The organism is Candidatus Nanosyncoccus alces (genome assembly GCF_004138395.1).
Classification (GTDB): domain Bacteria; phylum Patescibacteriota; class Saccharimonadia; order Saccharimonadales; family Saccharimonadaceae; genus Nanosyncoccus; species Nanosyncoccus alces.
In genome coordinates this window covers 1-55,639 of sequence record NZ_PRLM01000006.1, presented here as the reverse complement: position 1 = coordinate 55,639, position 55,639 = coordinate 1, and the positions used below count along the sequence as shown (strand labels likewise).

Sequence of the window (55,639 nt, the reverse complement as noted above, 5' to 3'; positions counted from 1 at the left end):
TAACGGCCAACGATTTTAAATTCGGAAACACAAACCGCTCAAACTGTTCTTGGCTAAACTCCGCTTCAGCCGCCTGCACCAGAGTATGATTTGTATACAGGGTATGTTTTCGCGTATAGACCACTGCTTCGTAAAAATCCATTCCATTGCGCGCCAATTCGTCTAATCTTGCCAGAGCGGCAAAAAAAGTAGCCACTTCATTTAACTGCATGATAGCGGGCTTCAAACCCAAAAGTTTTAGTGCTGCATAACCACCAAATCCCAACGCAACTTCTTGGTACAACCGATGATCTGATCCGCTCATACCAGAATAAAGCTCGCCGAAATTCGGCTCCGTTATCGCGATGATGCGTGTGTTTTTGAATCTTTTCTCTATAACATCTAGTCTGCATAAGTTGTCACAACACTTTACATTTACTGTATCGATAAACTTAAAACCAAAATCCTTATAGTCCACTGGTACATGGTTATCTCGCACCGCGTCACCGTCTATCGTCTGGTGGGTTTCATATGGATAAAACGGTGTAATCAGTGCAAAAGGTATGTTCATCTTTTCGGCTACACGGCGAGTGTCGGCTGCTAGCACCCCCAATCCACCACCGCCCCGAATACCATTTTTTTGATCGTATAATTCTATTGTCCAATAAGTGTAAGGTCGCTCCGGCGAGATAGCCTTGGTTAGGTGATTCCGCTCTACCGCTTCATAAAAAAGCTCTACATCTTCAATATTTTCTAACGGATGATAAAAATACTGCCCATCGTCCATACTACTCATGATTATATCACACTAATACCAAAACTCTTTTGGTAATTTCTCCGCAATCCGCATATGGAAATCCCAGTCAAATCCATCTAGGCGCTCCGGATTTTTGGTCTTGAAGTATTTTTTGCGAATTTCATCCGCCGTCATAATCTCACCTGGGATTAAGCGGTACTTTTTATGAAAATTTAGCCCTCGTTTGTAACCTATAGGCGGCAATATTGCCAACGGCAAGAAATCACATTTTACTTCAGGATCAGAATACAATTTTAAGGCCAGTACAGACATTGTCGGAATAATATCTTCTTTTTTGTCATAGATGTCTTTATTTTTGAAAACTGTTGCCTGCCGCGTGGCTGAAGGTGCCACAAAAATCACACCACCATTTTTCATTGCTTCGCGGGACAAGTTCGTGTACATTTCACGGAATTCCTTTTTAATGCGAGTAGCATTGTCGTACAACTTAGTTCCTTCTTTGAGGCCAATTTTTTGCCAAGTGGCAGGAGTAATGGTTGGCGTAATGATGATACCAAGATCTTTTAAGCGCTCATAATTGGGGGCTAAAGCCTCGTACCAGGGTAGATTGACCGGAAAATACATTGGTTTGTCGCCCATAATGTCGAACTTCATCATTGCTAATCGCATAATTTCGCCTAGCGAAGGGTGGTTAAAACCTATCACTAAACCATTTTTTATATTCCGCGGGGCACCACTATAATCACCAGGAGCAAATTTCTTAAGCAGATGTACGATTTTCTTGTGAGCCGCCTTCATATGTTTATCGTGATTGTTCTTCGGCCCCGTAGAATTAATAAAATAATTCGCCGCAGCGTTACAAATTTTCCCAACTTTTACCATTTCTTTACGCAAGTTCTCCGCGCCTAGAGTGGTCAATAGGGAGTAATTTTCGTGCTGAATCTTATCAATTATTTCTTCTGCCGAAAGTGTATCGAGTTCTTTTTTGGTAAAAACATTTTTCTTTTTTGCCATAATAGGTTCATTATAGCATTATTTAAAATTTTATGGTAAAATATAAAAAGCTTGGGGTGTCGCCAAGTGGTAAGGCAGCGGGTTCTGGTCCCGCCATCCGTGGGTTCGAGTCCTACCACCCCAGCCATATTGAAACGTCACCTAGGAGTACGAGATGGCGTAAGGAAAACCCCTGATTTATCGGGGGTTTTCTTTTTTATATAATTGTTTTGTAGTAAAATATCATATTTACTTGCACCATTATTTTGAACGGGCAATTAAATACATATTTAAATGTGATTGCTTGCACCATTATTTGTGTTTTTTGGTGCAATTATTTTCAAATTTGAATTTTAAGTTAAGTCATTTGGCAGTGCACCGAAATATGTGTTTGACCAAGAGTATTTTCAATTTTTGTTGATGCACTGCCTATATTAATAATATCATAGTATAACCGATTAAACGATTTAACCCGGAGCATAATAGCCCCGGGTGGTTTTGAAAAGTATCATTGTCGCCTACCGTGTGAATGTTCACCGCAGGATATTTTTGCGTTATTGGATATACGGACATCGCCAAATGCTCGCGCCGTGCCAAAAATCTCAGCACTGCCATATACCCATGCCTTACCGTAAACACGAGCTTTACCATAAACGATAGCATCTTCGTGAACCCAAGTGGTTCCATAAACCCTAGAAGCTCCGTAGACAATCGCTTTATCATAAACCAATGCTTTATCAAAGACTTTGGCATTACCATAGATTTGAGCTTTACCGGCAATATGTGCAGTTCCGTATACTCTAGCGTTACCATATACCCAAGCGTAGTCGTAGACATAGCTGTTTCCGTAGACTACTGCGTTGCCGTAAATACGAGCATAACCGCAAACACGAGCCTCTCCGGAAACTTGGGCATCTCCGTAAACCTCAGCATTACCGTAAACCCATGCTTCATAAGCAACCCAAGCTGTTCCGTAATGTGAGAGATTTCTCTTTTTCTCTATCCATCCGCCAAGATCGCCGACTTTAACACCCCATTCAGGAATATCTATCAAAGCCTCAATCCGATGGAGAGTATGTCCATCTGCATTAATGGTTTCTTTCGTAAGACGATACTTCTTTTGCATTAAGGTGCACCCCCTGATTGTATTATCCTAACGCATTTTGAAATGTGTTAGGAATGGTAAAATCGCGGGGTAACCAATATGGGGCGAGAAACAAACTGAATAATCAATCCATATCCCGCCCTAATTAGCATTTTAGCTATGAAATTATTAAATAACAGGGTCGCCGCTGACCTTATTTATATATTATCATATTTTGGTAAAACAGTCAAAGTATAAACAGCTGCAAGAGGTAAGTAACATTTTCAGAAAATTTTGTGCTTTAAAATTCAGTAAATGATATAATGGTAGTGTAATAATCAATTAATGTAGGAAATAATTGCATTAATTTATCTGTTATTACGTCCCTTGCGGTGTCGAGTTTTGTATAACTAGAATCTTCAATCTTCTGACACCGCAACCTTTTTGTTGTTAAGCGTAATTTTTATGATAAACTAATATCAATGAGCACTCCGAGAAAACCAAAGAAATATTCTCGGCGTAATCAAACATGCCGAAGAAATGAGCGCATAATACAAAGAGCCATATTTAAACTAATTAACGCTCATCGGGGAAGAATAACAACAAGGCAGGTTATCAAAGAAACGAAGCTATCAAAAAGAACAATAAATACACACTATCCGACTTTATCCAAAGCTCCGGAGGATTACCTTATGATATATCCTGAAATCCGAGCAGGTGATTTCTCTTGCAAATACAGATTTTAAGACTGGTTCTTTGAAAACATCCGATAAGTCTTGAGAACAACCCCTGTCACCTCTATTGATATTCAATGCGTCTTTTACGGGCACGAGCGAACCATTTGGTAATCCCAAGGCTAATTTCATCATCTTATACGAATAAGAATTGGCTTGGAACTTGCGTATTGGGGTATTGTTGATGCATAAGATTGGGTTGCCTTTTCTTTCTTTTATATGTAATACAAAAAACGAATTGTCGCTTGTTTTAGACGAAGTATACTCTTTAAAAACATCATCGAGGCATTCCTTAGATTGTTCCGAAAATACAAGCGGATACCTTTTCTGTTCTGATAGTTTCCTAACAATAGATGTTAATTCGGCTTCACTTTCATATTCGCTTAGCTTCTTTTGTTTGAAGGCTGCTTTGAGAACCTTTTCAGGTGTTTCAAAATAGGTTTTTTCGCAGAAGCCAAAACATCTATATTTGTATTGCAATATTTCTAATAATTTTGTTATTTGGCTCGGCTCTACATACTCGTAAAGAGGCTTCTTTTGTGCCGAAGACGAACTCGGATATGGACCCTTGGTCATAAACATGGAAGAAAAATCAAAATGATGTCCATAGTCCTTCGGCGGCAGAAACTCCCTAAGGGCGAACAATAGGCATGTCATTTCATATTTGAATTCATCCGGTTCCATTTCTTATATTATACCATAATCCCAGAGAAAAAACATCTCGCCAGAGGCTCTGTGATGACGATTGCGGACGTTCTAACTCCCAAGCCGACAAGTTGTGTGTTCTGACGATAAAACTGCCAAAAACTCGTTCAAAATATGCCACAGGCATTTTTCGTTAAAATCATCAAAAAGGGCTTTATTTTTCTCGTATTTAGGAGCAAAATTTTTGTTTAATTATGAGAATGCCAAAATCCATCACCACCATGAAATATCTCGGTACAGATGGCGAATATCACTTCGAGATTGTCGATGACCTACAGTTTCCAAATCTCGAAGACAGGATGAATTACCTCGCCAGACTAGAGCGTAGGCTTTGGGCTGATGGTGAAATAGTTGAGCATTTATGGACTAGGACTTCTAGTAGTTGCGAGGTGATATGAAACTACTTCAGCCCGATATTTGCCAAAACTTCTATCGCTACGAACTAGTGCGTAGAAGCGGTAAGTATAACATGATTATGGAAGCAAGGCTTGCGATGATTGAGGCTGGACTGAGTGCGAAAGATTACGCGGACACGATCCGTCATTATTCCGAATACAAGTCGGCAATAGAAGATAACTTCGACTCGATAAATAATTTTATGGAGGTTTTTAGGTGCGACTCTTAGACTACGAGTGTCAGACTACTTTCTGGCAGGACTTCACTATTGCCGATAAGTTCGGATTTGGGGCGGTTAAAGATACTTATGAGAGGGCTAGGCAGGAGTGGGGTGACGATCGTGTATACGGTACCGAGCTCTCGATGGTGCTTAATCATAGGTGCTGGTATTACCACGAGCGGAACAATACTCTGAGCAAGCCATACTCCGACCTTTGGACTGAGTATCACGATTACGTGCTTGATAATTGGAAAGGAGAGGATTTGCAGTACTATCTACAAATAACGGATTGATAAAAATATTTTCAATGTAACCGTTATAATGACATAAGCCATTTATTTTTTATACCAAATAAGGTATAATAGTAGATGCTAAACTTATCAGTTTTAAAGTTTCAGACTTTTGAACAAAAGAAGGCGGCTATGTGCCAGCCAGAGTCAAAAGCCTGAGCTGATAAGTTTAGCGACTGCACATAGTCGCTAATTTTGTTGTAGGGGAGAAAGGTAAAATATGAAAAGCATACCAAAAAAATCTGGTCCAAGTGCCCACAAGAGCATCAAACAATTAGCTCTAAATAAAAGGTTTGCCGTCGGCGGCATAGTCGGATTTCTTATTATTCTGTTTGTTGCAATAGCATATTTCGCTAATAAACCAGTAGCAACTCGTGACGATTTTACTGGTTTAACTATTAATCAAGCTATCAGCTTAGCAGAAGAAAAAGGTATTTTGTATGATATTTACCAGAATGGATATTACGATAAAAATGCACAGGATGAACAGACTGTCACTTTTGTTAGTACCGTTTACAAAGCCAATGGAGAAATTGACTATGATTATAATAGATACACTTCTAATGGCTATGGCTTGCATAAGGGCGACAAAATTTCTTTTGAAACGACACATATAACTTCAAATCAGCAAAAGAATATAGATGCTTGCAAGCAGCTCGGAGATGATTATATATACCAATTTAAAGATGGTGGAGTGGCATGCGAAAAGAAAGAACCCCAAAAGGAGGAAACGGAAGAAGAAAAAGCATGGCGAGAGGCACATGGTGCTTGTAAAAAATACGGCGCAAATGCCTACGCAAAGACTTTGGATAGCTGTTATGTTGGCAACGAATATAAAGGCTCTGTTAGCGGGCAAGATGATGAGAAGACCAATACTGAAGCGACTGAGGAAAATGAACCTACGTCTGCTTCAACTTCAAATCAATCAAGTGATAAACCGTCCATAGATACCATAGCGGACGCATGTTGGGCATACGGTCAAAAGACGGGAGTTCATCTAACCGATTATGCCTCTACAAACATTGTGCAGGAAGGCAATTACTATCAGATTCTTATGTGGAATAAAGATAAAAGCGTTTGGAAATGTTGGTATAATCCATCAGACGGCGATGTTTTCATTGAAAAGACAAAGGATAATAGATAGGAGCAGTGATTATGGGAATAATAACAGGATCGCTCAATACACTATCTCATGGATTAGAAAAAATGGGTGGTTATTCCGAACCATTTGTCAGTCTGTCGGATAGCTCCGAACGAAGACTCCAAAAAAGAGTAAAAGAACACATGGCGAAAGGGTACCGACTTGTAGATGGCATCCATCGCGATAGGGATTGGGTTTATCGTTGTAGTATGCAACTCGACCCCGCCGTCTACGAACAAAAACAGACAGACGCTGTCGCCAAGAAGCAACAGGAAAAAGAGGCATGGGAAAACACTTCGACTACAAGTAAAGCGAAGATCTGTATCGGGTGTATCTTATTTGGTATAAGTTGTGTGTTTCCACCGTTATTCATATTGCTCGGCGGATGGCTAATATATGAATTTATTAAGTGGCTTCGAAATATTACTGGTAAGGTTAAGGAAGAGCAAGCCCCCAAGAAGAAAAATAAGAAAAAGCCTTCATAATTCGACTTCAGGCTTACATTATACTTAGCTAAGCATTTTATCTAGTTCATCTAACTTCCTGGTTCTCGCGTCAGATTCGTCTTTCATCAGTTGTTTGTATTCTTCTTCATTTAGACTTTTAATCCAGAGCAGCTCTTTCATTTCGCCTGTATAGAGCATTTCTTCCGCCTCTACTTCCATGAGTGATGTACGATTATCGACTTCGTTGTCGGGTACATCTATCTTAGGCATAGAGCGATACTCTGGTATATATTTCGCATTTAGGTATTTCATCAAAACTAGTTTCTTCATATTTTAATTTTTGCTCGCCTAGCAGTTTTGGGGATTTATTTTTCAAAGCAGAGCGGGATAATTGAAATAAAACGAGGAGAACGAAATGAGCAGAAATGACATCCCTAAGTATTCGCAACAATCTGTTTATTTACAGGAGGCAAAATCATCGTTTGATAAATTCGATGATAAAGGTTTTGCTAAGCTGAATAAGATTGCAGAACACGCCTCAATTTTTCGCAGACAAACTTCTTACATTGATAAAAAAATATTGCCATTTATGTATGATAACGGTCTTTTTACAGGTAGTGATTATTGGATTGACGGTTTAGAGTGGTTAGAGCAGAAAACGAAAGACGGAATCGAGAAGCTTGACCTTAATAACACCCTCGTCCTTTTGACGTCAGCTTTGGCGAGAGATGACAATAAAGGTGCTGAATATTGGTATCGTAGCGGCATAACTGCCCAACTGCTTAGGCACTTGTTGCAACTGAGGGGTTAGTCGTCCAATTCTGGCATTATATCTTCGTTCAGTTCTAGCTTACCGTCGACTTCGCATAACTCACATTCAATATTCGTCATAGTAATTTAATTTTTCTCCACTTATCCCCATTAATATATCGGGTAAGTGTTAAAACGGCAAAACGGACAAAACGGCATTTATGACGTAATTGTCTGGCTCTCTGGATTATAGTCCTCTAGTCGATTGCGGATGTCTTCCTTGTAGATGGTTAAAGCTTGCTTAATTTGCCCCAGCCAAGCATGAGTTTGATAAATCCTCGGGGCTTTTTATTTACAGATCTTTTCTTCGCATTTCTCGTCTGTCTGCTCAATCTCTATCACTGAGTGCGAAATACCATGTTTTTTTAAAACATTCTTCACACTGTTCTTGATCTTTTTATCGTATTTTTGAACTACAACATGGAGTGAGGCGTGGTTTTCGTTGCCGTCTGCGCTCCTAACATGGATGTGGTGGATGTCTACAATGCCTTTAATTTGTTTAATATCCGTTTTGACCTCCTCTAGGTTTAGATTTTTTGGTGTAATTTCTAGAAATATCACTACTATTTCGCGTAAGTTTTTGGCGGCTTCAACCAAGATAAAGGATGCGACACCTAGCGTGAGGATCGGATCTATGATCGCTATTCCGGTAAATTTCATCGCAATGGAGCCGATTAGTACCACTGCCCAGCCTAGAACGTCTTCTAGCATATGGAGATTTACTGATTTTTGGTTTAATGAATCACCCTCACGCGTAACATAGCTTGCGATGCCATTTACGACTAGACCAATAATCGCAAAAATAACCATGCCATTATAGTCTATCTCGACAGGATTAATTATTCGCTTGGTTGCTTCATAAATTACAAATGCAGAGCCGACAAGTAGGATTATGGTTGTAATAATACTGCCAACTAATGAATATCTCGCATAGCCGTAAGTGTGTTTTTCGTCCGGACTTTTTCTGCTTTTTTGTTCTAGACCATATGCGATTCCAATACTTAGGGCATCGCCAAGGTCGTGGACTGCGTCGGAAGTAATAGCAATACTTCCGGTGATGATGCCGCCTACGAACTCAAAGATTGAAAAACTTGCATTTAGAAGAAATGCTATAAATATATTTTTCTCGGTTTTATATGCATTGTGATGTGGATGGTGTGCATGCCCCGAGCCATGAAGAGATTTATCCATAAAATCCTTTTTGACTATTAATAGATTATCAAGATTTAGAGAATAAAGATTAATTTCCGTATCGCGATAAGGAAATAATAATGATACGTACTTGTTAGTATTATATCATAAATTAGCTAGAGTACTTGTTTTATGCTTTTCGGACCTAAACTTATTTAGTCGATTGTTAAAGCCTGCTTAATTTGCCCCAGCCAATAAAATATTCTTGACGTTTTGTCAAGATTTTTTGTAGAAAACCATAATTATTATTGACAGATATTAAAAAGTGTGGTATAATGAGAGCATGCTCGTGAGAATGAGCACGTATCTTAAACTTTTGCTTTTAGTAATGATTAGAAATGAGAGTTTTGCGACTCACCCTGTTTATCAATCAAAAATAGATAGAGTGAGTTTCAAAACTCAAAAAATATTCTTACAAGAGGTGCATCTTTATGAAAAAGAAATCCGCTATCATCCCGATCATCACTCTGGTAGTCTCGATGAGTATTATCGTCGCTGCTGCGGCGGTCTATATTTCATCGCAGGCTCGCATGAGCCTCTTCAGCGGACGTATCGAACAACCCGCGTCTAAACCCGATGACCCAAAACTTGTCCTGAAGGTCTCCGGCCAAAACCTCGGCCAGGACGGTAGCGTCGCCGCCTACAACGAAGCTGTTTTCCCTATCCTTACCAACGTTATTAGTAACTACGGGTATGGACCCAGCGTCTATCTCGACGAAGACGGTAGGGAGCCGCTCAGCGCCCCGAGTTTCGTCTTGTCTGCTGAGAACGGCGATGTCAAGAATGTTTACTACAAGATCTCAGTACAAGGCAATGATAAAATTGCCGAAGCTCTGAAATTTGGTATAACAATCAAGTACCTCGACGATAACGGACATTATTCCTATCTCAGCCACATAGACTCAGTGGCGTATCGCCAAACCGAGACTACGCCGCTTCCTCTGAAGTCCGAGAGAAGTGATGTTCTTAAGGGCGAAGACGTCGAAATCTTTGTTTCGGCTTGGGTAGATTCATACGCTCTGGCGGAAGTGGGCGATTATGACGAAAACATGAGTTTCAACGTGGGAATCGTGTTTTTCACTAGAGAACTCAGCTAACCAGACTACCTAAAAGCAAAACCCAAAGCGCAGCTTTACCGCTGCGCTTTTCTCCGCCTCAAATTTATTCGCTTCGGAGTGCCTCTACAGGATCTTTTTTACTGGCCGAACGTGCCGGAATCAACCCACCAATCAAAGTCAAAACAACGCTGAGTGCCACCAAGAATAACGCTGTTTTCGGGTCTAGCGCTGCGCTTAAAGGTATATCCCCCGTGAAGTGATGCAGCACTAGATTGATAATCGGAATCAGAAGATAAGAAATTGTCACACCAAATAATCCAGATAGTAGCCCAATAATAAACGTCTCTGCATTAAAGATGGACGAAATATTGTGCTTGCTGGCTCCAATTGCGCGCAAAATGCCAATCTCCTTTTTGCGCTCATATACCGAAATGTAAGTAATTACCCCAATCATAATTGACGACACCACTAGAGAAATGGAAACAAACGCAATCAATACATAGCTCACCGCATCTACAATCGTTTTTACCGACGACATTAACACCCCAGTCGTATCAGAACAATCTATCACCTTGTCGTCCATGCCTAGCGCACGCATTTTCTCGTTGTAATCGTCTAAAAATTCCATGAAATGCGTTTTTCCATCAAAGCTCCAGAAATAAAACGCCATTTCGGTAGGGTCGTCCAAATCCTGGTAGCCAAGAGTGGATAAATTCGTGGCCAAGGTCGACTTTGTCTTTGTGAACATCGCCGTAACCACGCGCGACAACTCGTCTTCTGAAAAATTCAGCTTAAATGCGCCAATAATCGCATTTTGGTCCACAGAAAAGGCGTCTGCAAAACTACTAGACAGATATGCAGTTAAGCCACCAATTTTTGTTAGTACTTCTTGTTGCAAGGATAAATTAGTGGCCGCCCCCGCCAAATTATCAAACACCGTCGCAACTTCCGCCTTATTTAAATAGTCTGCCACCGATATAGTTTCGTGCGCCAGCATGGCCTCCAGATAACTTGCGAGATATCCTTTCAAGAGCCCAGTATAGGTGCTTTTAAGATTCTCCTCTGGCAGAGAGTATGCTGCCTCCAGGTCCGCCAAACTTTTTTCAGTCATAAAATCATCCACAAAATCCATTAAAATCCCCGGAGCGGTTTCTGGATTCATCAAATCTGCAATATCAATCTCGCCGCTACTGATTTTTGCAAGCAACTCATCAATCATCTCGTCGGTCAGTGTCGTAAACTTATTCTCTAGGGTGTTACGAATTTCTGGCATTTTATTGATCCCGTCGGTGATTTCGCCCGAAACTTCATTCATATACTCGCGTGTTTTGGCGCTCACCGCGTTTTGGTCTATCTTCACCCCAAACGCTTGCGACAAGGCCGCCTCATCTATAGATACCAAATCCGAGAACCCAAAATCAAAATCATTCCCCTCTTCGCCAAACTTCGTATTGGAAAATATATCCAGTTCCGGATTCGCCAGCTGTTTTTTCACAATCTCCGTTTCGCTAGCTTTCTCAATAATATGCGTTACTAGACTCGGTAAATATGCCACACCACTGCCGGAAGACAACATTTCCGAATTCACTACAGCCACGCCGGTAATTTTTAGCTTTTCTGAATCATTATAGATTTGTCGCATATAGTCTTTGTTGCTAGCCATATCTTCGTACACGTCGTATTTGCTGTTAAATTTATAGGTTTCCGTCGCCGGTACCAAGCGGAGGTCTACGCCCATCAAATCATCATAGGTTAATTCTAGCGGCTCGTTATGTATATCCGCATTTTCTCCGCTCATAATTTTTGACACGATTTTATTTAACTCGTTGGTATCATGGAATCCTAATGAATAAGTCAAAAGTTCCGAAATCTCGCCCTTACTACTCAATACTACCATCAGCTCGTTATATTTTTCCGGATATCGCCCTGCCAACAGTTCTGTATCATTTTGCAAGTTCTCCAACTCTATTTGTTGGAACACCGAAGTCATCGACGAATAGTTCCTCAGTAGCGACGTTTCTCCCACTAGTGACGTAAACAAAGTACTAGGATTTACCTTTGCCACTGCGCCGGTCGCATCTTCGGTATAGATTAATGGGTCCACATTATATTCATATTCTAGTAGGCGGATGTCATCTTGTATCTCCGCTTTGTGCGTCTCCAAATATTCTGCAAAGCTCGGCAAATCGTTATTCGACACTGTCCCTAGCGTAGACGTTAAAATCTGGTTTTCTTTCAGCTTGTCGCCATTTTGGCCACCAGAGTTACTACTAGTTAAGCTTAGCAATATCCCGGTGAGGTCCGCCGATTCTTTTTGTAAGGCTAGCGGATAGGAGGTCAGTGTGTCTTCTTCTATCTTGTCGATATAGTTTTGGAAACCAGTAGACACCGCAGAAATCAGTGCAATTCCAATAATCCCAATCGACCCCGCAATCGCTACCAATATAGTGCGTGCCTTTTTGGTGAGTAAATTCCGCATCGATAGCCCAAATGCCGTGAAAAATGACATTTTGGTCTTCTTGGATTTTTTCTCTGATTCAATCAAATCCAAATCCGTTTTAATTTTGCCATCATACGGATCTGAATCCGCCGTAATTTTTCCGTCTTTCAAGTTGATAATTCTCGTAGCATATTCGTCGGCTAGTTCTGGATTGTGCGTCACCATTATTACTAGCTTCTCCTTGGCAATTTCTTTTAAAAGATCCATAATCTGTACGCTAGTCTCTGAATCTAGTGCACCGGTTGGTTCGTCGGCTAGTAATATATCTGGGTCGTTCACTAAGGCTCGCGCTATTGCCACCCGTTGCATTTGCCCACCAGACAGTTGTGCCGGTAGCTTATGAATATGCTCTTGTAGCCCTACTTCTTTTAGCACTTTCTTGGCGCGTCGCAAAGATTCTTTCTTGGATATGCCAGACAAAGTTAAAGCCAATCGTACGTTTGCTAGTACTGTTTGGTGCGGGATTAGATTGTAGCTTTGGAATACAAAACCAATTCGATGATTACGATAGCTATCCCAATCCTTGTTCTTAAATTTTTTAGTGCTTTTCTCGTTGATGATTAGGTCGCCACTAGTATATTGGTCTAAACCACCAATAATATTTAAAAGGGTGGTCTTGCCAGACCCAGAAGGGCCCAAAATTGCCGCAAATTCACTGGTGCGAAAGTTAATCTTCACATTATTTAGTACCTTGTGCTTTAGTCCACCAGTGTTGTAGACCTTCGTAACTCCCCGAACCTCTAGCATGTTAGCTCAATTATAGCACGTTTTTGGCGCAGCATTTTTGTTGCTTATGCTAAAATTTTAACGTGAACTTTGTCTTATTGTCTCTATTCTCGACGGTTAAGCCCCACCCATTCCTATCGGCTAAACTTTTAGCAATGGATAATCCTAGCCCCACACCTTCGGCGCTTTTATCCGCTTGATAAAACCTCTCAAAAATGTGTGGTAAATCTTTTTCGGAAATTGTGGCCCCATCATTTGCCACAATTAATTCGTGGCTATTTAAAGTTAAATCAATTCGCTTGTCAGAATATTTTATCGCATTGTCCACCAAAATTTCTAATATTTGAATAAAGTCTGCTGCATTAATTTTTATTTTACCAGTAGCTACAATGCCCTTTTCAAACTTTATCCCTATCATTCGCGGCTTCATGCTCTCTAAAGATTTTTCTGTTAACTCCGTCAAATCTACTTCTTTCATTGACACGTCCGTTATCAAATCCGTCCGCGCTAAGCTTAATAATTCCCCATTCAATTCCGTCAGCTTTGCGGTTTCCTTTTCTACGTTCGAGATCCATTTATTGTCCTTAATATCTGCTGCTTCCAAATTCGCTGCAATTGCCGCTAGCGGCGTCTTAATTTCGTGCGATGCATTAGCGATAAATACTTTTTGTGCCTCATATGCTTCGCGCACTGGTTTAATCGCCTCTTCAGCTAAATAATATGACACGAACGCCACAATTAAATCTATTGCTATGCCTGAAACAATTAGCATTACTAAAAGCTCTCGTGCTGCGATGTTTTTTTCATTTTGGATGCGATCCTCGATCAGCTCCTCCACCTCGCCGGAATAATTTGTTGAATTTTCTGGCATCGGTGGCCGATGGTTTGCCGAATGAGTAGATATTACATAGATGGACGCAAACACCACCAGAATCACCAACGAAGTGATACTTAAATTAATGAAAATTAATCGATTACGTAGCTTTCTAAACATTGGTTAACTTATACCCCAAATTTCTAATAGTCTTGATTTGTGCGCGCGATTTAAGAGCCTTCAACTTCTTCCGCAGATAACTCATATATACCTCTACATAGTTTTCATCAAACTCTGCTTCGCTTCCCCACACGTGTGCCAGAATTTGCTCTTTCGTTACGGCCGACCCCGGTACCTTAATCAACATTTCAAAAATTCCGGCCTCTTTGTCGGTCAACTCTATACTATTTAGAGTGCGGTTAGTAAGGTCAAACTTTAAGTCTTCGTAACTAATCACCTTAGCATCTACTAGTGGCGGCCGTCGCGTCAAGGCATTCAATCTAGCAATTAATTCTGAAGTTTTGAACGGCTTCGCTAAATAATCATCCGCGCCAAGATCTAGCCCCTTAATCTTATCTTCCACCTCATTCAAAGCCGAAAGCATAATCACTGGTGTCTTAACTCCCCGTTCACGGATAGTTTTCAATATCTCTAAACCCGATATCTTTGGCAGCATGATATCCAACACTATGGCGTCGTAATTTGGCTTTAACGCCAAGTCTAACCCTTCTTCGCCATCCGCCGCCCAGTCTACTGCGATTTTTTCTTTTTTCAAAAGATGTATCACGGCCTCAGCCAAAAATTTTTCATCTTCTACGTACAATATTCTCATACTGCCATTATAATATACTTAAATTAAACGAAACTTAAAATAAACGCAGATACCTGAATAAATTTTAATAACTTTTTAAGCTTCACATAATATAATAATACACATGGAAACCAAAGTATTTGACCGGATCGAAAAAAAGTATCTCATTACTGCTACCGAAAAGAAAAAGTTTTTGAAGGTCATCCGTAAATATATGAAACCTGACAGCTATCATAAGTCTGAAGTTTTGAATCTCTACTTTGACAACGATAACTACGATTTGATTATTCAGTCTATTGACCACCCGGAGTTTAAAGAAAAACTGCGTGCTCGTAGTTATGGCGGGTATGACCGTGTTTTTCTGGAAATCAAAACCAAAATCAAGGGCCAAGACGCTAATGTCGGGTACAAACGTCGCGTCATGGCTACCCATAAGGACTTTTCCGAACTCACCAGCGGCAAAACTACTCTCGCTGAACTTTCCATGCGTTCGATTGAAAATAGCAATGATTTTCAAATCGCTCGAGAAGTAGATTATCTAATAGGACATTTTAGTCTCAAACCAAAGATTTTAATTACCTATAGTCGTGAAAGTTACAAGGGTGACGACGAGCTCCGTATTACTTTTGATGAAAATCTTAAATATCGCAACCAAAATTTAAGTTTTATTAAAGGAAAGCGTGATAAAATTTATTTTAAGGATAAACGTAACATTATTATGGAGGTGAAAGCTCACGGGGTTATTCCACTTTGGTTAGTACAACTCATGTCGGAAGCTAAGATCTATCCGCAACAATTCTCAAAAATTGGTAAAGTATACGAAAAATTAAGAAAGGAAAAAAATGTTTAATAGTGTATTCGATTCAACTACTACTGGGCTTAGTATTACCACAGGCCTAATCTGCGCTGCTGTGGCGCTAGTGCTAGGCATAGTAATTGCCATTACCCACATGAAGACTTCTCAAACTACTAAAGGTTTTCTTACTACCCTTGCCACTTTACCGTTACTCGTAATGGCCGTAATGATTATGATTAATGGGAATCTTGGCACGTCTATTGCTATCCTAGGTGCGTTTTCATTAATTCGCTTTCGCTCCATTCAAGGGCAAGCCAAAGATCTGCTTAGTGTATTTTTCGCAATGATGGTGGGGCTAGCCTGCGGCATGGGTCATATTCTATTTGCCGTAGTCATTACCGTAATTGCGGTAATCGCCATCCTTATCTTTTCTTACACTCATTTCCTGGAGCCCAACAAAAAACAACGTGTGCTGAAGATCGTCGTGCCTGAAGATTTAGACTATGAAGAAGTTTTTGATGAAATTTTTCAAAAGTATACTTCTCGCGCTGAACTCACTCGCATGAAAACTATGAATATGGGCAGCCTGTATAAACTCACTTATGATATCACCATGAAAGGCGGCGTCAAAGAAAAAGAGTTCCTCGATGAAATTCGTATCAAAAATTGTAATCTCAAAGTTCTGCTCTCTCACCCTTGCATGGAAGAGGAGATATAAATGGCCGAAGAAAAGAACAACAGCTCTTTCTGGGGAGAAGTTCCCAACAATGGCTCGCCTCGTACCGAACCTAAAAAAACTTCCGGATTTAAATTTGATAAAAAATGGCTCTTAGCTGGCTTATTGGTAGTTGCCGTCCTAACAACAGCAGTCATAGTAAATCTAAACCACGACAATAATACGTCTACCAGCACTAGTTCATTAGATATCGACAATGGCGACCTCAAAATCAATTGGGAACGTTATTCTACCACTAATATTGAACTTTCTGAAAGTCTAACCATCACAAGTTCTGGCATTTATCACATCACTGGTTCATTGGAAGATGGCGGTATTTCGATTGATGCCGGGAACGAAGGCGTAGTAAAATTAATATTAGATAACGTTTCAATTAAAAATTCTTCTGGCCCAGCTGTTAGCTGCATTTCGGGTAACGATTTAGTAATCGAACTAGTCGGCGAAAATTATTTGGAAGACGGTTCCGCCTACTCGGCTGATTTAGATGAAGATGTCAACGGCGTAATTTACTCCAAAGCTGACCTTACCATTGAAGGAGAAGGTGCGGCCAAAATAGTCGCAAACTATCAAGACGGCATTGTGGGAAAAGACGACCTTAAATTTAATGGAGGTACTTATGATATTGATGCTATTGATGACGGTATCCGCGGCAAAGACTCTGTCTATATTGTAGACGGGACATTCAATATAGTGTCTAAAGGTGATTCCATTAAATCTACTAACGATACTGATGCCGGAAAAGGTTTTATTTTAATCGAAAATGGCGATATTTCTATCGCTTCAGGCGATGATGGCATCCACGCCATCCGCAGTTTACTGATTCAAGATGGCAAAATCAATATTACTAAAAGCTATGAGGGCCTAGAAGCGCAAAAAATTATCATTAATAGTGGCGAAATCTCCGTCACTTCCTCCGACGATGGAATCAATGCCGGCGGTAGCTCAGATAATTCTACCAGCAACCCTATGGCCGGCGATGCTAGCTGCGAACTCACTATCAATGGCGGTAATGTTTATGTTAATGCCAGTGGTGACGGCATAGATAGCAATGGTTATATTTATTTCAACGGCGGCAAAGTCGTAGTTGATGGCCCAACCAATAACGGTAACGGTGCGCTTGACTCTGGCATCGGCATCGTAATGAATGGTGGCGAAGTAATCGCGGTGGGTTCCAGCGGAATGGCCGAAACTTTGGGCACTACATCGAGCATCTATAACATCAGTGTCTATCTCTCATCTTCACAGAGCGCCAATACAAAAATTGAGATCAAAAACAGTAACGCCGAAACTATTGTTGAACATACCTCCGCTAAAGTTTTCAATCATTTATCTATTGGTAGTGGTTATTTCAAACTGGGAGAAACTTATACAATCTATCTCAACGGCACCAAATATCAAGATTTTACCATTAGCGATATCGTCACTACAGTGGGTAGTTCCAACTCTAACAACATGATGCCTGGCAGCGGCACCCAAAATCGTAGATAATTATAGAACTTGTGCTATAATTAACGAAAAGGAGGTCATGTGCAATTAATTGTTATTTTACTTACGACAGTGTCTATTCTGACATTCTTGTCTGGAGCCATTACATTTTTTGGTTCCTCCAAAAAAGATCGTGTGCGCTCCGCCTGGTTCTTTTTGGCTGCCATTTTTGCCACTGTCTGGATGGCTTCAATTTCTTTGTTTTTGACCGCCGACGCGAGCTGGTATGATGTTATCAGCTGGCATGTAAATTGGACTTTTGTCAGCGCTATTCTTATCGACGTCGCTTTCTTAGGCTACGCCGCTTGGTCCGAAAAATACGGTCGCATCGCCACCATGATTTTTTTGGTTTTTGGCGTTATTGTAGGTTGCACAATCCTACTTAACCCCGGTGCACTCTATTCCGAAGTTATTTTAGCTAATACGGGTAACCAAGTAACCATGAATATTGGCCCGCTCTACATCTCATATATTGCCTTCTTTAGTACCATTGTTCCGGCCATTGTAGCCATGTTCTTAAAACAATTCTCACGTTCCAGTTCCGAACGCAAACGCGGTGGCGACATTGTTTCTATGGCTAGTTTTGGCATCTCGAGCCTAATAATTCTAGTTTTCAACCTAATCTTGCCATTATTTAATAATTGGAGTTTGATCTGGCTTGGTCCACTGGCACTATCTATTACAATTATTGCCGTTTACTATACCATTCTACGCTATCGTATGTTGAATCTATCTTCTATTTGGCTAAAAATCTTTTCCTATATTGTTATTATTGCTTCTATTGCAATTGTTTATATGATCATTTTTTCAGTTATTTTTGCAGCGTTATTCCGCGGCTCTACGCCTTCCATTGAGGTTATCATCTTAAATTTCATTATGATTCTAATATTCTTGTTGCTAATGCCGGCCATGAATCAATTAATTAATTTTATTCAAGTGCTCATTATGGGGCGAAAGTCTGACAAAAAGAAAGAACTAGGCAATGGAAAATAAAAAACCGTTACGCTCGCGTACTACAATTCTACTTTCCATTAACGCTGCTGCAATTTTGATAGCGGGCGTCTTAATTGCTAGTGCAATTTGGTTTAATGGTGGTATGACTTTTCGTGCCGTCGACGAGCGCTCTGATATAGTTGCCGACGCTACTAGTGAAATGGAACTTTTAGAGTCTGTTTCTGATTCTGATGCCGAAGTCATTACCACTATTATCGGTAATGATGATTATGTCTCCACCACTAGTCATGAATTCGATAACTCTGCTGTGCCCGACGGTAAGCTCTGGAACGAAAAAACCATTACCATTTACGCTACACCAGATACCGACATTTGTGTGGGCGGTGGTCTTTCTAATCTCGGAGAAATGTATTGGCAAACTTCTGACACTAGCGTCATTGGCGGGTTTTATGATTCAGCTCGCACCTGGCTAGGGTACAGCAATGATACTTGCCGCTACCCAGTAATTAATGGCACTGGTACTACCACTATCACTGCTGGTACCTATGACGGTCTAAGAAAGGACTCCATCACTGTTACCGTGATTGATCCACCAGTAGAACAATGGGAACATGAAGTACTAACCTTAGTTAATAAAATCCGTATCAAAAACAACCTTAGACAGTTAGCTTGGGGGGACACTTGTAGTTATGCTGCTGATATTCGAGCTAATGAAACTATGGTTCTTTATGCACATACCCGTCCGGATGGTAGTAGTTGGTCTACGGTTTGTCCAGCTCCAGAATCTGGAGGCATCAGCGGCGAGAATTTAGCCATTGGTAACGCAGCAGTTTCCCCAGCTACCGTTGTGGCGCTTTGGATGGGCTCAGAGTCCCACCGTGCCAATATCCTCAATCCAGAATACACCAAGCTTTCCGTTGGTTTCGTTTTTGATCCGAGTTCTACCTATAGAACCTATTGGTCTCAATTTTTTAGCACATATTGATTTTCAATCATCGTACCAAGTGTTCGTACTTGCTGATAAGAAACATGATTCGTCATTACGACCACAATAAAGTTTCTCTTATCTTCTGAAAATTCCACAATCGCAGCATCATCATAAATATTCCAATATCCTCCATTTGGGTTATAGTCCCAGCCAACTTTGTTATAAACGTTTGCTCTGCTAAAGCCACTTGGTAAACCTTGTCTCCAATTATATTCTGTAATCGGTTGAGTCAAAAACGAATCTTTCATTTGGGCTACCAGATCAGCATTTTCAATATCTGAGTGATAATAATAAATCTTCAGCATTGCCGCTATGTCTTCTGGAGTTGATACCAAATTACCGACACTAGTATCAGAAACGCCAAATTCTTCCTCTACTATTTTTTGCAGTTCTTCATGTCCAATCTCTCGCCATATGGTTTCTGCACAAGGAGAATGAGATTGTCTAATTGCCAAGTCTAAACACTCTTTAATCGTGTACCCAGTGCTTCCAGCTGGTGCATCGGCTTGCCATTCGCCACCTTCTAATCGACGATAGCCCTCATATACCACAAACAGTTTATATAAGGATGCTGTACTGTATTTTTCAGTAGAATTGTAATTTGCCGCTGTCTCATCTCTATCCAAATCGTAAATAAACACTCCCTTATCTCCACCTATGGATTCTGCCCATTCTTCTACAACTGGTTGAAAATCAATTTTTTGGGTCTCCGACTTTACATCCGGATTTAACAATTCTAAATCTTGTGTCACAAGCACTTCAGCTTCACTGTCTTCGACCTCTGACTGATCATCTCCTTCGCTAAAATTATCAACACACAAAATACAACAAACAACAACAGCGGTTGCGACAAACATCCCCAGAAGCACCAAAAACAGCCAAATATTATTCTTCCTTTTTAGGCTCATGGCCTCACTTTTGCCAATCTTTCTATAAACCACTCTGCAGTCCCCTTATCCAATAATTCTGTTTGCATGTTCGCATCATAAACCGTTGGTGTTATTCGAGTCTGTAAAATCTTACCATTATAGAAATAATGTTCTAGCACCAAGCTCCTAGTGGTCCCTGGCCACCAAACTTGATCGAAAAATAAATTTCCCAAACCATAATAAATTTCTCCATCGCCATACAACTCAAATGTCTGTGGTTGATGCGCACTGGTACCAACTACAATATCGGCACCCAAATCTATTAGGTGTCGGAAAAATCCCACCTGGTCACCAGCCGCAGAATCTGCATAGTCACAAGTAGGGTCCTCATACTCAGATGCATAAGCGCTGCATTCATAATATTGAATGTCTACAATCACTATGTCACCACGCTCTTTGGCGGCATTAATCTCGCTAACCGTATTATCTTCATAGTATTGATTAGCCCCCGGCGTATTGCCATACGTGGCCCCACCAGTCGACAAATTATATGCGAGAAAAGTAATACTGTTGTTTTTGTCTTTAATCTCAAGTGGCACAGCCGCTGCATCTGCATTTTTTCCCCCGCCCACTATTTGGATATTGTTTTGCTCGTAGACATCTATGGTATCAAGTGCCGCCTGATTCCCACAATCTTGGTTGTGGTTGCCGGTCAATTCCACCACGTCCAAGCCAATCGCAGTCAAAGTGTCTATAAAACGCGCGTCGGAACATATATTTTCTGATGTGGCAAAATCAGTAAAAGACGACTCGTTTGAAGTGTGGGTGATGTCAAAACCAGCCAAATAATCTTTAATTTTTTCTGCAAAATAAGTTGCGTCTCCCCCTACCGACTGTAATTTTTTATTCATCCCACGGCTTAAAGCCGTCACGCCAGTTTGAGCCATAGTCAACACAGAAGATTTTTCCGGCCAAGTCTTAGCAAAAGCCTCTCCCACTAAAGGTTCGATTTCTTCCGTAAACTTTTCAGAACTAAATTTAATAGTTTGGTAATAAGCTCCTTTATCAAAAGTATCCAAATAGTAATCGCCATCAATGCTCAACAGCTTCTTGGTGAAATCCAAGTCATCAACCGATATCACTTCAACATCATCAAACTCATTGCGATCACTTCGAGCGTCATAAAAGTCTGTCACAGGTACATCAATCCTGTACAGATACTCTCCTTCACCAAGTTCCGGGCGCGTTAGGCTGCTTCCCGCCGAAATGTATACATCCTTATCCAGATCTATCTCTTCTGTAAAAATGCTTTGCAGAATTTCTAACTGCTCCGAACTTAAACTTTCATCATAGTAAACCACTCCTGGGATGCGGAAAATACCTGTTTTTGTGAAAAACTGTATGCCGAAGAACGCTCCGACCGCCACAATCACAAATACTCCCAGCCCCACCAAGAATCTTTTACCTCGACTTCGTCGTCTTAAATTCATAAGCCAATTATATCACAATAAAATCACCACATATAGCAATAGTTTTTTGCTAAATCAGAAAAGCTTATCAGTGTTATAATAAACTTATGTTTAGATGGTTTGTAAAAGATGAGGTTGAAAAAGATGTTTTGTCGCCCGACAAACGCACCCGCTGTAAACTCCTCTTAAAATCTGGCCGTATTTCTTATTCTGTATATAGAGATAATAAAATCATTATTCGTCCTTCTCGCCTTGGTTTCAAAATTTGTGGCGAAAAACCGCTAACAGAAGATTTTAAGCTTGTTCGTGCTCAATCCAAGAGGCACAGTGAGACTATTGAACTTCAATGGGGGGAGGATCGTTTTATTGACAATAACTATACGGAGACTGCCTTTTACTTTACCGAAAGCAAAGGATTTAAACGTATCATGACTTTGAGAATTCGCGTATTTAACAATAGTGTAGCCTTTCGTTACGAAATCCCACCTCAACCCAAATTCCGCCGTATTACTATTAAAGACGAAATTACCGAGTTTAATATAGATCTTAACGCCATAGCCTGGAAAATTCCAGCCTATCAACCAGATCGTTACGAGTATAATTACGAAAAAACCATAGTTTACGATCTCAAAGAATCTGTGCACACCCCACTTACCCTTAAGACTCCTAATGGCTGTTACCTCGCTATTCATGAAGCCGCTCTTTATGACTACGGGTCTATGACTATCAAATTAGATGAAAATCGTAGCCTTAAAACAGACATCACGCCACTTTCTGACGGCACCAAAGCACACGTCGCCCTCCCGTTCCAAACGCCATGGCGTTTAATTATGATCGCCGACTCTGCCATCGAACTCACTACCAATCGTAGCATGTATGCTCTCAATGATGCCCCAAGCCAAGACTTCGGTTGGGTCAAAACTCTAAAATTCATTGGAATTTGGTGGGCTATGTATGTAGGGGAATGGACCTGGGCCCCGGGTGAGCGTCATGGTGCTACTACTGAACATGCCAAAGAATACATTGATGCTGCTGTCCGTCTTGGCATAGCTGGGCTTCTTATAGAAGGATGGAACGAAGGTTGGGAAGGCGACTGGCTCGAAAACGGCATTAATAATAAATTTACCGTCCCTACTTCCGATTTTAATCTAGAAGATGTTGCACGTTATGCCGGACGACATAATATCGAACTAGTCGGTCATCACGAAACAGTTGGTTTTGTCGATAATTACGAGAAACAACTCGAAGCCGCCTATAATTACTATGCCATTAATAATATTCACTATATCAAAACCGGCTATGCCGGTAGCATGATGATGATTAACGGTCGCCGCGAATATCATCATTCCCAATTGGGGGTGCAACACTACCAAAAAACCGTCGAACTGGCCGCCAAAAAACATATCTGCCTAGACATTCATGAGCCAATCAAGGGCACTGGAATTGAGCGCACTTGGCCAAACCTTCTCAGCCGCGAAGGGGCTCGCGGTCAAGAATACGAAGGTGGTGCACTCAGCCCGTCGCATGCTTGTTATTTACCGTACACGCGCTTACTTGCTGGAGGGATGGACTACACAAGTGGCATCTTAGATCTTGCCAATAGTGTTAAGCGTATGGCCACCACGCTTGCTCGCCAGCTTGCTTACTTTGTGACCATTTATTCTGGTATGCAGATGGCCGCAGATCGTCCATTCATCTACGAAGAACGCTTTCCGGACGCATTTAAATTTATTCGTGATGTTCCTACTAATTTCGAAAAAACTGTCCCACTGCTAGGTGAGATTGGGGAATACTATGTTGTTGCGCGCAAAGATCGTAATAGCGAGGACTGGTATGTCGGCGGTGTCACCAACGAAAAGAGTCGCCGCATTCATATTAGCTTAGATTTTTTAAGCGATGGCGTCTATCGTGCTGAAATCTATTCCGATCGCGACGACGCCCACTACCGCGAAAACCCCTTCAGCACTAACATCCAACAAAAACACGTTGGCCGTAATGAATCACTTGATTTATACATAGCCCCCGGTGGCGGATTCGCTATCAGCCTACAAAAACTACGGTAAAGCTACGCTACACTCCCGGACTAAACAGTTTTAATTTTCTCTCGTGTACTTTGTAGTTATGGTCATGTTTGCTAACTTCCGCCCAAAAATCTCTTGAATGGTTCATATGATTAAGATGCGCTAACTCGTGTAATATCACATAATCGCGTAATGCTTCCGGTACTTTCATAAGACCGATATTTAATGAGATTGTACGGTTAGACGAACAACTCCCCCACCTAGTATTCGCATGTGTCAGTCTACATTTATCATACTTGTAGCCGTATAGTTTGGCATAATATTCCAGCCGATAAGGCAAGTATTCCTTCGCTTTTTTCATCAACTGCTTTTTTTGATAATCTCGCGCCCTTTGCTCGTGGGGGTCTTTTATTGGCAATTTTTCACGAATCATTTTACGATTGGTGTTCAAAAATCTTTTGGCCAGAAAATCAGAAGTATAGTTCGGCACACTCATCGCCAACCGTCCAGACGTAGAAATAGAAAATTTAATATTCCTAGCAAGAGGACTTTTTCGTACTATTACTTCGCCAAATTCCTTATCTTCAATAATCATCAACGAGTCTTTGCCAAACCGGCCACCACGTGCTTAGTCTGGGTTTCGAAAGTGTGCTTACCAGACAGGATAATTGGACGCTCAAAATCTGCCGGAGTTTCCAACTCCGCTACAGCTGCGTCGTAGATTTCTTTAGCCTTCTTGACGGTGCGGTATTTTGATTTTAGACGCATTCTAATAGTAGTAAAATCAGTCTGCACCCAAACAAGCGCCGGCCTATAACCGTGATTTCTCAAAATATTACGTACTTCCGTGCGTTCTTTCTCGGTTTTTAATTCACCTTCCACGACAATAGACTGTTTCGCCTTAGTGATAATCTCCAAAATCGATAAGACTGCCTCGTGCGAAAAACCATACTCTTCCCGAATCTCTTCCAAATTGTAATAAGCAAGATTGAATTTTTTTGCAAACTTCTCCGCAAAAGTGGTTTTACCACTACCCGGCGCTCCAAACACCAAAACCGCCCTAAGTTTAGATTTATTACCTTCCATAACATCACTATTGTACCACAGATATATCGCTCGCGGCAAATTTCAGCATATTCATTTTTCAACAAAAAAGAACCCTGGCAGGGGTGGCAAGACTCGAACTCACGACACGCGGTTTTGGAGACCGCTGCTCTACCAACTGAGCTACACCCCTAAATCTCAAAGTTCTCTACCATTCTACCACAAAATATGATAAAATGGTAGAGATGAAAATACTTATGCTAGGTTGGGAGCTTCCGCCACACAACAGCGGCGGACTTGGTGTAGCTTGTCTTAATATGGCTCGTGCCCTTGCTGGGCAAGGTGCCGACATCGATTTTGTTGTCCCGTATGAAGCAGAACATCCAGAGATCAAATTCATGAAGGTTCTATCTGCCACACATTTGGACCCAATTTACCGTTACGGTGGTGGCGCATATGAATCGCTAAAGTTATTAGAAAAAATCATCCCTAGTATCAATAAAGAGGAGCTGCTATCTATTCGCGACGTCCAAAAATCCTATTGTGACTTTGTTGAAAAATACCTCACAGAGTTTAAACCCGATATCGTTCATGCACACGACTGGCTAACTTACGAAGCAGGCGTTCTTGCTAAGAAAAATTTTGGTATTCCTTTAGTTGCTCACGTCCATGCCACCGAATTCGATCGCGCCGGGATGCGTATGGGCAACCCCCTGATACATGAAGTAGAGCGCGAAGGTTTAATGCTTGCTGACCAAATCATCGCCGTGTCAGAAACTACCAAGCGCATTATCCACGATAAATATCACATTCCGTTATCCAAAATTCATGTAGTTTATAATTCATTAGACGAAAATTATGAAAAATCCGATTACAATTTCGACCAAGACGCATACGGCTATTTACGCAAACTCAAAACCACCGGTTATACAGTTGTCTCAACCGTAGGACGCTTTACTATCCAAAAAGGACTCCATAATTTGATGCGCGCTGCAGCCTTAGCGATTTCCAAAAACCCTAAACTAATTTTTGTCTTTGCAGGCGACGGCGAAGAGCGTAATGAACTAGTTGGCCTTGCCGCCGATCTTGGTATTTCTAAAAACGTTATTTTTACTGGTTTTATTCGTGGCAAAAAGCTGCGTGACATTTATTCTATTTCTGACATTTTCGTCATGAGCTCCATCTCTGAACCTTTTGGTCTTACCGCACTCGAAGCCGCACATCATGGCGACGTGTTAATTCTTACTAAACAATCTGGTGTTTCCGAAATTATCTGGTCTGCATTAAAATATGATTTTTGGGATGAGAAAAAACTCGCAGACCAAATCATCGCCGTGTCTCAAAACTCAGCACTCCGTGAAACCTTACAACATAATGTTAAACGTGAATACCATAAAATTTCCTGGGATCAAGTTGCGAAAAAATGTTTGAAGATTTATAATAAAACTATGAAGCATAAGGGGTTTAATTAAGATGCGGGCGATTTGCTTGTATCTACACATCCACCAGCCAGTTCGCTACCGCGAATATTCAATTTTTGATGTTTCCAACGATTCTAACTATTTTAATGATAGTTACGATGGCCGTCAATCTAACGAACGTATCTTTAGGAAAGTTGCCAACAAATCTTACCGCCCAATGTTAGATTTACTCGAAAATAATATGCAAAAGTACCCTGGCTTCAAGGTTTCCTTCTCTATCACCGGCACTTGGCTCGACCAAGCCGAAAAATGGGCGCCCGAACTCATCGCTCAAATTCGTCGCATGGTTAATCGCGGCCAGGCCGAAATTGTTGGCGAAACCTACTACCACTCATTGGCGTTTTTTTATAATCTAGACGAGTTTAACGACCAAGTCGAACAACATGCTCACAAAATCAAAGCAACATTCGGCGTTACTCCCCAAGTTTTTCGCAATACTGAATTCGCCTATAACGATAGCCTTGCCCACTGGGCCGAGGAAAAGGGCTACAAAGGAATACTCGCTGAGGGTTGGGACAAGATTCTCGGCTGGCGCAGCCCTAATTATGTTTATCGTCCAACCGGCTGTCAAAATCTCAAACTACTCCTCAAGAACTATCGCCTTTCAGATGATATTGCTTTTCGATTTTCTAATCGCAACTGGAGCGAATGGCCACTCACCGTGCCAAAATACAAAAATTGGCTTGAAATGGATTGTTTGCGCGGTAATCTAATCAACCTATTCATGGATTTTGAAACTTTTGGCGAGCATCAATGGCAAGATACTGGCATCTTCGATTTCATGAATACCTTAATCCCGGACTGGCTTGCCGAATACGAAAATAAATTCGTTACTGTCTCTGAAGCCTGCGAACTTATGCCAGCTGCCGATGAAATTTCTATGCCAGAAACCATCACTTGGGCCGATACCGAACGTGATTTATCAGCCTGGCTCTCTAACTCCATGCAAACTTCTGCTATGGATGATTTATACGCCATGCGTGAGCAAATTCTCGCCACTAAAGATGCCGGCTTAATCAACGACTGGCGCTACATGACTACCAGTGATCACCCTTATTCCATGTGTACCAAATACTGGAACGATGGCGACGTGCACGCTTACTTCTCGGCCTACGCCTCGCCATACGAAAGCTTCATGTATTTTGAAAACGTCCTCCGCGATCTAGATTATCGTCTATCCAAATACAGCTAAACTTTCGGCAAAACCTCTATAAGCGGTTTATATAGGTCAATCTCTGGCTCGATCTTAAAATCTTTCATTGATGAGTTTTCCGAAAATGGTATCCCGTCATAATCACGTAGAATCACAATCGGCGTACATTCGTCTCCTTCACCCATCAGTAGTACCGCCATCGCAGTCAATGGATCAATTAAATCAACCTTCGTCACTTGCATTTCCCGCCCAAACAAATCTTTTTTGCCACGAATATCATTCAAGGGTTCTATCCCTGCCAACCCTATAGTAATCCCGGTTACGCCCCACCGTAACGGCGTGGTATGAGAATCGGTCGCCACTACCCCCAGCCTTTTGATATTATGGCTTTTTATCAAACGTCGGCGAATTTTTTGACAAAAATTGTCTATGTCTTTTGGCCACAGTACATAATACCCGTCCGCATTGCTCTCGTCTATTCCTGCGGCCGGAATCAGCACATTTTGTGTTACAGCAAGATTCACACTAAAATTGCCCATTGAATTAAAATATGGCAAATACCTATCAGATTCCTGGCGAACTAGGTTGTCTTTCGACACACTGCCGACCTTGCAAGTCCTACCCTGATGGATAGCCATAATTTTTGAAGTAATAAAAACGATATCGCCGTCTCGTATATCCAATGCATCAATAATATCGTAGATATTATCCTTTGGGGCACGGACGATTCGGGTTTTCACTGGCAAAAACTCAATCTTCATAATAGCAACTATTATACATCAAAAATCCCCCTTTCGGGGGGGGGACTATTAGCGTTTCTTTTCCTTGACCTCGTTACGACCTAAGTTTTTCTTAGTCTCTACGAATAGAACATGCTTTCGAAGCACCGGATCATACTTCTTTAAGCTTAGCTTATCAGGAGTATTCATCGTATTTTTCTTCGTATAGTAAGCCCGCACGCCAGACTCTTCTGAAACGAGACCAACCAATTTGCGTTTAGTATTATTCTTCTTTGCCATAATTCCCTTTATTCTACCACACTTCATGAAAAATGGCAAGACTCTCGCCTTGCCATAAATTTTATGAAGACGTCGGTAATATGTAGATCTTACTTGACGCCGCTGCCATTGCAGCATGAGCATCTGTTTCCATTGATTTTGCCAGTCCCATTGCAATTCCGACACTTATTCCAGCTATCAGAACGCCTATAGCTTTGCCTATGAGATTTCTCATCATGCTCTCGCATCAAACGATCTAACTCATGGCTTTCGCCTACAATTACCGCTCCGCATTTTGGGCAAGTTTCGTGCAACCATCTCGCCTCCTTTCAGAAAATAATGGTCAATAGGCTATTTTTTCTTCTTTTGATGTCCACGAATAAGGATAAAAACTACCACCGCAAATAGCAGTATAGCTATACCGCCTATACGGAAACAAAAAGTAGTATAATCTTCATTGCCGCGCGCCAAGGATACGATAACCGATGTAGCTCCACCAAGAGCCAACAAAACGTCAAGGATATAAGCAATCCAAATACCCAATGATCTCACCTCCAAAATAATTAAAGTACAAAATACTTTTCATACTATAACAAAATTCACTATTTTGTCAATTTACCCCTATCGTTCAAGAAGTTTGTCAACAAAATTTTTTATATCTTTTAGTCCCAGCGTATTATCTCCTGGCCTAAATATTTCAGCATCATCCATGAACTCCAGGCTCTCTACTGCATTATATATAGCGCGCATTAATTCAATTAGCTCTTTCTCATCTGTATCGTTAAATTCATAAACCTTATCATACACTTCTTCGTCTTTATCCGGAGTTACAAATAATATATGAGCCCGCTCCACTTTATATTTTTTGTAAGTTGGTGAATTATTTAGTAATAGCTTGTAAAAACCTAATTGCAGCATATATTTATATAATGTTGCGTGCGAACGCCATTTTTCTTTATGATAGCCACCGGTTTTAAAATCATAAATTTCAATCGTTTTAGCAGTGTCATCTACTACTATATGGTCAATTTTACCTGTTACCGGCACACCATCGATAGATAGTTTCTCTGGTGCCAAATTCACTTCCGCCTTACCTTGTCGTAAAATTTTACCGAATTTTTCGAGAGAAACCGTCAAATCCGCCGGCCCTTTTTCACGAATTTTCTGCATTGTTTCACTTGATAAGTCTTTTTTATCCAACTCCGTCAAAAAATATTTGATTGCTTCTTCATTCGAAATCTTACGATTAGTCACCGCCTCAAAAGTTTTATGAACTAAATCGCCAAACGCCAAGGCCTCTGTCTCCGGGTCCACTGGCGCACGTAAAATTTGTCGTTTAAAAAACTCCATCGGCCCAGCATACACTATATCTATAAAAGAGGTTAAACTCGACGCCGACATTCGCCAATTTTTCACCCGCTCCTTATAAAGTGCTCGCATATCAGGCGACGGTTTAGTATAAGGAGTTAGCCAATGTTTTAGTGTCTCTGCATTTTCGGAGCTAGCAGACGCGCTCGCTTCGTAATGACAAAATACGTTTCCCGCTGGGATTAACGGCGAAACTACTTTGTCATCATCTAAGTACTCCCCTAAATATTCTAATCTATCTGGAGACTTATCATTAAAATCGTGCAGCGAATTCGTAATGTATAGTGTCTCCTTCGCCCGCGTCAATGCTACGTATAAAATTCTTAATTTTTCACCATCCGTAATACCGGTATGTCTTATCTGTGCCAAATTCTTCGGCAAAACCAATAAGTTATTGTTCCCTTTGCCTTTTCCCCAAGCTACATGATCCGCCGAAACAATAAACACGTATTTAAATTCCAACCCTTTAGCCTTATGCGCGGTCAGTATCTGTACTGCTTCATCTGCATCTTTGTAGGGGCTAGTCTTATTTAAAGTCATCTCGGCAGCCTCGTAATCGTCCATCATTGTTATTAGATCACCTAGTCTCAAACTTTTTTCACCAAAATGTTTTCTTAATTTACCATTCAGAGCCGCCAAATTTTCATACAAGGTAAAAACACTATATTCGCCTTTATCCGAATAGTACTTTAGCAGCGGAGAACAATATTCGCCCAATTCCGCCGCCCCAATTATATAATTCAGCATTATTTCTAACGGTTCAGTAAAGGACTTTGCAACCAAGTTCGCAAGCCACTCCGCCACCTGCTTGATTTTCACATTTTCCGTTTCACCTAGTACTTCAAATACAGACTCATGGTCCTTCCTTGCCTGGCCAACCAAACGTATCACCTCCAACATCGGTAGTTCGAAAAACGGATACGACAAAATCTCCAAAATCGACGTATTTTCATTCCGTTCACTCGCAATTTCGTGTACAAATCGCGCTAAGGTGAAAATTTCATGTACTATTTCATCCTCGAATAAGTTATCTCGTTTTTCGTAAGCTATCTTTATCTCTGGATGTGATTTCAAGAAAGGCAATAATGGCATAAAATATTTTGTCTTATATGAAATTACTGCAATTTCATCTTGTTTTACGCCCTTTTTAATCAACCTCGCAATCTCGCGTGCAACAAAATCATACTCCATATCAGAAGACAAAAACTCATGTCGATAAATCTGTGTATCGGCTGGCGCCGGTTTATGCGCAATTAATTCCTTATCTGCAAACCGGTCTGCCGCTTGGCCAATGATTTTTCGCGAAAAATCCAAAATTTCTTGTGTGCTACGGTAATTTTCTACTAGTGGTATGACGTTAGCCGAATAATGTGCCTGAAAATCAGTCAAATTAGTCGAAAGTGCCCCCTGAAACTCGTAAATTGCCTGATCATCATCCCCCACCGCCATTATCATCGGCTTCTCATAGTCCGTCAATTGTTTGATAATCATAAACTGCGACGGATTGGTATCCTGAAATTCATCCAACATAATAAACTGGTAACGTTCCTGCAAAGTTAATCGAAAACCCCGATCGGTTTTTAAAATCCGCACCGCTTCTTCAATCATGTCATCAAAATCATATAGTCCATTTTTGCGCAAATATTCATCGTAATCCCCCATTATCCTAGCCAAGCTAGCTAGTTTCTTATTTGCAACACGATCTTTCAACCGATAATTTCCTTTTTCGTCTTTTTCGAAATATTTGTCCTTCCAACTAGATAACGGCTTTATTTTTTCGCTCGTTTCCGCCTCAATCATCGCAGTTTTTAAATCTCGCGCTAACCCAGCAATAGAACGCTCTACCGTAGGCAAAATCGACCGAACTTCAATATAATTAGCCAATATTTCATAAATTGGTTGGTAAGCTTTATCATAAGATTCTCTGAATGCCCGCGGGACAATGTTCGCCAACAACGGAGATATCGCTTCGCTAAGCACCTTAGAATCTTCTAAATTTTGTTCTGCAATTCTCTGCAGGTCATCCGCAGAAAGCCCGGCAGATTTCGCCGCAGAAATCACGCTGATAATGTCTTTTACATTATCTCCGCGCAGAATATCTCGCCCCGACAAACCACTCTGAATCTCCCGTACTATCTTAAACTGCGTTACTTCGTCTATTGCTGAGTCTAACTTCCTATCATAATCTTCTGCGTAATTTTTATATTGCGTCAAAATATCCGTACCAAATGCATGATAAGTGCCAATATTAACCTTCAGCCCGTCTTTACCAACAATGCTTTTTAATCGTTCACGCATATTGGCTGCGCCAGTTTCAGTAAAAGTTAGACACAAAATATTTTCTGGATTGGTATCGGTATTTTTTAATATGTAAGCTACTTTTTCGGACAACAATTGAGTCTTGCCAGTGCCCGGACCAGCCAAAACTAAAAGTGGGCCAGCCAGATACTCTACAGCCTCTCTTTGTCTGGCATTTAGGCCCATCTACCACTCATCTCCATCAATTCACGTAACTTCTTTGCCGTTTGCGGAACTTTTATCTCTCCACGTTTAACCCGCTTAAGAGCTGATATACCTTCTACCGTTTTTTCCGGTCGTGCATCAGGATCCCTGCTGAGCAACAGCCCAAACTCATAATTACGTGAAGGCAAAGCGCAAGTAAGCCTAAGGTCGCCCTTACCACAAACTAATTCTACCGTTTTCGGCTCAGCTCCATTCGCCAAAAGCAACGCCCTCATCTCTTCCTCTACCGCCTTCAGAAAATTCTCGTGCTTCTTGGTGCCAGGAACTAAGTTTAGCAAACCCGCCAATATGGCATAAACATTCTTCAAAGCCCCGCACATCAGCACCCCCAATCGATCGTCCGTTCTGTCAAAAGTCAAATACCCAGTGCCGAACAACCCTTCGATTCTCTCATCGGTAGCAGTCAGTTTGGTCTTTTTGGCTGCTTTAATATCGTCTGCAAACCCTGGTCCACTTAATACCATATAATCATCAAAACTAATAAATGCTTTGTCGGATAATATTCCTTTTGTTGCGACTATAAGAGGCTTATCTTTTGGCAAGTATGGTAAAACATGCGGCGCCGCCTTTGAAGGCACACACAGTACTACATACTCGGCGCTCGCCACTACGTCAGACAAACTTTCACGCTCCAAACGCGAATCGTAATAGTCAATATCATAGCCCTTATCAGCTAATATACCTCCAAGTGCCGTACCAAAAGCCCCCGCACCTAAAATTGCAATCTTCATATACTTATTATATCAAAGCCTTATTCAATACTTATAATTTCACCGGTGCCCTGTTTAAACTTTAGCAACCTCTGATTATTCGAACCCCGAAATCTTAAATTCAAATCTTTCCTCTCCAATATGAATGGTCCGTCAATCAAAGCGTCCAAAGATTTCAAAAATTCCCATGGCGCACCACCATATTCTTTAATAATTTCGTAAGTAAAGCCCGAAAAACTCCACACGTCCCATCCTAGCTCTTTCCTAACATAATCCGCAATCTGTTTACAGGCTTTCGCCTGTACAAAAGGTTCTCCGCCACAGAATGTCAATCCAGCCTGTCCTTTAAAATGTGATAAACTCTCCGTTATCTCGTCTATCGGTACCAAAAAACCATCTTCATAACTCCAAGTTTCCGGGTTCTGGCACCCCTTGCAGTGATTTGGACACCCTTGCGTCCATACCACTGCACGCAGTCCATCCCCGTTCACTATGTTATCATGCTCAAGCGGGCCAGCGAGCCGGATGCACCCATCCGGCGTTTCTAGCTGTTTAGAGAGTTTTTCTAGCGAGATTTTATGCCAATCTACCATTATTCACCCTTAGCACAATTGCATACCTTTTCAAAAGGAAGATCTCCCTCTAGCCGTCCACAGTGTGGACATCTATCTCCCGTGATAATTCCCGAGAACCCACAAACTGGGTCGCGGTCTACGGGATGGTTTACCGAACCATAACCAATTCCTTCGTCATGCATCTTGCGAATCACTGCCTCGAACGCAGCAATATTCTGAGACGGATCACCATCAAGTTCAATATAGGTAATATGCCCAGCATTGCACAAGTTATGATAGGGTGCCTCTATCTCTATCTTCTCAAATGCCGAAATTGGATAATACACTGGCACATGGAACGAATTAGTGTAAAATTCACGATCTGTCACGCCTGGAATTACGCCAAATTCTTTACGATCGATTTTAGTGAAACGTCCAGCAATACCTTCAGCCGGCGTTGCGAGCAATGAAAAATTCAACTTGTATTTTTTACAATATTGATCACACTTCTCACGCATATGGGCAACGATATCTAGTCCAAGATCTCGCGAGTCTTCATCTTCGCCATGATGCTTGCCAGTCATGGCCACCAAAGTTTCAGCTAGACCAATAAAACCAATCGATAAGGTTCCATGCTTAATCACTTCACGCAAGGTATCATCCCACCCCAATTTCTCTGAGCCAAACCAGTTTCCTTGGCCCATCAAAAACGGGAAATTCCTCACATGTTGATTAGCTTGGAATTCAAACCTTTCAAGTAACTCATCCTTTACTAGATCCATCTTTTCATCAAGCTCTTTATAAAACCCTTGCCAATCAGCCTCTTTACGTTCCCCCAAACAAATCCCGTGGTGAATTCCGATTCGTACTAGATTCACAGTAGTAAACGATAGGTTACCTCTACCTGTTACAATCCCATCAGATTCTGGAAATACCGAGGCGAATACACGTGTTCGACAGCCCATCGTTGCGATTTCTGTACGATAATCACCTTTTTTGTAGTACTTTAGGTTATAAGGCGCATCTATAAAACAGAAATTTGGGAACAACCGTTTAGACGACACTTCCATAGATTTCTTAAACAAATCATAATTCGGATCTTCTGGATTATAGTTCACGCCCTCTTTTACCTTAAAAATCGAAATTGGGAATATTGGCGTCTCTCCTTTGCCCAAACCATTCTCTGTAGCCTCCAAAAGATACTTAGAAACTAAACGACCAGCCGGCGTAGTATCAGTACCAAAATTAATCGAAGTGAACGGTACCTGCGCCCCAGCCCGCGAGTGCATAGTATTGAGGTTATGGATGAAACCTTCCATCGCCTGGAAAGTTTCTCGTTCGACATCTTCGTTAGAAGCCTCAATCGCCTCCTTCGGCCATTTAGCTTTTTCCAACTTTTTATCATCACCGTATTCGTAGGTATCCTTGATTTCCAAATCAAGCTTTTTCCCGACAAACTTATTATACTTACCAAGATTTCGCTTTAACGCTTTACGAAAAGACTTGTTTACACCCGGCGCCATCGCATAATCAAAATTCGGAATAGATTGGCCGCCATGCTGCTCGTTTTGGTTAGCCTGAAGCAATATCGCAGCCAGCGCACCATACGAACCAATCGAATTTGGTGTGCGCAAATGTCCATGGCCAGTGTTAAACCCACCGTTTTCAAACAGAACAAACGGATCACTCTGGCAGCACGTCAACGTACCAGTCGCATAAAAATCTAAATCATGAATATGAATATCGCCATTGTCGTGTGCCAAGGCAATATCTGGGCGCAGCATCAAGGATTTTGCGAATACCTTAGACCCCTCCGCGCCAAACTGCAACATCTTGCCCATTGCAGAGTTGCCGTCAACGTTTGCGTTGGAACGTTTCACGTCAGAGTCTTCGCTAGCATCTGCGTGTGAAATTGTACGATAAATCTGCATGAGATCAGATTTTGCTTCACGACGACGCGAACGCTCTTGGCGATAACGAATGTATTCTCGCGCTGTTTTTTTAAACTTCGATTCCATCAGAACTTCTTCTACCAGATCTTGAATTTGCTCAACATTTGGCGTACGTGCAGTAATTTCTTCCTCGGCACGCTTCAAAACCTTCTCAGTCAAAGCCTTTGCTCGATCCGCCTTAAACTCTTCTGTTACAAGCCCAGCCTTCGCGATTGCGTCGGTAATTTTCTCAGGATCAAATTTTACAATCTTCCCATCGCGCTTTACTATTCGTTTGAACATTTAACCTCCTTTTGCGTTCAAATATTGTATGACTTTCTCCATATGTTGCGCCTTATAATATATTCTTCACCTATATACTATACGCCACATATAGTGCTTAATATCTAATATACACCACTAGATATGGATTTTCAAGACTTTTTATGCTTATTCTTGCACAGAAAAATGGTGACCATTGTATAAGAAGAACAAATCGTTATCTCGTTATGCGAAAAAATTTCCTCACAAGCAATAAACCTCTTTTGCATACAAAAAATTTAATGGTTACGCAGTTAGCATAATACTCACCTGGCTTATAAACTTTGTAGACCCTTCTGTTACGCTATACATTGGCGTATTGTTTGTCTTCGTCACCTTATTGTTACAGGGGATCCTCACAATAAAAAGAACACAGGGCAGAATATAACGACCATCCCGGTGCGCGCGACACCGGGATTTTTACAATCTCAACCAAAAAAATACTTCATCAGTTCTTATGGTGGATCTTACTGGGCTCGAACCAGTGACCTTACGAATGTGAATCGTACGCTCTAGCCAACTGAGCTAAAGATCCTCATCCTAAGAAAACCAATGAAGTATGCTATAATTATACCATGGATTTATCAAAAATTAAAACTGAACTACAAGATATCGAAACTTTCCTGGCTCACCCAGATGCCTATAACAATCCAGACTTTGCCGCTAAATCTAAACGCGCCAGCCTTTTGCATGAAATAGTTGATCTAGATGCTAAAATCACCCAAGATGAAGAGAATCTAAAGGAAGCCGAAGAATTAGTAAATGATCCAGAACTCGGCGAAATCGCTCGCGAAGACATCAAAAACCTAAAACAGTCTATTGCCGCCGCCAAAGAACACCTAGAAGAACTTCTGATTCCTCGTGACCCAGCCGATGACAAGCCTGCCATCATTGAAATCCGCGCTGGCGCCGGCGGTGATGAAGCTAGCCTCTTTGCTGGCGAACTGTACCGTATGTACTTAAAATATGCCGAAAACCACAACCTAAAATCCGAATTAATCTCCAAAAACGAAAACGAAGCTGGTGGCATGAAGGAAGTAATTTTTAAAGTTTCTGGAGATAACGCCTACGGTCAACTCAAGTTTGAAGGCGGCGTTCATCGCGTCCAACGTGTCCCAGTCACCGAAAGCCAAGGTCGCATCCATACTTCCACTGCTACCGTCGCCGTGCTACCGGAAGCCAGCGAACAAGATCTCGAAATCAAGTCCGAAGATCTCCGTATCGACATCTATCGTTCCGGCGGTCACGGTGGCCAAGGCGTCAATACAACCGATTCTGCCGTCCGTATTACTCACTTGCCTACTGGACTCGTCGTCGCCATGCAAGACGAGCGCAGCCAACAACAAAACCGCATCAAGGCTATGAATATTCTGCGCTCCCGTTTGTTAGAGAAAAAGCGCGAAGAAGAAATCAAAAACGCCTCTGAAGCCCGCAAATCCTTAATTGGTACCGGCGACCGTAGCGAAAAAATCCGCACCTACAACTTCCCTCAGGACCGCATCACTGATCATCGCATTCACTACTCCCGTAGCAATATCCCAGCCGTCATGGACGGCGATATCGATGATATCGTAAAAGAACTCATCAAAAATGAACGCGAACTTACCCAAAGCCTATAAACTCGGCCATCAAAACTTTTACGGTCGTGATTTTCTCGTTACCCCAGACGTGTTAATTCCTCGCCCCGAAACCGAACAAATTATCGACACCGTTCTAAATTTAGCTGGCAAACCATATCTTCCAGGCGTAAAGCCCGGCAAAAATCAGCTACCAGAAAACCCAGTAATTCTAGACGTTGGCACTGGTTCCGGCTGCATTGCCATTACTCTCAAAAAAGAACTTCCCAACGCGCAAGTCTACGCCACCGATATTTCCGAATCAGCCCTTAAAGTCGCACAAAAAAACGCCCAAAACCATGGCGTCTCTATACATTTCATTATATCACACCTTCTCGATAATGTCAAGTTTACCCCTAATGCAATTGTCGCCAACCTCCCCTATGTAGACGAAACTTGGGACTGGCTAGATAAAGAAGCTCTCTCTCATGAACCAAAAACAGCCCTCTACGCCGAAGACAACGGACTGAAGCTTATTAAAGAATTAATTACTCAATCCGCCGCCCGAAATATCCCCCACCTCATTCTCGAAGCCGACCCCTGCCAACACGAACAGATCATAGACTTTGCCATCAAAAAAGGTCTCCAGCACCTAGAGACCCGTGGTTTTATTCTTACTTTTTATAGCCCTCGAGTGTAACATTCACCGCAATCTCATTTCCCTCGCGAATCACGGTTAGTTGTACTGTGTCGCCCGGTTTATATTCGCCAATTAAGTCAGTCAGCGTCCCCGCTTCCCCCACCTTTACACCATTCACCGCTGTAATAATATCTTTGTCCTTTAGCCCCGCTTTCGCTGCCGGGCCATCTTTTACAATCGCCGAATAGGTAGAAGAACTATATAAATACGCCCCGGAATTCACCGGTAGGTTGTACGCCTTTGCTATCTCTGGTGTAATTTCCGCTGCATATACGCCCAAATAAGTGCGCTCCGCCGAACCGGTCTCGATCAGCTGCGCCAACATACCCTTCACGCTAGAGATCGGGATTGCAAAGCCCATATTCTCTGCCGAAGATGAAACCGCCGTATTAATACCGATCACCTCGCCTGCCGCATTCACCAATGGACCACCCGAGTTACCAGAATTAATTGCTGCATCTGTCTGAATCATATCGCTCAAAGTCTCCGTGCTATATCCCGTCCCATCAGAAGCTGTAATTGACCGCCCTAAACCAGAAACCACTCCCACAGTTACCGTATTTTGATATTGCCCCAAAGCATTGCCGATTGCCATCACTTGTTGGCCCACACTTAACGTCTTTGAGTCCCCTAAAGTCGCCGCTGTCAAATCAGATACATCCTTAATCTTCAAGAAAGCCACATCGTTCAACGGATCCGTCGCTACCAATTCTACATCTTCATAGCTTGTACCGTCGTCTAACACCACACTTATGCTCGTAGCACCATTGATTACATGCTTGTTGGTAAGAATATATCCGTCGCTCGTCACTATTATCCCTGTACCAGCCGCTGCCGACTCATAATCTTGCCCGAAAAAATTCGTAGTTTTAGTAGATGTTACAATAGATACCACGCTCGCTGATACCCTTTCAGCAATCTCCGCAATTGAACCCTCCACAAAATTCGCCGAATTTCCATCTACTCCACTATTCAAAAATGTAAGAGGCGTAGAAGATTTCTGATAAGCCATTATCCCTAATCCTAGACCACCGGCCCCTAATGCCAAAGCCACTATAGATATCGCCATCGCCGCACCACCACTACATTTTCCGCTACATTTTTTTGGCTCTATGTCGATTTCCCTCGGAACCTCACTGGGCGCCTGTTTCACTTCTTCACCTCCGTTATTTTCCAAAACTTTGTTTTCTGCTTCAGAAATTTCGCCCTTTTGATCATTTTTCATTTTACCTCCTTAAATATTAAATATTGGATTGCTAAACCAAATCACGATTGCGCCAATCAAGACCACACCGAACACTACTGGGCCTAGAATATGCTTAAACCTAAAGTCGTCTTGGTATTTAATCATCGCCTGTCGCGCATAATTATATACAAAGGCAAAGATAGTCAAAACTATCGCAACCTGCGGGATCCTCACTCCACTCGCCCCAAAAGTATAGATTATCGACCAAGACTGGCATAGCCACGCCACTTCAGCAAATACTAATCCGCACACCAAAGTCGTCAAAGTGAAATCTTTGTCGCTACTTTGCACCAATATATGCCGGCTAGCCGCATACCCTACCAAAAACGCCAACAGTACCACCACTGTTGCATCCAAATTTGCTGCCATTATGGCCGCTGCGCTCATTCCCAAAAAAACTGCCACGAGAGATTGCACCAAAGCTGCCTTCTCTGAAGACATCGGCTTAATAAATAAAAGCCACGCACAATAAAACAAAGCGAGCAATATATCCACCGACATCAACGCAGATCCCGCATAATATACCAAAAGAACCACACTTACGCCCACTATTAAATCCACTAAATTTGACTTAATGTTTAGCCACAAGTATCGCCCCCGTACAGCAAACACCCGCCACTTAGATACTAGTACTAGCAACAAACCCAACACTGGACTAGCTGACAACACAGTCACCATTACCGCACCCACGCCAAGCAAGATATTCAGAAAAATATGCACCATGCCGCTAGCAATATTGCGCGACTTTCTAGCTAATACATAATCTGCCATACCATCATATTATAACACTTATTTTAAAATAGGCTTAAAAATGTTATAATAGGCTCCATGGAACCAACTTTTTTTCAGAAACATCCACTCCTCAAAGATATACTTAGCTTAGCACTGTTTGTTGGCGCTATCGTAATTGGCACCATGTTCCTAAACACATATATCTACCGTTCGTACAACGTTGTCGGCGGGAGTATGGAAAATACCCTCCATCAAGACGATCGCGTAATCGTCAATCGCGCGGCAGTGTCTTGGGCGCACTTCACCGGGAATGAATATGTACCAGAACGCGGTCAGATTATTGTATTCCTTAATGAAGATGAAGCTAAAGTTGCCGAATACAAGGCTCAAGGCATTTCTAACCCTATGACTTGCACTATACCATCCAATGTCAACGACCAATATATCATCAAACGTGTCATTGCTTTCCCGGGAGAACGCGTCACTGTCAAAAACGGAACAATGACTATCTATAACGAGGACCATCCGGAAGGTTTTGTCTATGACACCGAGTGGCGTACTTCAGATAGTGATGGCCCCAAAGAACATACATCGGGAGAAGTGGACATTATCGTACCAGAAGGCGAGCTTTTTGTCTCCGGCGATAATCGCGAAGGCTCCAATTCTTGGGATTCCCGCAACGGTCTAGGAACTATACCATACTGCCGCATCATCGGCCCAGTCGTTCTACGTCTCTTCCCTTTTGACAAAATCCGCACGTTCTAAAGATTAAATCTCACCAATTAGCTTCACAGATTCACTCTCTGGCAATTCTTCCACGTTTTTGAGTTTTCGCTCTATTTGTCGCGAAGTAGTTTTAGCGCTTTCAATTTTATTAGCCGATTCTTGAAGCTTCTTTTGTACACCTTCTAGTAAGTCTGAAAATTTTCCAAACTGGGTTTTCACCGCGCCAAGTGTTTGCCACACTTCAGCCGAACGCTTCTCTATCGCCACTGTCTTGAAACCCATCAAAAGTCCATTTAACGCCACCGGCAAAGTAGACGGGCTAGTTATAGACACATGGTATTTTTGTCGTACTTCATCACTCAACCCCGGTATTCTCAGAATCTCCGCGTACAAGCTCTCTGTTGGTACGAACATCATCCCAAAGTCCGTCGTCATTGGCGGGTCCAGGTACTTAGCAGAAATCTTCTTCGCCTGCTCTTTCACGTCTGCGGCTAAAGCTTTAGAATATTTTTCAATTTCTGTCTTGTCGCCATTGTCATAAGCTGCTAAAAGCCTAGAATAATTTTCCACCGGGAACTTACTATCTATCGGCAAATAAATCGTACTTTCGCCATCTTTACCTGGCATCTTTATCGCAAATTCCACCCTATCTGCGCTACCTTTTTTAGTGGCAATATTTTCCTCATATTGCGCTTTATTCAAAATGTCCTCAATAATCGCACCTAGTTGCACTTCACCATAAATCCCTCGCGTTTTCACGCCTTCCATCACTTTTTTCAAATCTCCTACACCGGTAGCTAAATTTCTCATCTCGCCCAAACCTTGGTACACTTGCGTGAGCTGTGTAGAAATAGATTTAAAACTTTCATTGAACCTCTTTTCCACACTCGCCTTTAATTTCTCATCTACCGTCTCGCGCATCTCTTCCAGCTTTTTCTCATTACCAGTACGAAGCTGTTCTATGCTCTTAGCATTACTATTTTGCATCCGCTCCAAATTTTCGTTAATCTCCTTACGATTTTCACGAAAATTACGATCTATTGCCGGATTTATTTTTCCCACTTCGCCCTCTACACGAATTAGTCGCTCTTCCATCGCCTTAAAATCCGCCGATTTTTCTGGCTGTGCTGCCTTCCTAAAAATCAACACCAGCAACAAACCAATAATTATTACCCCCAAAACCATTAACACTATATCCATGGCTTCATTATATCATAAAAGTGTGTTATAATATCGTCATGCCGACTTAGCTCAGTTGGTAGAGCAGCCGCCTTGTAAGCGGCAGGTCGTCGGTTCAAACCCGACAGTCGGCTCCACAAAAAAATAGCCCCGTAGGGCCATTTTTTAATAATTTTCTGGTTTTATCTCAAAATACGATTGTGGGTGATTGCAAACCGGGCAAACTTCCGGCGCATCTTTACCAATCACAATATGCCCACAGTTGCGGCATACCCAAATCACATCACCGTCTTTCGAGAAAACCTTTTTATCTTTTACATTAGCCAGCAGTTTACGATAACGTTCTTCGTGCGACTTCTCAATCTTCGCTACACCTTCAAATTTCTCTGCTAATTCCGGAAATCCCTCTTCGCGCGCCGTCTCAGCAAATCCAGCATACATATCCGTCCACTCGTAGTTTTCACCATCCGCCGCTGCCTCCAAATTAATCTCAGTATCTTCTACCGCGCCACCGTGAAGCTCTTTATACCACATCTTAGCGTGCTCTTTTTCATTTAGTGCAGTCTCAGCGAATATGGCCGCAATTTGTTCAAAACCATCTTTCTTCGCCTTTGACGCAAAATAATCATACTTATTACGCGCTTGGCTCTCGCCGGCAAAAGCTTTCTCTAAGTTCTCTTTAGTTTTAGTTCCATCATATTTGGTTTTCATGTTTTCTCCTTTCTATAAATTAAATACAGGTATATCCACCGTCGACTGGCAATACGACACCAGTTACATAAGAGGCTTCTTCCGACGCCAAGAACACCACCGCCGCGTCTAGCTCTCCTGGCTTACCGTAGCGTTGCATCGGCACCATTGTCTTAGCAAATTCCTGAAACCTATCGGTATCTAACACTGCAGTAGTAAGCTCCGTATAAAAATACCCCGGGCAAATTGCATTACAGGTAATACCATCTGTCGCCAGCTCCGCCGCCACTGCACGCGTAAAGTTTACCACTGCACCCTTAGAAGTATGATAAGCCACCGTATGGATCTCAGTATTCCCCACCAAACCATACATCGACGCAATGTTGATAATCCGCCCGTATTTATTCTTCTGCATAATCTTCGCAAAAGCTCGCGTCATCTTAAACACCGAAGTTTCGTCTGTAGCAATAGTAAAGTCCCACTCTTCGTCGGTCATCTCTACCACACCTTTGTCCTTAGAAGATCCAGCACAGTTTAATAGAATATCTACTTTTCCAAACTCTTTTTCCGCCGCCTCAGCTGCTGCGTCAATATCTTCTGTAGATGTTACATCACATTTTAGCGCTAGCACTTTCTCTGCCCCAGCTTTAATCAATTTCGGTTTGAACTCCTCTAATCTCTCTATCCGTCGCGCCAATATCACAAGCGATGCTCCTTGTCGCGCAAACGCCAAAGCCATTTGCTGGCCCAAACCAGAAGACGCTCCCGATACTACTGCTACCCTTCCTTTCAAACTAAACATTTTCCTCCTTTTCTTATCTCTCTATTATACCAAATTCATGCTAAAATCATAGCATATGACAAAACCAGAAACCACCCACAACCACACCGTCATTAAGGCCGGCTCAATTGCCATTTTTGTGAATTTATCGCTTGCGGTTTTCAAAGTCATTGTAGGGCTTATTTCCAACTCCCTTGCTATCATGTCCGATGCCATCCACGGGCTAATCGATACCGCCTCTGGTATTATTGTTATAATTAGCGAAAAACTTGGCACCAGCAAAAAATTTCATAAATCCCATGAAGAGATCGAGCATATCGGCGCATTACTTATTGCCATCATTATCATTATCGTGGGCATTCATATCCTCATTGAGAGTATCGAAAAAATTATCGATCCCGAGGAAGTTGAATATTCTGTTCCTGTTATCATTGTACTCATTGGCAGTATTATCGCCAAACTTCTACTTAGCCGATATTTAAAGCATACCGGCAAAAAAGTAAAATCTAATACTCTCGTCGCCAGCAGTGTAGAAACTCTAAACGACAGCATCATCAGCGCCGCCGTGTTAATCTCCGCTATCATTTATCTCATCTGGCACGTAGATATCGAAGCCTACGTTAGCATTATTATCTCTATTATTATCATTCAATTTGGTCTAGGGCTAATTTTCCCAAAACTCAACCATCATCACCACTAACATATAGTGTAATACATTATATATTAATCGTAAGAAAATGCGTACGAATAATTATTCCTTTCCGCATCATACCAGAAATACACCTTACCACTTCTAGCCTCATCCACTATTTCACCACCATCATCCACCACTACAAAATCAAACGCGATATAAAACGCCCCGTCCTCATCTGATACCCCATAATCCGTCATTCTTGCTACCGTCTTGCCATGCGAACTAATATCCAAATTCTGCACAAAATTCTTCGCCAGTTCATCAAACACCGTCAAATAAGTTTGTTGCTCTGCTGTCATCATCTTACTTTTCATTTCTGTCATATTCCACACGAATGCCGAAGTTATACCTATGATTACCGCCACCAATGCCACAATTACCATGTTTTTGAACCTATCTAAGTTAAACTCGCATGCACCTTTTTTCTTTGTAGATTTTTTCGTAGTCTTTTTCATAATTCTCCTTGCTCTAATTTTATCACATTAAACATAAACTTCATGTTATAATATATTCAATACATAATAAGGAGTCTTATGGGAACTAACAACCTCACTGTCACCGACGCTGCCGTCATTGGCGGAGTAGCTGGTGCAACACTCGGCATGATTGTTGCACTTGGCCTAATACTATTTATTTTGTTCGTCATCGCTAGCTGGCGAATTTTCAAAAAGGCTGGCGAGCCAGGCTGGAAAGCACTCATCCCTATATACAACACCTACATCATGTTTAAGATCGTCAATATGAAGAACTGGTTCTGGTGGATCTTAGGTCTCAGCGTTGTCGGATCTATCGTTGCCAGCATTAATAATTCTGCTAATTTTTATTATATGAGCGGAGTCGAAGTACAAACCACCAGCATCTCCGAAGTCCCGGCCATCGTGATTGCCACTATGCTCATCGAGGCAGTAATTGCTATCTGGACCGGCATCGTTTACGCCTATCGCACATCGAAGGTCTTCGGCCATGGCATCGGCTATACTATTGGTCTAATTTTTCTACCAAATCTATTCTGGCTAATTCTTGGCTTCGGCAAATCCAAGTACGACAAGAAGGCCCTCAAAAAATAAATTCTTTATATGAAATTCCCGGCCACCACAGCCGGGAATTTTTGCCAGAATAGCAAATTTCGACAGAAAAAATGGAGCCGCGAACCGGGTTTGAACCGGTGACCTCATCCTTACCATGATAGTGCCTAGCTGGTTGCTAGTTCTACAAGGTAAGGTGCGAGATAAACGACTCATGGTTTAGCCTCCACTAGAGATTCCAGTTTGTAGCTGAAAAATGATTTGTTATCTTTTACCGAAAGCTTAAGGCTCGCACCTGTAAACTACGAACCCTTTTGTTAAACTTCCGATATCTATTATAACATAAAAGTCGGAAAATTATTCAAAAACAATGAAAAATCAGCCCACTTTTTGGCTGATTTTTATGATCAACTATGCCACTGCGACGGTCGTATGCTTTGACATATGAATCGCGCGTAAATCCTCATCTACGACATGGGTATAAGCCATCGTGGTTTGGATGCTCTCATGACCAAGAAATTCCTTAACGTAAACCACATTAGTGTTATTACGGAGTAGATCGGTAGCAAAAGAATGACGCAAGGTATGTGGATGAACAGATTTACGTAATCCTGCCTTTTCAGCGCAGTTTTTCACTACCATTTGTACCACCTCGTTTGAGATCCTAGCGCCCTTATTCTGTTCAGAGATAAAGAGAGCCGGCGAATTATCGTTTCTTAGCGCCATATACTCGTCAATGTATTTATGGGTTTCATCATCCATAAAACAAAGCCTGGCCTTATTACCTTTCCCGATAATCGTAAAGGTATTATCCCCGGGCTTAATCTGACAAGCATTGATTGCGCATAATTCTCCGTTACGGATCCCGGAACTGAATAAGAGCGAAAGTATTGCTCTATTTCTATATCTTTTAAAACGCGAATACCCTGCCGATTTTTTGAACGACGCCTCGATCAACTTTTTTACCTCATCAACTTCAAGGAAATCGACAACCGTTGCGTCTCGCTTAGGAATCCCGATTAACTCATGATTGATGACCGGGTAACCCTTTAGTTGGCAATACTTAACGACAACTCTTAATTTAATAATATATCCGCGAACGGTATTTGGCTTTTTATTCTTAGAAAGCCAATCTTTCCATTTACGAATTTTGTCGAATGTTAATTCCGACATCATGATATCTTCTCCGAAGAACTCGAGAAGTTGCTTAAGTGCCAGACCATGCATTTCCTCGGTGCGATCTGACTGGTTTTTGTAGACGATTTGCTCCACCCGAAATAGCTCGAAAGCCTCAGTTAATGAAATATCTGACTTCATTATTCACCTTTCTGCTAGGCGAAGCCAGTTTCTCAAACTAACTGCGTCTAGCGTTAGTTCTTAATTGATGAGATAGTAACCAAGACAGATATTTGACCGGGCAACGACCTTTTAGGGCTATTTCGACACAACTATAGATTTGATCTTCTGATAGCTCATAGGCGGCCTTACAATAGAACGCTCGCGCACCAGTGCTACCAATCTTGCGACACACCGTATCCGCAATTCTATCAGCACGCTCTATTTGATCACGCGTTTTTGGTCTTTGTACATTGTCATTGTTATTCCTCTTAGAGGAATATTCATTGACAATGTCATTGAGGCTTGGACTGTTCATAATTACCGCTCCTGAAGAATCTCGCAAAAATACACGCACTCGTACCTCCACGAGAGATTAGTTAATATTAGTGCGCAATTCCTTTCCGGAGAAGAATTGCTGGAAGTCCTAAAAAAGCTCCTATTTTTCGTCATAGGAGCTTTGGCTCCTAAGGCGGAGCCGAATTATACGCAATATCGTTAATACTAATTATAACTTAAGTATAATTATAAGTCAACGAATTCGATCCACGATCGTATTGCCTAGGATGCTATCAAATATGTCATAGAATGACATACATATATCATAACATATTTTGGCATCTATTTCAATTTTTAGGAGATTATGATATAATGTTAATAGATAGCAAGGGCTACATTATGAACAAGATCATAACAGTCAGAAAAACAGATATACTTAAAACTATTTATTTTGTTTTAGGTATTATTCAGAAACAAAAAGGCTCGTCAATGGCCGGATCATTAAGCTCCAAAGGTGACTTGATGGGCGGAATTTTTGATAGATGGATCAATACTTTTCCGGAAAGGATTGTGTTTGAAAAGATTATGTTTCCGGAACTAAAAACGGATAAAATAGTCGAACCAATTTCTGATTTTTATTCATATGATCCTCGAAAAGCAGGTATTGCTCCAGATTTAATCGGAATTAAGGTAGATAAAAAAGTAATACCTTTTTCCATTTTTGATGAAAAGTGGACTGCAGTGTCCGGAATGCCACAGATTGAGATAAAAACATTTAAAAAACAAAAACAGAAAATGGTCTCTTTGAGAAATCAAGGTTATGACGATAAATACCTCATTATGGTTGAAAACGACCTCAGAATAGACTACCTTTTGCCATATTTTATCCCAGAAATGTACTCTGAGGAAATTTACAAAGAAATGACAATGAATAATGAAAGCTTTGTTATTTCTAACGAAAATGGCTTACTGGGCGAACCGGTAAAAGTGCACGATCCTGGGGATGAACTTGGTACGATTCAGCTTATAAAAATAGCAAAAGCCTCAGATTTTATGAAATGTTCAACTTTTTGTGATGAGAAAGTTGGGATTCAAAATATTAAAAATATTGAAGAGAGAGAATCGGTCAGAGGCATAAAAAACGACGAGATATCACCCTTATCAAAATATTGCAGTAAAATGTCTTGGGGATTGTATCGTTTTAATAAAAACTGGTTCGACAATATAGATGATAATGGCATCCCGTATTACATAAAAACCGGAAATAAAGTCCACTACAAATCACTCGATTTTTACGCAGATAATCCGGATAAGATTTCAGTCGTTAAAAAATCTAGAAATTCCATGTATCTTTTTTCCGAAGAAGATAATATGCTGAATAATACGAAGTTAGAAAAAGGCAAATACTACAAAGTAGACTTCGCTATTCTCGAAAGAGGTGGCGGTAGTGAATATTTCTTACAGAAAGAGCTTGTTAAATTTATTCCAGACGCAGAATGTGAACTAATGAATGAATTAAATAAAATAATCGAAAGGAGCTAAAAAATGAGAACAGTAAAAGTAAAATTAAAAAATGGCATCGTCGTCTCTGGTGACGAATTTGACGATAATGACTTTCTAAAACTAAAAGATATTTTCAAAAAATGGCAAAATATGAATTCTGACCTGAATGCATTGAAAGGCAGGAGTTTGAACGTCCCAGATGTTTTTAGTGAAGCACTTTTTTGTTTGGCATTTAATGCCGTACGTACTAATGCTGAACCCGGAGCGCATTCCTATGACTGCGTCATTAAAGATACTGGCGAGGGAGTACAAGTCAAATCGGCCTCGATTCCAAATGACTGCACATCATTCGGTCCAACTTCAACGTGGGATCTACTATATTATGCTGATTTTGCTCCGAATGGCTATGTCGATGGAAATGTATGGTTTTACAAGATAGACTCAGAAGATGTCTACGGCTTAGTCCTGAATCAAGCGAAAAACGAAACATTTGCAGACCAACAAGCTCAAGGGCGCAGACCGCGCTTCTCTATTAAAAGCAGAATAATTAACGCAAAAGGGCTTCAGCCAGTTAAAAAAGTTTCGCTATTGTAAACTAGTGACTATTTTATGATGTCCAAAATTTGTTCTGCGATCATTTTAATAACAGGAACAGAGACTGCATTTCCAGCTTGCTTGTAAAGATGACTGTTTCCATAAGTTTTAGTTCCATTAAAGGATGTCGGGAATACATACCCACGACCAGCCGGTAGACCTTGAAGCCTAAATGTTTCTTCTGGAGTAAGCTTGCGTATACCATTTGGTGTTAGAATAAGAGGAACGTTGTGTCCGCCGGTCCCCATATTCGCAGTTAATGTTGGACAGACGTTACTTTGATTCTTTCTTACATATTGACCGCGACGCAGTTGGTAGAATTGATACATCTCAGTAATATCTTCTTCGAGATTAATGCGAATTCCATCCTTACTTCCATTCTTGGCGAATTCTTCTTCGGTCATAAAATAGTGAGGGTATTTTTCTTTTGTATAAAAATATTTTGGATCATCAACAGAATAATCGATGATGTTTTTGATCTGCGTTGCCCTTTCAGTTGCATCAAAAGTCCTTTTGAACTTATCTAAATTATCATATAGAGTAAATTTGTCTGCATCATCTTTATTAAGAAAACACATAATATAAATTCGTTCTCTGTTTTGCGGAAGCTCAGAATAGGACATAGTATTGAGCACCGCTTCTTTGACGGTGTATCCGCAATCTTCTAGTTTAGATTTAATTACCTTATAGGTTCTTCCATGATCATGCGCTTTAAGATTCTTCACATTCTCTAAAAATAGTACCCTTGGCTTTTTATGGAATTTTTCATCAAGTTGGTTAATTAAATCGATGAATGACATAAATAAGTTGCCACGCTCGTCATCGAAGCCTTTTCTTTCGCCAGCGATACTAAATGCCTGGCAAGGAAAACCGCCATTAATAACATCTATAGGTTCAGATAAAGCCTGTTCGTGTAGCTCTGTATATTTTTCGATGTCATCACTATTTTCTGGATGAAGAACGAAGTTGATATCCCCCTCAATTAATGGGTGAGAGAAGTTCTTTCTATAAGTTTCACAGGCGTAAGGATCTATTTCATTAGCCCATGCTATCTCGTACTTTGCTTTTTTATTTTTCGAATCAAGAAAGCCTTGGCAAATACCACCAATACCGGCAAACAGACTCGCTACACGAATTGTGCGTTTAGCTTCCATATTCCTCCACAAAATATTAACTTATTATTATTATACCATAGAATGATTAATTTCACAGTAATAACTATCATTGATTTTTTAGATATACATCCATTGCCTCCTTAACTCCACATTCTGGGCAAATCTCGGTCTCGTTATCTTCACGAGAGAGCGCCGGATATTCTGTGAACTCTTTCTTGCATTTTGGGCATCGCTGAATTTCCAGAATTTTATAAGTAAGAGTTTTTGGAAGCCTCTCAAGTTCCCATCGTAAAACATCCAAATCGTCATAGCGCCTCGCGTCAACCAAGAACGACGAGTATCGCTCGTCCGTGCGCAGACGCTTTCCATTCGCATCTTTCTCGCCGACATAATACCAGATGTCTTTGTCATGAATAATCCCGATCACATATTCGCAGATTCCAATATAGCTCATAACTTCTCCTTATAAATCAATAATCGAATAGACAGTCGCCAGCCCGAACTTTCGACCTAAGTCTTCCCACATACCATCAGGGTAATCCTGCTGTAGAATATGCCAAACTGGATAGTTATACTCCAAGGCAATCTTTGCGACATCTTTCGGATCAACCATTATGTGACAGTCGTAGCCGGTGGTAGTTTCACCCTCAATCATAATAGGATCGCTTTCTTCGGTCTTGGCGATCTCCTCTAGGTGTTTATACTCGGCCACAATAGCATCATTGACGAGCTTAACCGCCTCGTCGAGCTTTTCGTCGTTGCGGCGCTTAATTGTTTCATCCATCTCTTGGATGGCAGTTTTCTGATTATTTTCCATAGTCCTCCTAAAACTCTACCTCATCGTTCTCGAGCGCCTCGAAGAACTCATCGGTCTTGGTAATATTTAGCGGATCTGGTAGATCCTGCACTTTTTTAACTTGTATTTCCATAATTCTCCTTAGTTAATCTATAACCTGCGAGGCCGCGATACCGCATCGAGAGGAGCGGCCTGCTCGACCGGTTCCACAAATCGCGGCCGGATCCTCGCAGGTGTTTGTATTTAACCTTAATTTGAGATTTTTACAAGTCTTTTTCGGGGTTTTCTTTTCGGTCATAAACTACCTTGGAAATGCCGAAAATAGCGCCTAGAAAGAGCTCTACGGCCGACAGAGTCGTAAGTATAGCTTCAGTCGGCAAATTCCAATGCCAAGCCTCAGCGAGCGTAGCAAAGAATACACCGAGTGCCGGCATGAAAACGGCCACAAGCCAACGCAGGGCTTCATATACCTTATCTGGTAACATTATTTCACCCTCACTTTCTGGCCCGGATAGATTTTGTTAGGATCAGGAATACCGGAAAGCCTCGCAATCTCCTGATAGGTCGTTCCATACTTCTGGGCGATTCCCCAAAGCGTGTCGCCTTTTTGGACGGTATAATAGACCGCGGAACAGTTTTCGGCAGTTGAGGCGCCTGAAGAACCGGCAAGCCTCTGGTTAACGATATTTTGAACAGCGCCGTAATCATATCCGGCCGCGGTTAGACGATCCTTGCGTTCCTGACCATTCCCCCAGTCGCCACGAATGACTTCAGTAGCCAAATCTTCGTTGGATTTTCTAGCTGGAGCCGGAGTAGGCGCTGGTGATGGAGCCGGGTTGCCAGATGGGTTGGCATACTTATCCCAAGCCGCCGCGTCACCCATAAAGACATCGCGATCCAAACGACCACCAGAGCTAGTGTATTGCCAAATAGCGTAGAACTTCCAAGGCGAAACATCCCAGATGAATTGAGGAATATCCCAACTATCACGATTGTCTGGATAACCGGCTACCCAAAGGCCATAATCACCATTTACGACAGATGACCAGTCTGCAGCCTTGATAACACTGGCGCTCATATAAACGAGAGGCTTCACTCCAGTTAATTCCTTAACGTGGTTCAAGAACTTCAAGCACCAAGAAGCGTGCTCGTGATATCGGCCATTCTGATTCTTCTCCCAGTCAAGAATGAGGATAGCCTCGCCGATATATCCTTTGATATTACGGACAAAGAAATCAGCCTCGGCAATAGGATCACCACCCGAAGCGTAGTGGTAGACACCGAGTTTCAGTCCTAGCCTTTTTGCGATTTGGTAATGCCGGTCGCAGGATGGATCGACAAAAGTCGTCCCCTGAGTAGCCTTACAAATAACGAATTGTGCGCCAGTAGAGGCGATATCGAGATTCGCTTGCCAATGCGAAATGTCAATTCCTTTTAGCATAAATACTCCTTAATTAAGTAGATCCGCGATCACATAACTGATAAGCGCGGTAATTATACAAGTTAGAGCCGTAGTGAGAAGCGTTCGCGTTAGTAGACTGCGCTTAACTTCGGCCTTAAATTCGTCTAGCTCCCTACGAGTAACACGATCGTCCATAATTTCGTCGAACTTGCGATTGATAAGCGCGACGGTATCGATAATCGTATCCATCTTCGTCTCGAGTTTAGCGACTTTGACTTCAAGATCGTTTTCCGATGTCACATTTTGCTCCTAGATTTAGTTGGCCAATAAAAAATCGGCATATAGAGCCGCAATCTGGAGCAATAAGGGTACACATGAACTTATTGCTTATGGTTATTATATCACATTTTTGAAAATATATTTTGACGTGGCCTCAAGAAAATCTTCAAACGATGAACCGGAGAAATGGTGATCTGCTCCTCGCTGAATATTTACAGTACCCAAATCCTTAAATAATTCTATATGTTCCACGGAGGGATCTTTTTCCCCAATCAAAATAATGTTTGAGTCTTTTGGGCGTAACTTTAAGCTTTTATAATCATTGAGGTCAAGTAAAGTAGCCGGATTTATGAGTAAGATCTTGTCAATATAATCATACATAGAAGCAACAGAGCCTATCATATAAGCGCCAAGCGAATGGCCTAAGACATGCAAGCGTTTTTGAGTCATATCATAATTCTTCTCGACAAAGTCTAACACCTCAAATAAATTTCTGAGGTGGTATCCTCCTAGGTTGTATGGATTACTCATTCGAATTACAGTAGCGCCATAGTTCAGATTGGTATTTTCTGCAATTTGTAGGTATTTATTCTTGTATCCATCCAAAGAACCATCCACGCCAGGAATAATTAATAATAGCTCGTCACTAGTGCCGTCATGAATTGATATCTCAATATTAACATCGTCATCAAAGTAAGCGCCTTTTTGAACGTAGCTAATTATCGTATTACGCATCATTACTCTAATTATAACATTTATGGTATAATATAAAGTAATCAATTGCGGCTCATAACGAGCCTCTTTTTTTATCAACTAAACAAGGAATACGGAATGAAAAACATTTCACTCCGGGAGCTAGAGACGCTGACGACCACGCGTGTCGTTTGTGACCGCTTTGCTACCCGTAAAGGTAGATACATAACCAAGTATCGGTATCTAGAAGTTCTAGAGCAAACCATGTATGCGCTAGACGATATTTTAGTCGACCGAGGGCTAAATAAAGACTTCTGGGCGCGAGTACGCGGTAAAAGGTTGTACCTTTTCTATCTGCCACTAAACCGAATTGCAATCGAAGTTGGAATCGTCACCGATGAAGCCGAAGATGGCTTCCGGAAACGATTTGAGATGCAGTTTGTTGGATATCGTGGGAAGTTCCCACCGGAAACCATCGCCGACTTAATTGAGATTCTCGAAGAATCTAGTCGGAAATATCAAGAAAGGAGATCTTATGATAGAAATCATCAACGCAAAATCAGATAACGACGGCCAAGTAGTCGTTCATATCCACAAACAGGCTATCGACGTGACAAAAAAGGTTAAAGACGGCGAAGCCGAAATAAATGTTTACGGTAAAGAATATAAAGTCCGAGTTCAGGACGGAAAGGATATCAATGGAATATCGAAAGCTCGAAGATTTAAGAAAATTAGAAAATAATCCGCGCAAAATCAGTAGCGAGGATTTTCAGATTCTTGTAAAGTCCATCAAAGATAATCCGGACTACTTCGAAGCGCGGCCACTTCTTCTCTCCGATCGTACCGGCGAACTTGTAATCCTTGCCGGTAATCAACGATATGATGCTGCAAAAGTTCTAGGCCTAAAAGAAGTGCCAACTTATCTTTTGAAAGGCCTGACCGAAGAACGCGAGCGAGAAATCGTCATTCGCGATAACGTCAATAATGGCGAGTGGGATATGGACAAGCTGGCCGAAGAATGGGGAGATGTCGACCTCTCCGACTGGGGTTTAGATATTGAGCTAGATGAGTCGGAAAAAGAGATCGAGGAAGATATCGCACCGGAGTTAGATGAAGAAAATGAGCCGATTAGTAAATACGGCGAGGTCTATCAACTCGGCGAACACCGACTGATGTGTGGCGATTCTACAAAACTTGAAGATGTCACCAAACTCATGAACGGCCAGATAGCTAGTCTGCTCTACACCGATCCGCCTTATGGTGTGAACTATACGAGTAAAAAATGTGGCTCCATCAAGAATGACGACCTCAAAGATAATGTTCTCTACGATTTTCTATATGACGCATTCTCTGCCGCCGAGGGCTTCGTATCGCCAGAAGCGGCGGTCTATTGCTGGTTCGCGAGCAGCAATCACATCGAGTTCAGAAAGGCGCTCGAGGATGTAGGATTCGTCTACAAAGAGGAACTCATCTGGAATAAGGGTATGACGCTCGGTCGCTACGACTATCACTACGCGCACGAAGCTTGTATGTACCTCTGGCGTAAAGACCATCACGCGAAGTGGTATGGCGGACGCGACAAAAAGACCGTTCTCGGTCTTAAGCGCCGAGATCTGAACGAAATGAAGAAAGAAGATCTCGTAAAGATGCTTGAAAACTTCCGCAACGAGTCAACAGTCTGGGATTTTGACCGCGATAAGGTAACGACCTATGTTCATCCTACTCAGAAGCCGGTCACGCTCGGCGCGAACGCGATGATGAATAGTTCAAGACCAAACCAGATCGTGCTTGACCTCTTTACCGGAAGCGGAAGTTCCATAATCGCCGCCGAGCAGACAGGTCGAATCTGCTACGGCATGGAGCTAGATCCAAAATTCTGCGACGTAATTCGCAAGCGCTACTTCCGCTACATCAATAAAATTGGCCCGGACGAAAGTGACGAGGGCTGGCAAGAATTTACGCCAAAAGTGGAGGCTAAAAATGGCAAAAAAGACTAAAAAATCCACCGATTGTACACAATCGGTGATTAAGCGCGATAACAGGGGAAGATTTGCTGCCGGAGGCAAACCGCAAAATGGCTTCGATAAGCACCCGGAAAATATCTACGATATCACCGCCGACGGCAACTTTAATCCAAAGCAATCTCCGCGTTATCATCTGCGCAAAATCTTCGCCATGCCACGCGAGGAAGCCAAGAAACGCATAATGGCTTCTGAGGTTTTGAAAGACTCGTCATACGGAGAATACTTAGCGCTTAA

61 protein-coding genes and 4 tRNA genes (1 of these 65 cut by a window edge) are annotated in these 55,639 nt (G+C 41.6%); 27 read left to right on the top strand and 38 right to left on the bottom strand.

Annotated elements, in window-relative coordinates; all coding sequences use genetic code 11:
• Together G3RUM_RS02910 and G3RUM_RS02905 are read right to left on the bottom strand one after the other, a co-directional pair.
• Positions 1–766 carry the beginning of a glycogen/starch/alpha-glucan phosphorylase gene (locus tag G3RUM_RS02910; protein WP_164998351.1) on the bottom strand. Its footprint begins 977 nt before the window's first position, so 766 of the gene's 1,743 nt are visible here — the first part of the coding sequence; its start codon is at positions 764–766; its stop codon lies off the left edge, out of view.
• Between the two features lie 21 nt (positions 767–787).
• Complete coding sequence (locus G3RUM_RS02905; protein ID WP_129735200.1) at positions 788–1,750, bottom strand: hypothetical protein; 963 nt, start codon at positions 1,748–1,750, stop codon at positions 788–790.
• A gap of 52 nt (positions 1,751–1,802) precedes the next feature.
• On the opposite strand from G3RUM_RS02905, the gene G3RUM_RS02900 reads away from it, so the two are divergent.
• A tRNA-Gln gene (locus G3RUM_RS02900) sits at positions 1,803–1,877 on the top strand.
• A 360-nt stretch (positions 1,878–2,237) separates the two neighbouring features.
• On the opposite strand, the gene G3RUM_RS02895 is transcribed toward G3RUM_RS02900, so the two are convergent.
• Together G3RUM_RS02895 and G3RUM_RS02890 are read right to left on the bottom strand one after the other, a co-directional pair.
• Positions 2,238–2,855, bottom strand: coding sequence for a hypothetical protein (locus tag G3RUM_RS02895; protein ID WP_129735198.1), 618 nt, complete (start codon positions 2,853–2,855; stop codon positions 2,238–2,240).
• A 623-nt stretch (positions 2,856–3,478) separates the two neighbouring features.
• Positions 3,479–4,231, bottom strand: coding sequence for a hypothetical protein (locus tag G3RUM_RS02890; protein WP_129735196.1), 753 nt, complete (start codon positions 4,229–4,231; stop codon positions 3,479–3,481).
• Between the two features lie 221 nt (positions 4,232–4,452).
• Between G3RUM_RS02890 and G3RUM_RS02885 the strand changes: the two genes are divergently transcribed.
• Both G3RUM_RS02885 and G3RUM_RS02880 read left to right on the top strand, forming a co-directional pair.
• Positions 4,453–4,650: a hypothetical protein gene (locus G3RUM_RS02885; protein WP_129735194.1), complete on the top strand. Its 198-nt coding sequence runs from the start codon at positions 4,453–4,455 to the stop codon at positions 4,648–4,650.
• Positions 4,647–4,877, top strand: coding sequence for a hypothetical protein (locus tag G3RUM_RS02880; protein WP_129735192.1), 231 nt, complete (start codon positions 4,647–4,649; stop codon positions 4,875–4,877). Before G3RUM_RS02885 ends, G3RUM_RS02880 begins: the two co-directional genes overlap by 4 nt.
• On the opposite strand, the gene G3RUM_RS03815 is transcribed toward G3RUM_RS02880, so the two are convergent.
• The gene (locus G3RUM_RS03815) at positions 4,874–5,026 is read right to left on the bottom strand and encodes a hypothetical protein (RefSeq protein ID WP_164998350.1); all 153 of its coding nucleotides are present in this window, start codon (positions 5,024–5,026) and stop codon (positions 4,874–4,876) included. The two genes, G3RUM_RS02880 and G3RUM_RS03815, sit on opposite strands and share 4 nt — an antisense overlap.
• A 352-nt stretch (positions 5,027–5,378) precedes the next feature.
• On the opposite strand from G3RUM_RS03815, the gene G3RUM_RS02870 reads away from it, so the two are divergent.
• Positions 5,379–6,302 carry a hypothetical protein gene (locus G3RUM_RS02870; protein ID WP_129735188.1) on the top strand — a complete coding sequence of 308 codons (924 nt, stop codon included), beginning with the start codon at positions 5,379–5,381 and terminating at the stop codon, positions 6,300–6,302.
• Between the two features lie 140 nt (positions 6,303–6,442).
• Positions 6,443–6,784 (top strand): hypothetical protein, encoded by a 342-nt coding sequence (locus G3RUM_RS02865; RefSeq protein WP_129735186.1) that lies wholly within the window; start codon positions 6,443–6,445, stop codon positions 6,782–6,784.
• A 24-nt stretch (positions 6,785–6,808) separates the two neighbouring features.
• Here G3RUM_RS02865 and G3RUM_RS02860 read toward each other — a convergent pair whose 3' ends face one another.
• Positions 6,809–7,075 (bottom strand): hypothetical protein, encoded by a 267-nt coding sequence (locus G3RUM_RS02860; RefSeq protein ID WP_129735184.1) that lies wholly within the window; start codon positions 7,073–7,075, stop codon positions 6,809–6,811.
• 85 nt (positions 7,076–7,160) lie between these two features.
• On the opposite strand from G3RUM_RS02860, the gene G3RUM_RS02855 reads away from it, so the two are divergent.
• On the top strand, positions 7,161–7,556 hold the full coding sequence (locus G3RUM_RS02855) for a hypothetical protein (RefSeq protein WP_129735182.1): 396 nt from the start codon (positions 7,161–7,163) through the stop codon (positions 7,554–7,556).
• A 287-nt stretch (positions 7,557–7,843) separates the two neighbouring features.
• Here G3RUM_RS02855 and G3RUM_RS02850 read toward each other — a convergent pair whose 3' ends face one another.
• On the bottom strand, positions 7,844–8,746 hold the full coding sequence (locus G3RUM_RS02850) for a cation diffusion facilitator family transporter (protein WP_129735181.1): 903 nt from the start codon (positions 8,744–8,746) through the stop codon (positions 7,844–7,846).
• A 431-nt stretch (positions 8,747–9,177) separates the two neighbouring features.
• Here G3RUM_RS02850 and G3RUM_RS02845 point away from each other — a divergent pair, with 431 nt between their 5' ends.
• The gene (locus G3RUM_RS02845) at positions 9,178–9,843 is read left to right on the top strand and encodes a hypothetical protein (RefSeq protein WP_129735179.1); all 666 of its coding nucleotides are present in this window, start codon (positions 9,178–9,180) and stop codon (positions 9,841–9,843) included.
• A 64-nt stretch (positions 9,844–9,907) separates the two neighbouring features.
• Here G3RUM_RS02845 and G3RUM_RS02840 read toward each other — a convergent pair whose 3' ends face one another.
• From G3RUM_RS02840 to G3RUM_RS02830, 3 genes are read right to left on the bottom strand one after another with little or no spacing between them, the layout of a single operon-like run.
• Complete coding sequence (locus G3RUM_RS02840; protein ID WP_129735177.1) at positions 9,908–13,051, bottom strand: ABC transporter ATP-binding protein/permease; 3,144 nt, start codon at positions 13,049–13,051, stop codon at positions 9,908–9,910.
• A gap of 49 nt (positions 13,052–13,100) precedes the next feature.
• Positions 13,101–14,024 carry a sensor histidine kinase gene (locus tag G3RUM_RS02835; protein ID WP_129735175.1) on the bottom strand — a complete coding sequence of 308 codons (924 nt, stop codon included), beginning with the start codon at positions 14,022–14,024 and terminating at the stop codon, positions 13,101–13,103.
• Positions 14,017–14,676, bottom strand: a complete 660-nt coding sequence (locus tag G3RUM_RS02830; protein ID WP_129735173.1) for a response regulator transcription factor — start codon at positions 14,674–14,676, stop codon at positions 14,017–14,019. Before G3RUM_RS02830 ends, G3RUM_RS02835 begins: the two co-directional genes overlap by 8 nt.
• Before the next feature lie 103 nt (positions 14,677–14,779).
• Between G3RUM_RS02830 and G3RUM_RS02825 the strand changes: the two genes are divergently transcribed.
• Genes G3RUM_RS02825 through G3RUM_RS02805 form a run of 5 tightly spaced genes read left to right on the top strand, consistent with a single transcriptional unit; the run spans position 14,780 to position 19,611 of the window.
• A complete protein-coding gene (locus G3RUM_RS02825) occupies positions 14,780–15,505 on the top strand; it encodes a polyphosphate polymerase domain-containing protein (RefSeq protein ID WP_129735171.1) in 726 nt (241 codons plus the stop codon).
• On the top strand, positions 15,498–16,169 hold the full coding sequence (locus G3RUM_RS02820) for a DUF4956 domain-containing protein (protein ID WP_129735169.1): 672 nt from the start codon (positions 15,498–15,500) through the stop codon (positions 16,167–16,169). Before G3RUM_RS02825 ends, G3RUM_RS02820 begins: the two co-directional genes overlap by 8 nt.
• A complete protein-coding gene (locus G3RUM_RS02815; RefSeq protein WP_129735167.1) occupies positions 16,170–17,675 on the top strand; it encodes a carbohydrate-binding domain-containing protein in 1,506 nt (501 codons plus the stop codon).
• A 39-nt stretch (positions 17,676–17,714) separates the two neighbouring features.
• Positions 17,715–18,665, top strand: coding sequence for a histidine kinase N-terminal 7TM domain-containing protein (locus G3RUM_RS02810; RefSeq protein ID WP_129735165.1), 951 nt, complete (start codon positions 17,715–17,717; stop codon positions 18,663–18,665).
• Positions 18,655–19,611 (top strand): CAP domain-containing protein, encoded by a 957-nt coding sequence (locus G3RUM_RS02805; protein ID WP_129735163.1) that lies wholly within the window; start codon positions 18,655–18,657, stop codon positions 19,609–19,611. The genes G3RUM_RS02810 and G3RUM_RS02805 overlap by 11 nt, the downstream gene beginning before the upstream one ends.
• On the opposite strand, the gene G3RUM_RS02800 is transcribed toward G3RUM_RS02805, so the two are convergent.
• The gene (locus G3RUM_RS02800) at positions 19,590–20,522 is read right to left on the bottom strand and encodes a serine hydrolase (protein WP_129735161.1); all 933 of its coding nucleotides are present in this window, start codon (positions 20,520–20,522) and stop codon (positions 19,590–19,592) included. The genes G3RUM_RS02805 and G3RUM_RS02800 overlap by 22 nt on opposite strands.
• A complete protein-coding gene (locus G3RUM_RS02795; RefSeq protein ID WP_129735159.1) occupies positions 20,519–21,973 on the bottom strand; it encodes a CapA family protein in 1,455 nt (484 codons plus the stop codon). The genes G3RUM_RS02800 and G3RUM_RS02795 overlap by 4 nt, the downstream gene beginning before the upstream one ends.
• Positions 21,974–22,059: 86 nt before the next feature.
• Between G3RUM_RS02795 and G3RUM_RS02790 the strand changes: the two genes are divergently transcribed.
• Positions 22,060–24,015 (top strand): glycoside hydrolase family 97 protein, encoded by a 1,956-nt coding sequence (locus tag G3RUM_RS02790; RefSeq protein WP_129735157.1) that lies wholly within the window; start codon positions 22,060–22,062, stop codon positions 24,013–24,015.
• Between the two features lie 7 nt (positions 24,016–24,022).
• Here G3RUM_RS02790 and G3RUM_RS02785 read toward each other — a convergent pair whose 3' ends face one another.
• From G3RUM_RS02785 to G3RUM_RS02775, 3 genes are all read right to left on the bottom strand, one after another.
• Positions 24,023–24,568, bottom strand: coding sequence for a M48 family metallopeptidase (locus G3RUM_RS02785; protein WP_129735155.1), 546 nt, complete (start codon positions 24,566–24,568; stop codon positions 24,023–24,025).
• Positions 24,568–25,059 carry a P-loop nucleotide/nucleoside kinase family protein gene (locus G3RUM_RS02780; RefSeq protein WP_129735153.1) on the bottom strand — a complete coding sequence of 164 codons (492 nt, stop codon included), beginning with the start codon at positions 25,057–25,059 and terminating at the stop codon, positions 24,568–24,570. The genes G3RUM_RS02785 and G3RUM_RS02780 overlap by 1 nt, the downstream gene beginning before the upstream one ends.
• A 75-nt stretch (positions 25,060–25,134) precedes the next feature.
• A tRNA-Trp gene (locus G3RUM_RS02775) sits at positions 25,135–25,210 on the bottom strand.
• A gap of 52 nt (positions 25,211–25,262) precedes the next feature.
• Between G3RUM_RS02775 and G3RUM_RS02770 the strand changes: the two genes are divergently transcribed.
• Both G3RUM_RS02770 and G3RUM_RS02765 read left to right on the top strand, forming a co-directional pair.
• Positions 25,263–26,489 carry a glycosyltransferase family 4 protein gene (locus G3RUM_RS02770; protein WP_164998349.1) on the top strand — a complete coding sequence of 409 codons (1,227 nt, stop codon included), beginning with the start codon at positions 25,263–25,265 and terminating at the stop codon, positions 26,487–26,489.
• 1 nt (position 26,490) lies between these two features.
• Entirely contained in the window at positions 26,491–27,690 is a 1,200-nt protein-coding gene (locus tag G3RUM_RS02765; protein ID WP_129735149.1) for a glycoside hydrolase family 57 protein, read from the top strand.
• On the opposite strand, the gene G3RUM_RS02760 is transcribed toward G3RUM_RS02765, so the two are convergent.
• The 8 genes from G3RUM_RS02760 to G3RUM_RS02725 all read right to left on the bottom strand — a co-directional run bounded on the left by G3RUM_RS02760 (position 27,687) and on the right by G3RUM_RS02725 (position 36,591).
• Positions 27,687–28,412 (bottom strand): coenzyme F420-0:L-glutamate ligase, encoded by a 726-nt coding sequence (locus G3RUM_RS02760; protein WP_129735147.1) that lies wholly within the window; start codon positions 28,410–28,412, stop codon positions 27,687–27,689. The genes G3RUM_RS02765 and G3RUM_RS02760 overlap by 4 nt on opposite strands.
• A 48-nt stretch (positions 28,413–28,460) precedes the next feature.
• Complete coding sequence (gene rpmG / locus G3RUM_RS02755) at positions 28,461–28,670, bottom strand: 50S ribosomal protein L33 (RefSeq protein ID WP_129735145.1); 210 nt, start codon at positions 28,668–28,670, stop codon at positions 28,461–28,463.
• A gap of 330 nt (positions 28,671–29,000) precedes the next feature.
• The gene (locus G3RUM_RS02750; protein WP_129735143.1) at positions 29,001–29,192 is read right to left on the bottom strand and encodes a hypothetical protein; all 192 of its coding nucleotides are present in this window, start codon (positions 29,190–29,192) and stop codon (positions 29,001–29,003) included.
• A 78-nt stretch (positions 29,193–29,270) separates the two neighbouring features.
• Positions 29,271–32,501, bottom strand: coding sequence for an ATP-dependent helicase (locus G3RUM_RS02745; RefSeq protein ID WP_129735141.1), 3,231 nt, complete (start codon positions 32,499–32,501; stop codon positions 29,271–29,273).
• Entirely contained in the window at positions 32,492–33,271 is a 780-nt protein-coding gene (locus tag G3RUM_RS02740) for a hypothetical protein (protein ID WP_129735139.1), read from the bottom strand. The genes G3RUM_RS02745 and G3RUM_RS02740 overlap by 10 nt, the downstream gene beginning before the upstream one ends.
• A 20-nt stretch (positions 33,272–33,291) precedes the next feature.
• Positions 33,292–33,843: an anaerobic ribonucleoside-triphosphate reductase activating protein gene (gene nrdG, locus G3RUM_RS02735; protein WP_129735137.1), complete on the bottom strand. Its 552-nt coding sequence runs from the start codon at positions 33,841–33,843 to the stop codon at positions 33,292–33,294.
• Positions 33,843–36,038, bottom strand: coding sequence for an anaerobic ribonucleoside triphosphate reductase (locus tag G3RUM_RS02730; protein WP_129735135.1), 2,196 nt, complete (start codon positions 36,036–36,038; stop codon positions 33,843–33,845). The genes nrdG and G3RUM_RS02730 overlap by 1 nt, the downstream gene beginning before the upstream one ends.
• Positions 36,039–36,514: 476 nt before the next feature.
• Positions 36,515–36,591, bottom strand: a tRNA-Val gene (locus G3RUM_RS02725).
• A gap of 40 nt (positions 36,592–36,631) precedes the next feature.
• Between G3RUM_RS02725 and prfA the strand changes: the two genes are divergently transcribed.
• Together prfA and G3RUM_RS02715 are read left to right on the top strand one after the other, a co-directional pair.
• On the top strand, positions 36,632–37,675 hold the full coding sequence (prfA, locus tag G3RUM_RS02720; protein WP_129735133.1) for a peptide chain release factor 1: 1,044 nt from the start codon (positions 36,632–36,634) through the stop codon (positions 37,673–37,675).
• Complete coding sequence (locus tag G3RUM_RS02715; protein WP_129735131.1) at positions 37,647–38,312, top strand: N5-glutamine methyltransferase family protein; 666 nt, start codon at positions 37,647–37,649, stop codon at positions 38,310–38,312. The genes prfA and G3RUM_RS02715 overlap by 29 nt, the downstream gene beginning before the upstream one ends.
• On the opposite strand, the gene G3RUM_RS02710 is transcribed toward G3RUM_RS02715, so the two are convergent.
• Together G3RUM_RS02710 and G3RUM_RS02705 are read right to left on the bottom strand one after the other, a co-directional pair.
• Positions 38,287–39,537 carry a S1C family serine protease gene (locus G3RUM_RS02710; RefSeq protein WP_129735129.1) on the bottom strand — a complete coding sequence of 417 codons (1,251 nt, stop codon included), beginning with the start codon at positions 39,535–39,537 and terminating at the stop codon, positions 38,287–38,289. The genes G3RUM_RS02715 and G3RUM_RS02710 overlap by 26 nt on opposite strands.
• A gap of 9 nt (positions 39,538–39,546) precedes the next feature.
• Positions 39,547–40,329, bottom strand: coding sequence for a hypothetical protein (locus tag G3RUM_RS02705; RefSeq protein WP_129735127.1), 783 nt, complete (start codon positions 40,327–40,329; stop codon positions 39,547–39,549).
• A 57-nt stretch (positions 40,330–40,386) separates the two neighbouring features.
• On the opposite strand from G3RUM_RS02705, the gene lepB reads away from it, so the two are divergent.
• Complete coding sequence (gene lepB, locus G3RUM_RS02700; RefSeq protein ID WP_129735125.1) at positions 40,387–41,055, top strand: signal peptidase I; 669 nt, start codon at positions 40,387–40,389, stop codon at positions 41,053–41,055.
• 3 nt (positions 41,056–41,058) lie between these two features.
• Here lepB and G3RUM_RS02695 read toward each other — a convergent pair whose 3' ends face one another.
• A complete protein-coding gene (locus G3RUM_RS02695; protein WP_129735123.1) occupies positions 41,059–42,216 on the bottom strand; it encodes a DNA recombination protein RmuC in 1,158 nt (385 codons plus the stop codon).
• Between the two features lie 40 nt (positions 42,217–42,256).
• Between G3RUM_RS02695 and G3RUM_RS02690 the strand changes: the two genes are divergently transcribed.
• Positions 42,257–42,332: transfer RNA gene (locus G3RUM_RS02690), tRNA-Thr, on the top strand.
• Between the two features lie 28 nt (positions 42,333–42,360).
• Here G3RUM_RS02690 and rbr read toward each other — a convergent pair.
• Together rbr and G3RUM_RS02680 are read right to left on the bottom strand one after the other, a co-directional pair.
• On the bottom strand, positions 42,361–42,906 hold the full coding sequence (gene rbr / locus G3RUM_RS02685) for a rubrerythrin (protein ID WP_129735121.1): 546 nt from the start codon (positions 42,904–42,906) through the stop codon (positions 42,361–42,363).
• A 19-nt stretch (positions 42,907–42,925) separates the two neighbouring features.
• A complete protein-coding gene (locus G3RUM_RS02680) occupies positions 42,926–43,687 on the bottom strand; it encodes an SDR family NAD(P)-dependent oxidoreductase (RefSeq protein WP_129735119.1) in 762 nt (253 codons plus the stop codon).
• A gap of 55 nt (positions 43,688–43,742) precedes the next feature.
• Between G3RUM_RS02680 and G3RUM_RS02675 the strand changes: the two genes are divergently transcribed.
• Positions 43,743–44,366 carry a cation diffusion facilitator family transporter gene (locus G3RUM_RS02675; RefSeq protein ID WP_129735118.1) on the top strand — a complete coding sequence of 208 codons (624 nt, stop codon included), beginning with the start codon at positions 43,743–43,745 and terminating at the stop codon, positions 44,364–44,366.
• 23 nt (positions 44,367–44,389) lie between these two features.
• On the opposite strand, the gene G3RUM_RS02670 is transcribed toward G3RUM_RS02675, so the two are convergent.
• A complete protein-coding gene (locus G3RUM_RS02670; protein WP_129735117.1) occupies positions 44,390–44,815 on the bottom strand; it encodes a hypothetical protein in 426 nt (141 codons plus the stop codon).
• 78 nt (positions 44,816–44,893) lie between these two features.
• Here G3RUM_RS02670 and G3RUM_RS02665 point away from each other — a divergent pair, with 78 nt between their 5' ends.
• Positions 44,894–45,427 (top strand): DUF5684 domain-containing protein, encoded by a 534-nt coding sequence (locus G3RUM_RS02665; RefSeq protein WP_129735116.1) that lies wholly within the window; start codon positions 44,894–44,896, stop codon positions 45,425–45,427.
• A gap of 369 nt (positions 45,428–45,796) precedes the next feature.
• On the opposite strand, the gene G3RUM_RS02660 is transcribed toward G3RUM_RS02665, so the two are convergent.
• Both G3RUM_RS02660 and G3RUM_RS02655 read right to left on the bottom strand, forming a co-directional pair.
• A complete protein-coding gene (locus G3RUM_RS02660; protein WP_129735115.1) occupies positions 45,797–46,702 on the bottom strand; it encodes a tyrosine-type recombinase/integrase in 906 nt (301 codons plus the stop codon).
• Positions 46,703–46,739: 37 nt separating this feature from the next.
• Positions 46,740–47,039, bottom strand: a complete 300-nt coding sequence (locus tag G3RUM_RS02655; RefSeq protein ID WP_129735114.1) for a hypothetical protein — start codon at positions 47,037–47,039, stop codon at positions 46,740–46,742.
• 332 nt (positions 47,040–47,371) lie between these two features.
• On the opposite strand from G3RUM_RS02655, the gene G3RUM_RS02650 reads away from it, so the two are divergent.
• Both G3RUM_RS02650 and G3RUM_RS02645 read left to right on the top strand, forming a co-directional pair.
• Positions 47,372–48,541: a hypothetical protein gene (locus tag G3RUM_RS02650; RefSeq protein ID WP_129735113.1), complete on the top strand. Its 1,170-nt coding sequence runs from the start codon at positions 47,372–47,374 to the stop codon at positions 48,539–48,541.
• A 3-nt stretch (positions 48,542–48,544) separates the two neighbouring features.
• On the top strand, positions 48,545–49,096 hold the full coding sequence (locus G3RUM_RS02645; protein WP_129735112.1) for a Bsp6I family type II restriction endonuclease: 552 nt from the start codon (positions 48,545–48,547) through the stop codon (positions 49,094–49,096).
• An 8-nt stretch (positions 49,097–49,104) separates the two neighbouring features.
• On the opposite strand, the gene dcm is transcribed toward G3RUM_RS02645, so the two are convergent.
• The 7 genes from dcm to G3RUM_RS02610 form a co-directional block, all read right to left on the bottom strand.
• On the bottom strand, positions 49,105–50,250 hold the full coding sequence (gene dcm, locus G3RUM_RS02640; RefSeq protein ID WP_129735111.1) for a DNA (cytosine-5-)-methyltransferase: 1,146 nt from the start codon (positions 50,248–50,250) through the stop codon (positions 49,105–49,107).
• A 67-nt stretch (positions 50,251–50,317) separates the two neighbouring features.
• Positions 50,318–50,665, bottom strand: coding sequence for a hypothetical protein (locus tag G3RUM_RS02635; RefSeq protein WP_129735110.1), 348 nt, complete (start codon positions 50,663–50,665; stop codon positions 50,318–50,320).
• Between the two features lie 9 nt (positions 50,666–50,674).
• Positions 50,675–51,028 carry a hypothetical protein gene (locus G3RUM_RS02630; protein ID WP_129735108.1) on the bottom strand — a complete coding sequence of 118 codons (354 nt, stop codon included), beginning with the start codon at positions 51,026–51,028 and terminating at the stop codon, positions 50,675–50,677.
• 242 nt (positions 51,029–51,270) lie between these two features.
• The gene (locus G3RUM_RS02625; protein WP_129735106.1) at positions 51,271–51,492 is read right to left on the bottom strand and encodes a phage holin; all 222 of its coding nucleotides are present in this window, start codon (positions 51,490–51,492) and stop codon (positions 51,271–51,273) included.
• A complete protein-coding gene (locus tag G3RUM_RS02620) occupies positions 51,492–52,448 on the bottom strand; it encodes a GH25 family lysozyme (protein ID WP_129735104.1) in 957 nt (318 codons plus the stop codon). Before G3RUM_RS02620 ends, G3RUM_RS02625 begins: the two co-directional genes overlap by 1 nt.
• Before the next feature lie 9 nt (positions 52,449–52,457).
• The gene (locus G3RUM_RS02615; protein ID WP_129735102.1) at positions 52,458–52,709 is read right to left on the bottom strand and encodes a hypothetical protein; all 252 of its coding nucleotides are present in this window, start codon (positions 52,707–52,709) and stop codon (positions 52,458–52,460) included.
• 96 nt (positions 52,710–52,805) lie between these two features.
• Entirely contained in the window at positions 52,806–53,426 is a 621-nt protein-coding gene (locus tag G3RUM_RS02610) for an alpha/beta fold hydrolase (protein WP_129735100.1), read from the bottom strand.
• A 93-nt stretch (positions 53,427–53,519) separates the two neighbouring features.
• On the opposite strand from G3RUM_RS02610, the gene G3RUM_RS02605 reads away from it, so the two are divergent.
• The 4 genes from G3RUM_RS02605 to G3RUM_RS02595 form a co-directional block, all read left to right on the top strand.
• Positions 53,520–53,948 carry a hypothetical protein gene (locus G3RUM_RS02605; RefSeq protein WP_129735098.1) on the top strand — a complete coding sequence of 143 codons (429 nt, stop codon included), beginning with the start codon at positions 53,520–53,522 and terminating at the stop codon, positions 53,946–53,948.
• The gene (locus tag G3RUM_RS03810; protein WP_164998348.1) at positions 53,917–54,123 is read left to right on the top strand and encodes a hypothetical protein; all 207 of its coding nucleotides are present in this window, start codon (positions 53,917–53,919) and stop codon (positions 54,121–54,123) included. Before G3RUM_RS02605 ends, G3RUM_RS03810 begins: the two co-directional genes overlap by 32 nt.
• Entirely contained in the window at positions 54,080–55,378 is a 1,299-nt protein-coding gene (locus G3RUM_RS02600; RefSeq protein ID WP_164998347.1) for a DNA modification methylase, read from the top strand. Before G3RUM_RS03810 ends, G3RUM_RS02600 begins: the two co-directional genes overlap by 44 nt.
• The coding region (locus G3RUM_RS02595) for a hypothetical protein (protein WP_164998346.1) at positions 55,362–55,639 on the top strand (278 nt) is incomplete at its 3' end. The genes G3RUM_RS02600 and G3RUM_RS02595, both read left to right, overlap by 17 nt.

Excerpts from the sequence above, each read along its gene's own strand:
- G3RUM_RS02895 (WP_129735198.1), bottom strand. The coding sequence starts at position 2,855 with ATGCAAAAGAAGTATCGTCTTACGAAAGAAACCATTAATGCAGATGGA.
- G3RUM_RS02710 (WP_129735129.1), bottom strand. The coding sequence starts at position 39,537 with ATGAAAAATGATCAAAAGGGCGAAATTTCTGAAGCAGAAAACAAAGTT.
- G3RUM_RS02845 (WP_129735179.1), top strand. The coding sequence starts at position 9,178 with ATGAAAAAGAAATCCGCTATCATCCCGATCATCACTCTGGTAGTCTCG.
- G3RUM_RS02680 (WP_129735119.1), bottom strand. The coding sequence starts at position 43,687 with ATGTTTAGTTTGAAAGGAAGGGTAGCAGTAGTATCGGGAGCGTCTTCT.
- G3RUM_RS02770 (WP_164998349.1), top strand. The coding sequence starts at position 25,263 with ATGAAAATACTTATGCTAGGTTGGGAGCTTCCGCCACACAACAGCGGC.
- G3RUM_RS02835 (WP_129735175.1), bottom strand. The coding sequence starts at position 14,024 with ATGTTTAGAAAGCTACGTAATCGATTAATTTTCATTAATTTAAGTATC.
- nrdG (WP_129735137.1), bottom strand. The coding sequence starts at position 33,843 with ATGGTAGATTGGCATAAAATCTCGCTAGAAAAACTCTCTAAACAGCTA.
- G3RUM_RS03810 (WP_164998348.1), top strand. The coding sequence starts at position 53,917 with ATGATAGAAATCATCAACGCAAAATCAGATAACGACGGCCAAGTAGTC.
- G3RUM_RS02890 (WP_129735196.1), bottom strand. The coding sequence starts at position 4,231 with ATGGAACCGGATGAATTCAAATATGAAATGACATGCCTATTGTTCGCC.
- G3RUM_RS02635 (WP_129735110.1), bottom strand. The coding sequence starts at position 50,665 with ATGAGCTATATTGGAATCTGCGAATATGTGATCGGGATTATTCATGAC.
- G3RUM_RS02665 (WP_129735116.1), top strand. The coding sequence starts at position 44,894 with ATGGGAACTAACAACCTCACTGTCACCGACGCTGCCGTCATTGGCGGA.
- G3RUM_RS02860 (WP_129735184.1), bottom strand. The coding sequence starts at position 7,075 with ATGAAGAAACTAGTTTTGATGAAATACCTAAATGCGAAATATATACCA.
- lepB (WP_129735125.1), top strand. The coding sequence starts at position 40,387 with ATGGAACCAACTTTTTTTCAGAAACATCCACTCCTCAAAGATATACTT.
- G3RUM_RS02675 (WP_129735118.1), top strand. The coding sequence starts at position 43,743 with ATGACAAAACCAGAAACCACCCACAACCACACCGTCATTAAGGCCGGC.
- G3RUM_RS02795 (WP_129735159.1), bottom strand. The coding sequence starts at position 21,973 with ATGAATTTAAGACGACGAAGTCGAGGTAAAAGATTCTTGGTGGGGCTG.
- G3RUM_RS02620 (WP_129735104.1), bottom strand. The coding sequence starts at position 52,448 with ATGCTAAAAGGAATTGACATTTCGCATTGGCAAGCGAATCTCGATATC.
- G3RUM_RS02655 (WP_129735114.1), bottom strand. The coding sequence starts at position 47,039 with ATGAACAGTCCAAGCCTCAATGACATTGTCAATGAATATTCCTCTAAG.
- G3RUM_RS02660 (WP_129735115.1), bottom strand. The coding sequence starts at position 46,702 with ATGAAGTCAGATATTTCATTAACTGAGGCTTTCGAGCTATTTCGGGTG.
- G3RUM_RS02865 (WP_129735186.1), top strand. The coding sequence starts at position 6,443 with ATGGCGAAAGGGTACCGACTTGTAGATGGCATCCATCGCGATAGGGAT.
- G3RUM_RS02670 (WP_129735117.1), bottom strand. The coding sequence starts at position 44,815 with ATGAAAAAGACTACGAAAAAATCTACAAAGAAAAAAGGTGCATGCGAG.
- G3RUM_RS02610 (WP_129735100.1), bottom strand. The coding sequence starts at position 53,426 with ATGATGCGTAATACGATAATTAGCTACGTTCAAAAAGGCGCTTACTTT.
- G3RUM_RS02870 (WP_129735188.1), top strand. The coding sequence starts at position 5,379 with ATGAAAAGCATACCAAAAAAATCTGGTCCAAGTGCCCACAAGAGCATC.
- G3RUM_RS02885 (WP_129735194.1), top strand. The coding sequence starts at position 4,453 with ATGCCAAAATCCATCACCACCATGAAATATCTCGGTACAGATGGCGAA.
- G3RUM_RS02625 (WP_129735106.1), bottom strand. The coding sequence starts at position 51,492 with ATGTTACCAGATAAGGTATATGAAGCCCTGCGTTGGCTTGTGGCCGTT.
- G3RUM_RS02820 (WP_129735169.1), top strand. The coding sequence starts at position 15,498 with ATGTTTAATAGTGTATTCGATTCAACTACTACTGGGCTTAGTATTACC.
- G3RUM_RS02790 (WP_129735157.1), top strand. The coding sequence starts at position 22,060 with ATGTTTAGATGGTTTGTAAAAGATGAGGTTGAAAAAGATGTTTTGTCG.
- G3RUM_RS02745 (WP_129735141.1), bottom strand. The coding sequence starts at position 32,501 with ATGGGCCTAAATGCCAGACAAAGAGAGGCTGTAGAGTATCTGGCTGGC.
- dcm (WP_129735111.1), bottom strand. The coding sequence starts at position 50,250 with ATGGAAGCTAAACGCACAATTCGTGTAGCGAGTCTGTTTGCCGGTATT.
- G3RUM_RS02815 (WP_129735167.1), top strand. The coding sequence starts at position 16,170 with ATGGCCGAAGAAAAGAACAACAGCTCTTTCTGGGGAGAAGTTCCCAAC.
- G3RUM_RS02800 (WP_129735161.1), bottom strand. The coding sequence starts at position 20,522 with ATGAGCCTAAAAAGGAAGAATAATATTTGGCTGTTTTTGGTGCTTCTG.
- G3RUM_RS03815 (WP_164998350.1), bottom strand. The coding sequence starts at position 5,026 with ATGATTAAGCACCATCGAGAGCTCGGTACCGTATACACGATCGTCACC.
- G3RUM_RS02780 (WP_129735153.1), bottom strand. The coding sequence starts at position 25,059 with ATGGAAGGTAATAAATCTAAACTTAGGGCGGTTTTGGTGTTTGGAGCG.
- G3RUM_RS02715 (WP_129735131.1), top strand. The coding sequence starts at position 37,647 with ATGAACGCGAACTTACCCAAAGCCTATAAACTCGGCCATCAAAACTTT.
- G3RUM_RS02650 (WP_129735113.1), top strand. The coding sequence starts at position 47,372 with ATGTTAATAGATAGCAAGGGCTACATTATGAACAAGATCATAACAGTC.
- G3RUM_RS02730 (WP_129735135.1), bottom strand. The coding sequence starts at position 36,038 with ATGTTCAAACGAATAGTAAAGCGCGATGGGAAGATTGTAAAATTTGAT.
- G3RUM_RS02830 (WP_129735173.1), bottom strand. The coding sequence starts at position 14,676 with ATGAGAATATTGTACGTAGAAGATGAAAAATTTTTGGCTGAGGCCGTG.
- G3RUM_RS02855 (WP_129735182.1), top strand. The coding sequence starts at position 7,161 with ATGAGCAGAAATGACATCCCTAAGTATTCGCAACAATCTGTTTATTTA.
- rpmG (WP_129735145.1), bottom strand. The coding sequence starts at position 28,670 with ATGGCAAAGAAGAATAATACTAAACGCAAATTGGTTGGTCTCGTTTCA.
- G3RUM_RS02825 (WP_129735171.1), top strand. The coding sequence starts at position 14,780 with ATGGAAACCAAAGTATTTGACCGGATCGAAAAAAAGTATCTCATTACT.
- G3RUM_RS02695 (WP_129735123.1), bottom strand. The coding sequence starts at position 42,216 with ATGGATATAGTGTTAATGGTTTTGGGGGTAATAATTATTGGTTTGTTG.
- G3RUM_RS02760 (WP_129735147.1), bottom strand. The coding sequence starts at position 28,412 with ATGAAGATTGAGTTTTTGCCAGTGAAAACCCGAATCGTCCGTGCCCCA.
- G3RUM_RS02805 (WP_129735163.1), top strand. The coding sequence starts at position 18,655 with ATGGAAAATAAAAAACCGTTACGCTCGCGTACTACAATTCTACTTTCC.
- G3RUM_RS02785 (WP_129735155.1), bottom strand. The coding sequence starts at position 24,568 with ATGATTATTGAAGATAAGGAATTTGGCGAAGTAATAGTACGAAAAAGT.
- G3RUM_RS02880 (WP_129735192.1), top strand. The coding sequence starts at position 4,647 with ATGAAACTACTTCAGCCCGATATTTGCCAAAACTTCTATCGCTACGAA.
- prfA (WP_129735133.1), top strand. The coding sequence starts at position 36,632 with ATGGATTTATCAAAAATTAAAACTGAACTACAAGATATCGAAACTTTC.
- rbr (WP_129735121.1), bottom strand. The coding sequence starts at position 42,906 with ATGAAAACCAAATATGATGGAACTAAAACTAAAGAGAACTTAGAGAAA.
- G3RUM_RS02850 (WP_129735181.1), bottom strand. The coding sequence starts at position 8,746 with ATGGATAAATCTCTTCATGGCTCGGGGCATGCACACCATCCACATCAC.
- G3RUM_RS02705 (WP_129735127.1), bottom strand. The coding sequence starts at position 40,329 with ATGGCAGATTATGTATTAGCTAGAAAGTCGCGCAATATTGCTAGCGGC.
- G3RUM_RS02645 (WP_129735112.1), top strand. The coding sequence starts at position 48,545 with ATGAGAACAGTAAAAGTAAAATTAAAAAATGGCATCGTCGTCTCTGGT.
- G3RUM_RS02840 (WP_129735177.1), bottom strand. The coding sequence starts at position 13,051 with ATGCTAGAGGTTCGGGGAGTTACGAAGGTCTACAACACTGGTGGACTA.
- G3RUM_RS02905 (WP_129735200.1), bottom strand. The coding sequence starts at position 1,750 with ATGGCAAAAAAGAAAAATGTTTTTACCAAAAAAGAACTCGATACACTT.
- G3RUM_RS02600 (WP_164998347.1), top strand. The coding sequence starts at position 54,080 with ATGGAATATCGAAAGCTCGAAGATTTAAGAAAATTAGAAAATAATCCG.
- G3RUM_RS02740 (WP_129735139.1), bottom strand. The coding sequence starts at position 33,271 with ATGAAGATTGCAATTTTAGGTGCGGGGGCTTTTGGTACGGCACTTGGA.
- G3RUM_RS02605 (WP_129735098.1), top strand. The coding sequence starts at position 53,520 with ATGAAAAACATTTCACTCCGGGAGCTAGAGACGCTGACGACCACGCGT.
- G3RUM_RS02765 (WP_129735149.1), top strand. The coding sequence starts at position 26,491 with ATGCGGGCGATTTGCTTGTATCTACACATCCACCAGCCAGTTCGCTAC.
- G3RUM_RS02630 (WP_129735108.1), bottom strand. The coding sequence starts at position 51,028 with ATGGAAAATAATCAGAAAACTGCCATCCAAGAGATGGATGAAACAATT.